Raw genomic sequence first — 57,671 nt, 5'->3', positions numbered from 1 at the left:
ATTTTTAATAGTCCACATTTCAATGATCCAATATCATGAAATCTATAATTATGTCTAACAATTAAAATTGTTTCAAATTTAAGCATAATCACAACATTGTTATTAAGAATACTTTTGTCAAGCCTTCCTCTTTCTTCTTGCTTCAAACCAAAGTAAACCCAAAAAAGCAATTATTGAGATAACAGTCACGATTATCCCTAATATCAACCCTTTAGGAATGAAAGTGAATTCTACACGATGTGTACCTTCTGTTAAATCAAAACCAATAAATCCATAGTTCACTTTTCTTATAGCAGTTGTTTTCCCATCAACTTTAACAGACCATCCATCATCATATGCAATACTTGTTGCCACAAGCTTATCTTCTCCAGTAATTGAAATGCTAGCAGATATCTTATCTTGAGAACTCTCAACATCATAGAATTTATCTTGTTTATTCAATCCACTATAGAATTGATCAACTTGCTTATTCGACAACCAATATACATTTACAGGTACATAATGATTAGGATTATTATCACTTGCACAATATACATAAATATCATTATAGTCTTTATCGAGTTTTAGTGCATAGTATCCTATTTCTCTACTATTTCTAGTATCAAAACTATCACCATTGTAATACAAATCATACTTACATACTGATTTTGGATCACTTGAACTATAATCAATAATATACACACCATCTGTTCCTAAAATAGGACTGAATGATTCATTTAATAGATCACTTTTAACTTCTCGAGGGTAATCAATAATAACTGAATCTTCTTGATCCACAACAATACCCTGCATCATTGCAAAATCTTTAATAAAAGTATCTTTATCAGCAAGTGATTTCATTGATATTACTTTGTTTGTTGCATAACCTAAATTCATATCTATAGAATTTTTATACACTGCAAATTCGTTGAACTCCTTCATTTGAGTATATCCATAAGGAATCTCTAATGATTCCGAATTAGTCACAAGATATCTATTTCCTAATAGGCTCTTTACCAAGAATTTTGAAGGATTATATTCAACAAACCAAGAATTTGAAAATCTGTTTTCATAGAATTCAATACTCTCATAATTATAAATACTTACATATGAAGTGAATCCTGCATATGTATTAGCAAGCGGCATATTGTAACCCAATGAATCTTGAACATCAAATTCCATACGATAGTATGTACTATCATCTATGGTATTAATGTAGTCCATTATTTCATTTTGAAATATTTTATCATGATATTCATCTACAGTAGTTTGATTAGCTACAAGTGAAGAATTTCCATTAAACGACCTTAATAATAGGCACATAAGAATCTCTGCGCTAATCAAAATATATATATACTTAAAATTCTTTTCACTTGAAATAATATACAAAATGATGAAGACAATTAGTGAGGGTACTACATATAGTTGGGTTAATCGGCTTATATTTGAAGCAAGACCAAAATATCTGCTGATAATAGAAATACAAATAATAAATAAAATTATCCCTATTCCTGACAATTTTAGAAGTTTCGAATCCCATTGAGATTTGTTTTCTATGAGATATGCTAATAGTACACAATTAAATACATTATAATAAAAACTCCAACGTACCGAATTATTCCCGTTAAATACAAAATATGAAAATTTAAAGAATAACAGTAGGTATAAGAGAATCATGGTAGTGATTAGTATTTTTTTACCATTGAATTTAACTTTAAAAACTTGCAATGCAAATAATGGAAATATAATAAGAGAGTAATTATATACAGTGTACACACTCATTACATCTTTTGTAAAAGGTGATCCAAATAGATTATAATCAAAATCATTTATGACTGGTGAGAATAAAGATGTCAGAACTCTAAATGCATCGAGTGGTTTTATAGGTAAAAATAAACTTGAGCTTACATCCATTATTCGATTTGTGGATGATAAAATAAGGACACAAGGAAATATAACAATTGCTCCCAATCCAATACCCAAAACAAAGTAAAAGAATACTTTGAAAAACATATGCCAAAACTTCTTCCAATCAATATTATAACTCGATATCATGAAATATCTGCAGATTAAGTAAATGAAGATAAGCCATGAGATCATATATAATTGATATAAACTTAATATACCTATAAAAGCAATTAGTAAAGAAAATAACCAAAATTTCTTATCTTCAAACATTTCTTCGCAAACATACAATATAGCAGACAAGTAAATAAAAGTATCCATGAAATTCGGATAATGCATCCAATACATCATCCAACCACAAAATGTAAATGACAAACTTGTAATCACTCGAGCTTGGCTTGATTTAACTAACCTTGATATCCACAAATAACTTAATACTGCAACGATTAAAAATCTTAGCATGTCTATTAATGGAAATATATAAACAATATACTCTTTACTTGGACATAACAATGTTAGATAAAAGGATGGAGCTCCCAATATAGATAGGAACATAGTAAATTGACTCGCTCCCGTTCCAATCGAAGGATTCCAGAGAGTAAAATTCCCAGACTTAATCAATTCATATGAATTAGCGTATAGTTGAACTACTTGTTCAGATTCATCTCCCCAAAATAGTGATGTCCCTCCATTCGCAAATAAAACATAAAAATAGTATATTGCTAGAACAACACTTACACTTAGTAAAAGTATTTTTAATTCTTTGTTTTTACTCATAAACTCACATCCCTTTACATATATAAATTTAATACTGTGATCGATTTATTCCCTAAAATGCTATAAAGAAACAAAGTAATATTCATTTTATCTAAATCATCTAGTTTCTACTGTTTATACTTTTGAATTCAAGCATTTTATTTATCTTTTATTCCTTTATTTATTAAAAGTTTTCTCTTCTTGTATTCTCGTATAAACTCTAACGAAATAACTACCCCTGCAAGAATAATCCCAATTCCACTCATTATCACACCTAGTTTAAAGCCTTGTGGTGTAAAATACATTTCTACATTATTAGTTCCTTTTTCAATCGGAATTCCTATAAATCCTCCATTTACTTCAAATTTCTTTACTTCTTGCCCATTAATTAATATTTTCCATCCTTCATCATACGGAACTGTTATCACCATGAAGGTAGAATCATCAGATACAACAGACCCCGTTAACTGGTTACCTCCATATTGAACATTTTCTAAATTCACACTATTCTTAGAGCCAAGAAAACCTTCAATTTCCTTCACATCACTTTCATCACAAACGATTATGTTATTCAATTCGGAAACACTAGTTTCACTCTCAATAAAGTCTGTCGAAGATAAAACTTTTGAATAAGTTGTACCTATCGCTCTATAATTTTTATTTTCATAAACTTTTATACTTCCCCTATAATTATCATCAACTAATTCCCAATTAATCTTGGAAGGTAGTTCATTCTCATTTAACACCAGAGCATACTTAACATTTAAGAAATTCATTAAATCAGGATCAGTGATGTTGAAGATCATTGCTGAGGAATAATCAATTATTTGCGGAGCAAGTTCTTTCAACTTATTTACACTTGGAGAATATGTTGAAAAATAAACCATTAATCCATTTAATTGATAGGCAACTGACATATTATGACTATAGTACCAATAAATAGAATCATGGGGAACATAAACTCTATAATATTGTTCGTAATTGTCTGTATTCAAATAATCTAAATAGTTATTCAATTCATTGTCATCATCTTGAAGAACATGAGTAACTTGCTCAAAAAATTCATAAGATCCATTCTCACTAAAATCTAAATTTGTTGTATATAATACTGCTCCAAATATCGAAAATTCTAGAACGGTTAAAATAAGCAAATAATTCATAAAATTTTTTTTCTTTTTAAGTAAAATAAATGCAACAAATCCAATCAATATAGAACATATAACAAATAATATCCACTGTATAAAATATTCACTTAATAAACTTGAGATACTTCCACTAACTATTGTAGAAAAAGGCACAAGTAATATCACTAGAATGCAAATAATTGTTGCCACATATTTAAATATTTTTTTATCAATATTCTCGAAATCATTCAAGAGATGACATGCTATTATTATATTTAAAAGTACAACTAAAAATAACCATCTAAATGAAGGTTCACTGAATCCATGCATCATCGCATTACCCATTGGAATAATCGCAATTAGCACTATCACTCCATAAAAAACTAATGTTGCTATTTTAATTACTTTGTCTTTATAAGCAAAAATTTGACAAATAATCAATGAAATGATTGAGCCAGCATAAAGACATATTTCTCTAGTCACATGCCAATTTGTTTCGAAAACATTACCTCTATAAATATATAAGTAATTAGGTACAAACATCGACGCTAGCAAATGAATATAAACCTGCTTATCTCCAAAAAATAAATCATGATTGATTCCAATTCTATCATTTCCAGTCATGTAAAAAATAGTTGGTAAGAAAATCGCTCCACATATAAGTATTCCAATGAAGTAAATACCAATTAGTCGCAAAGTATTAACAGTATAATTTTTAAAATTTTTATTTAAAACATAATATCTATATGTATAGTAAAGAGTTGTAAATATTGATACGGTGTAAAAATAATACCAGTTAGATATTAATAATAATACCACCATGAATAAGAATAGTATTTTTTTATTATTCTTAATATATCTTTCTACCCCTAAGAAATATAAAGGAACAAAACAATAAAAGGAATGAAACATTAGTTGACCACTAAAGAAAATTGCCCATCCGCTAAAAGCAAAAGATAGAGCCCCAATATAACGTATTTTGGTCTCTATTTTCATTTCTCTTAATAAAAAATACATTGAATATGATGATACAAAGAATTTAATGATTTCAAACAATAATGTTTTATCAAAGAAATTCATCTGTTGAACTAGCAAACTTAGCCATGTGAAAATATCACCAAAATTATAAAATGTCTGTGACGCCCAATAATTTGTTCCCAAAAACATAGACCATGAATAAAATGGAAGTGTACCCGTTTTGAAAAAATTATTCATCAAATTTGTGAATTCCATGTTAAAGAAAACTTGTTCCGGCTTTAAATCAGTACCATAAATCACTGGCAAATGATTAAGAATGTTTGGTAAAAACATTGCTAGACAAACTATACCCGTTAGCACACCCAAAATTAGTAAATGTTTAAACTCTTTCTTCATCTTAATCACCCGTTTCATTATACAGTACCTTTGTATTTTTACAAAATCAACCTTAGTTTCTAAAGTAATCTTCCCTTATTATATTTTGTCCAACCATTATTAAGTTGAATACCTTGTCATTTATCTCTTCAATATCATCTTCATTTAGATTCGAAGTTGAAAACACTTGTTTTGTCGCATCGTAATATCCATCATTTGTTTTCCATGAATAATCTTGAAATATTACTAATCCTTCTGAACCAGACAAAGCATCTCTACCTATAATCATTTGACCATTAATATCTAGTCCAAATAAATTAGCTAAAGTAGGATAGATATCAAATGTTGATGTAATATCTGTAACTTCTTTATGTTCTATACCTGGAGTCCATATGATGAAAGGTGTTTTATAAATATCATTCCCAATATTTTCTCCAAACAATTCTTTACTTGCCTCTTTTGTTAATCCATAAGGATAATGATCTCCATATAGAGCAATAACCGTATCTTCCAATAAACCTTCTTTTTCTAAATCATTTATAAGTTCTTCAATACCAGATTCTAATGTCCGTTGAGCACCAAGATAACATAATGCCTCTTCTGAATATGTTTCTCCCACTTCTCCATAAATTTTTATCGTTTCCCAAAGATCATTTTCAAGTTCATATCTACCCCTTATATAAGGGATATGTCCAGAAACACTAATTACAAAATCAAAAAATGGTTCTTGTTCTAAATCTATAGAGATTTTTACAACTGAACTCATTAAGTCTTTATCTGCAACCCAGTTCATTGCTTCTACAAATTCTGGTTTTTTATAAAAGTTTAAATCTTCCCAGTCATATAAATATGTAAATCCATAAGTATAGTGTAATTGTTCTCTATTATAGAAACTTTTCTTAAATGAATGAAATGAGTTCGCTGAATAGCCTAAATCTCTAAATTTCCACGGTAAAGCCATTGGGAAAGAATTGTCTGCAAAATCATATGAAATTGGACCATCTAATATTGAAGGTAATAATCCAGTAAGACTAATATATTCACTATCCGATGTTGCAGTTTGAAATACTGGAGCATAGTGATTCGAGAAATTTATTCCTTCTCTTTGCAATTTATACAAAGTAGGCGTTAAATCCTCATTAATCGCTATTGGTGATAAGGATTCACACAAAATTAAAATTAAATTTTTTCCTTCAAACATATTAGTATATTCATTTGTTGATGCCTTATATCCATTGTCTTGCATATACATATCTACGATTAATTTATTATTTTCATCCGAAGAATTATCTTTATCCAAGTAAAGTTGCACATCTTTAATTGTATATGCATAAAATCCTAGCTTATCCACCGCTTTTTCACTGTTATATAGAGTTTCATATAAAAGTTTATTACTCTTACTCATAATTTTGTTATCTTTGTAGCCTTGTGGTATAAATAATAAACCCATAACACCAATTACTAGTAATATAGAACATAAAATAGATCTAACTTTAAAAGATATTTTTTCATTTAATGGTTTTATAAGTCCAATAATCAAGCATACAAGAGCTGGTATAAAATAAATAAGCAATGATAAACTCATTTTATGTGTTGTTTCCCCACTTACTTGAAAAAACTCTTGTATAATACTTATTTTCGAAATTGAGAAAAAGGTTTCAAAAAAGTCATAGTGGAGTGATTGAGCAGCAAATAATCCCCCAATAAAGACAAGAATGAGAACACTATATATGGTTCTGCCTACTCTTCCAAAAAGAAGCATTATAGAAGATAAGATAAATGCAAAACAACTTGTGTATAATAAATAAGAACCAAATAAATTAGTTATTCCAATGTCATTTCTAAATATTATTTCTAACAATAATATAGAAACAAATAAAACAACAACATTGGTGATTGATAATGTTTTCTTCATTTGATTTTTCTTCCCTTTCTTAATATAAAATAAACTATTATCATTATAAACGATAACACAGAAAGAATACTACTTAACTTTTGTATTTTTGTCCCTTTATAGGATATCTTAATAGATATTTCTTGACGATTATTTGGTATCCTGAAAGTGACTAAACCCTCCTCATTTGGATAGGTTTGCGTAATGACATTTTCCGAATTGGACTGTATTTCAACAATGTACCCTTTGTAGTATATTAATGGTAATGTATAAAAATCATTTTCCTTTGCTTCAGATATAGTAAATGACATGTTATTATAGCTCTTATTGTAATTTTCAATATTACTCAATTGATTATTAGTCTCAATATACTGTCCATATTCTTGATAATTAATGTTTGAATTTAGTGGTAAGTAATCGCCTAATGATAATTCTCCAATATGATTGTACTCGCTAGTTGAGAATACTATTTTATCTTTCAATATTTTTTCTTCATTATAGATTGGAGCCAATTGATATATACCAATAGACAGGCTAAAAAACATAACTATCCAATATATAAATTTAAATTTATTCTCATCTTCAAAGTAATTTAGAATATAACTGACAACAATTACAGCAGCTGGAAGTGCAACTATTAGTACTCTCCAACTAAATTGCATAAATCCTAATATACCAAATAAATCCCATGGAAAATAGCTAGTGGTCATCCAAATCGCAAGACAGCACACCACAAAATTAAGAGTAAAAAATAAGGTCTTTTTTTTGCAGAAGAGATATAATGGAGTCATTATCGATAAGATTAATCCAATATTCATCGTAGCTGCTTGCGATAAATCATACGTATGCCCTAAATACCCGAAGGTTGTATTAATCTTGAATATTTGTTCTATATTTAATGTTGAATGCAGTAAAGAATCTTTATTAAAATATCCATTAACAGCATATAAACCACCCCTCATTTGCTCTAGCATTGGAAGTAAATAAAATGCAGATAGTAAAAAACTCAGTATTATTGCATACATAACTGTTTTAAAGGTTTTCTTATCAACTTGTTTAAACATTGCAATAAGAAAAATCGCAAACACACCACAGCATATTAAAAAGGAAATATTATGTGACAATAGTAAACCTGTAAAAGAAAGTCCCATCAATAACCAACAATCTTTTTTCTGAACCAACATTTGATAGATGGATAAAAAAACTAATGGAACAAATATAAAAGCCAAAATCTCTCCTATTGCTGAGCGTACATAAACATCTGTTATATGAAAAGCTGAAAACATATACAATACAACCGAAGCATAGGATATTTTTTTATTTTCAAATATCAAGTAGATACAATAATACATCGATAACGCTGTTAACATCGCACAAACAAAAAGAAATATTTTATAACTCAATGTCAAAGTAAGTCCCATATTCACAAGTAATGCGGGTATATAGACAAAAAGATTAGAATAGAATAAAGGTGTTCCATAACCGAATCCATAGCTTTGATTATGAAATATAGAAGGAAAAAAATCACCATGACTTATCGCCTCACTTAGCGATTGAATCCGATTTAAATGAAAAAGCAGATCATGTCCTTTAACTATCCCACTATCGAACAAAGGTAGCGAAAAAATAAGTGTTATTAAAAAACACAAGACGAAAACATGCCAATTTTTTTTAAAGTATCTTATCATTTAAGCACCCCTAATTAATTCAAGCTCCCAACAAATTTTCTGTTATGAAATCAGAATAAACTCCAAAGAAATGATAATCATTAATAATTTCTCTAGCTCTATTCATATCATTAACTGTATGAATATAAATATTAAATTGATCCAAATTATTGTCCATTTCTGCATACGCATATACATCTGTAATTACTTTAGTTCCCCACTCATTATCCATATGCATAACCACTACAGGAACATCTTTTTCCTTAACAATTTGATATATTTTTTGACCATCTGAATCTACATAATAATGATACAAGGTGAATATGATTTCATCAAATCCATAAGTTTCAATTGTATCATAAATTTCTGGTGTATAAGCCTGTGGTATAAATCGATGAAGCAAAGATGGATCTACTTTGTTTATTTCTTCCACTAGTTCACTATACATACTATTTGTTGAATCGATATCAAATGTCTTAGAATCAAGAATAATGTAAAAATCTTTAACTTCAGTCATGATTTCTAATAAATCAGAGAACATCATCGTGGTATACTTACCCATAATTTTTGCATTTTTAAATTCTTCTGTCGATAATGGGGCATATTCATCATCTCCACCAATATCGGTTAGCTTCGTTCTAAAATCGACCCAAGTATGTGTTAAACAAATATCACCATCACTTGTACGCTCCAAATCAATTTCAAACAATCGAGTTCCTTGATTATAGTTATACACCATTGCTTCTAAACTATTTGTGTAATCAATGTTATCTATTCCACCCATAGCATGAGCCATCACTCGATAGGTATTACTCCAGTCATCAATGAGATCCCCTTGATTTTCAAAAATAAGCTGTGTTGGTTCATTTGATTCTGTTGGAGTTATTGTAGGTTTTTGATTATTACTTTTTTCCGTGCACCCTACGAGCAAAAGTACACAGAGTAAACAAATTATTTTCTTCATTGCTATTTACTCCTCTTCACTTTAACAATACCGCTATCAAATAATGTATCCATACATTTATCTGTTTCTTTGTCAAATTCAGGATTTTCCCAATATCTTATTAGTGAGTAATCCACATCATAATCTTTAATAAATTCACATGCTCGTTCATAAGGAATATCATCATATTTTTCTTCCCAATCATAATGTCGTCGAGTAATATCATAGAATACCCAATCAACTCGAATAAATGGATAGAAATAATCTCTGGAAGTGAATATTTGATATGCTTCTGGAATAAAAGTACGTACTCCATTCACTTGAGATATGATTGTCAATTGATCATCTTGTGGATGATTCTTAAGTTCTTCTTGCAAGAATTTGATTGACTTAAACTCGTGTGGTTCTATTTTGTATAGTGACTCTGTATTTTTTCCACCTATAAAATAAAAAGTATACAATCCTTCTTCATAGCCTAACCATGAGAATGCATGACCAAGAATAACAACTCCTATTAATATGAACTCAAATATCCATTGCCATAATTTTTGCCACTGAATTGCTTGATAAATATAGATTAGCAATATTAATTCAGTAAATGGGTTAAATAGCACTTCAACTGTTCTATAGAAGACATTAGAAGCAATTAAGTATGATATTGCTGTTGTAGTAAGTGGATTTAAAAATACAAATAGTATTAACAATATCATCATTTTAATAAATTTATCTTCTTTTGTTTTTGCATAGATAATTACTAAAATAACACCGATCCAACGTAAAGCATTCATAATATTATCTATCCAAAATGAATACACAAATGTATAGTCCTTAACCATGTCATATTTTTGATGATCTTGAAAATAATATGAATAGTTGTATAAATATTCTGGTTTAAAGAAATTAATATACGCTGAGAATAGAATCGCAGCAACGGGTACAACGATAAAGAATATGAGTTTTGCATTATTAAATAAAAATTCTTCAATGTTGATAATTAGCTTTCTTATTGGTCTTGTGAATCTTCCAAGATAATATGTTGAAAAAACAATTAGGAATGCTGCACCTATATAGATATTTGTTCTACAAAACATTACAGTCGCATAAATAGCAATTGGTAGAACAAAAATAGACATATCAACAAAAGTACGTTCTTTTTTGATCACAAACAAATAAACTGCAAGGCAATAAAGAATCGCAAAAGAAATAAACAAGTAACTGCTTGAACAAGCCAATCCTGCTCCTACAATAAAGGGAATTACGTATTTAATATTTTCATTCTCTTCTTTAAGCCATCGATATGCATAGAAGATTAGCATTGTCGCAAGGAGAGTTCTAAATGTATTTCCATAAAAACTAAATGCAACTCGCCAATAATAGAAATTAGAATAAAATAAAGTAAAGAATAACAAACAAAATTCAAACCATTTATTCTTTAGTTTAAAATATTTTATAATATTAACGATAAACATAGAACTAATTAAACTATACAGCATTCCCAGACCCCAAGTTGAAATCATAATATTTTCAACATATCCTGGTTTTCCTAGTAAATAGAAAGGAATATTGATTAACCAACATAAAAATGATGCAAAATGAAAATATCCTTGATATAGATATAAACCATCCCATTCTGCACCAGGAAGTCCTGAGTATAAATTAAACATATTTAACTGTTCAATATTGATATTTTGAGAAATGTAGTTTAGATACATAGGTGAATCAGAAAATTCAATATCTATAAATAGCTTCGAAAATACAATGATAAAAACAATAAACACACCTAACACAATTAGAGTATCTTTTCTCAATAGATTCTCTACTACTTTTTTTATATTTTTTAAAGTTAATAAAGTTCCAATAATCAATACAATAAAACTACTGCCAATAATCCAATTAAAAGATAAATTAAATATTTGAGCAGGATAATACAACAATTGCAATAGCGTCAAGAATACAACAAAACCAATAGGAGCCGCAAATCCTTTTCTTTCAATATTTAGTTTATCTAGGATTGCAATTCCTACACCTGTAAATATTCCAATAAGCGAAATCAATACAAGTAATATTTTAATCATATTCATTCATTTATCACCGTTTATAGTCTACCATAATCAACCACTAAAATGAAGTCTAATCGAGGCTTAAAATTAGATGAAGTAATCCGCTATTCCAATAAATTGATACTTCATTTGTTGAATAACTATTGTATCGGTCTAAATACATTTTGGCAGCAGGAGTATTCTCACCAAGTTCATTTAACAATGCATCATCACGATCACTATTTGCTCCACCAACTAATGCACCCTTTAATATCGTGTTTTTAGCTTTAGCTAGTCTAGAATGCATATTAGTTGGTGAGTTTTGTCCATAGCCTACAACATATGACCTATTTAGCACATTTTTCCCTAATAAATAATTTACTTGCTCTATCGCTAGTTGTCGATATGACATCTCATTTGTAATATTATAAGCCATCGATAATAGAATTCCATTATCCGCTATACTTCCATTACTTCCCCAAGAATAATGCTCTAATGCAGTAGAATATCCATCACTGTATGCAATTCCTTGGAGAACATTTGCATCATTAACAAGTGAAGTTTTCATTAATTCGTAAAATTCTTTATCATTCTTGGCATTTTCATTAACTAAATACAAATAACGTCCAAATCCACCAATATCCTTCCACGATAGCCCTTGAGCACTCGTATTGTCTTGGTTGTAAACCTCTTTAGCAATATCCAAATACAATTTATCCTGAGTAACAGACCACATAGCAATAGCAGCATAAAATCTCTCATCTGAATCTTTACTATCTCTATATTCTCCCGCTTGAATATCTTCAGGATTTTTAATCTCGCCATTATTTACTGAACTTAGCAAATAATCCCAAGATAGTTTTGCTGCTTCTAAGCATTTATTGCTAAAATCTGGATCAACATCAGCATAAATTTGACTAGCAAGTGCCATAATCGCTACAAAATCTGCTGTAGTTGTTGTAGATGATCCAACAACATAAAGTTGTTGATTATCTTGTTCTGGAATAATATCACCTGCAAACGAAGGTGTTACAACCTTACTATAGATTTCTCCCCATGATGTTTGCATTTTTAATAACCAATCTAGCTCATATTTTGCTTCATCTAAAATATCAGAAATGCCATTCCCACTTTCAGGAATTGCAAGATTATCTTCAAAATAAGCTGAGTTTGCCATATAGCCAAATAATAAATCACTTAATGTTTTAACACCTGTTTCAACATATCTTCCGTAATCACCAGCATCATGCCAACCACCACGAACACTGATTATTTGATCAGTTCCATAAATAAGTGCATCCGTGTGATGACAAGAAGCATGGGCTAAGTCACCAATATAATCAGTAGACAAATCATATCCACATCTTTGAATTGTAAGCATTTTCAATAAATCAGTAGCTACCGTCTTAAAAACATGATCTCCAATCTCAAATTCAAATGATGTACCACAAATTTGTGATTCGATTCGATATTTCCCAGGTGTCATAACATTTGTAAAATCACCAATGAAGTTCATCTCTCCTGTTTTAGAATTGCTTACTTTATTTTTTATCGCACCTGTATATACAACAGCACCTGTATTTACATCAATCACATTAAATGAATCGCCTTGACTATATGGGAAAACTGCTTGTTTTTGATCATTTATGCGATATCCTATATGATTTACTTTAATACTATTATCCGAATCTGTTGCATTTACAATATTTAAATTACGAATTGTAATTGTATGATATGAAGATGTAACCTCTTGCCCATCATTGCCTATATTAAGCAAAAACTCTCCATTCCAACAAGTTTCTTTATCCATATTAAATTCAACTCTTATTTGCTTATTCTCACCAATTGCGATTGGTTGTTTATATAGAATTTCTTGACTATCAGCATTCTTGAGTATCAATTCAACATTTCTTTGAACACTGCTTTCAATGTCAAAAACAATGATATAATCATCACCTTTTTTAAACGGAATTCCTTCTCTAAAAAATGTTGCACTCTCTAATGTTGTCCCTGGATATTCAATATTAATTACTTTCTCATTATAAGAAGCTTGTAGATTAACATTCGCATCACTTGCACCTGTATACCAAGAAGTTTCAAAACCTGTTGTGTTATCTACTTCTATTGGCGCGTAATTCACTTTTGTTAGTGGTGGTTCTTGTGTTTCTGCGGTCGGTGTGCTACTTGGTATATTAGGATTTTCTTCTTTGCTCATATTAAAAATGCTACTAACTAACATTCCAACGATTAGAAAACTTAATAAAAGAACTAATAATTTCTTCATTGCATTTCCTCCAATACTTATCAATTATACATGAATAAAAGAGAACCTTCACCTATGAACGTTCTCTTTCGCTAAATTTTCATTTTTTCTTTACTACAATAAAAACCAAAATCCCTAAAGAAACGATAGTAATAAATCCACCCACATATAATCCTTGTGGTATAAATGTCATTTGTACATCATGCATTCCCTCATTCAACTCAAAACCAATTAATCCAAAATTCACGACTTTGATTGGAGTATATTTGCCATCAATTTTTACTTTCCAACCTGGATCATATGGAATATTTGTCATCACCATTTTATTTGAGCTCGTTATTTTAATTTTTGCAGTTATTTCATCATCTTTATAAACAACATCTTCAAACTTATCTTGATTGTTCCAATTGTTATAGAGTTCATCCACATCTTGATTATCAATAGAGTATATGTTTATATTTGAATAATGATTTGGATTATTATTACTCGTACAATAAGCAAACACATCATTATAGGGTTTGTCTAATACAATTGCTTGATATCCAACCTCGTAGTTTGTCAACTCATCAAATTGATTACCCTCGTAGTACATTTCATATCGACATGTAGTTTGCGGATCATCTAAGGAATAATCTATATAATATTGACCTTCGAAATCAACGAGAGGTTTAAATACTTTATTTACTGAATCGAAATCAACAGCATCTGGCATTATATAACTTGACGTTGCATTTGCATCATCAACTATTATTCCTTGTAACATTGCCATATCTTGTTCAAATATACTTTTATCCTTAACATCTTCATACGAAATCAATTTATTAGTCGCATAACCTAATCCCATGTCAATGCTATTTTCAAATTTAATATAATTCGATTCATTACTACTATTTATTTCATGATACCCATAAGGAATTTCTGTATCTTTACTTTGAATTAAATATTTATTTCCTAGTAATGATTTTAGTAAATATTTTGATGGTTGGTATCCATTATACCATTGATTACCAAATCTATTTTCATATAATGGTGCTGTATAATAATTATATACACTTACATAAAATGAAAATCCTTTATAGTTATTAGCTAGAGGAAGATTATAACCTAAGTTATCTCTGCTATCAATTTCTAAACGATAAAACGAATTCGCAGTTTCTTTACTTTTAATCTCATCAATCACGTCATGATAAAATATTTTTGAATGATAGTAGTCTATAGACTTTCCTTCATCGATTATCCAATGATCACCATTAAACATTCGTACAAATAAACAGAATATAATCTCAACTATCAAAACAAAATAAAATAATCGCTTGAATTTGATTAAAGAGACAACATATAAACAACTGATTAGAATTAAAAAAGGAATCACATATTTTTGAATCAATCTATTTTGAATGCTTATAAGATCGATAGTTCTACTTAAAATTGTTAATCCTAAAATCATACTTATTACAATAAATGCATTGATAATTAGTGTTTTTTTGTTCCATTGATTTTGATTTTCAAGAACAAACGCAAGTAGCATACAGTTTATAACTACAAAGAAAAATGTCCAACGAATTGACAAATTTCCATTAATAATAAAATAAGAGAATCTAAATAATAGTAAACTATACATTATTACTGTAGATATCAACAAAACTTTCTTTCCTTTAAATTTGATATGTATTAATTGCCCTAATAATAAGGGAAATAAAATGGTCGTGTAATTGTATATTGTATTACCATCACCTATTCCATTAGATATTGCTCCAAAGTATAAATTATAATCATAATCATTACTTACTGGAGAAATCATACTTGTTATTGTTCTTAAAATATCATTTAAACTAATGACAGAAAAAAGATTAAATCCACTTGAATCTATTCTATTTGTAGATAAAAGAATAAAGATAGATGGAAGTATTACAATCATACCCATTCCAATTCCCAATAAATAAAAAAGTAATGTTTTTCTTAGCAAGGGCAAGAATGTTTTCTTATCAAACTTTCCATACTTCATAAAGTATCTACAAAGCATGTAAAAGAGAATAAACCAGCTCATCATATATAATTGATAGATACTTAATACACCCAATCCTGCGATTGACAGTGAAAATAGTATTTTTTTCTTATCTTCGAATATATATTCTAAGCAATATAAAATAAGTGCTAAATAGATGTACATATCCATAAAGTGAGGCATATGCATCCAAAATAGAATCCAGCCAGAAAAAGTAAATACTATCGAAACAGTAATTCGAGCTTTTTCATTTATTATTAGTTTTGATATCCACAAATATGCAAGTATTGAAATAATAAGAAATCTAATTACGTCAATAATTGCAATAAAATAGACTAAATACTCTTTATTTGGAGCTAGTAACATTAAATAAAACGAAGGAGATCCTAACACTGTAAAAAACATTGTAAACATATTCGCACCTAGTCCCATGGTACTGTTCCACATACTGAATTCTCCTAGGCGTATCATATCATAACTATTTGAAACAAATTGAATATACTGGTCTGCTCCATCTCCAAAAAAAAGAAGAATACCATTATGATTAATCAATAAGAAACAATAAAAAAAGAAGAGAATAATTGATATAATGATTAGTAATTTTTTGAATTCCTTTGTCATGATATCTCTCCCTCTTTAACTATTTTTTATTTCTCATAAATTCATTCACATGCATTTGAAATAAAATTTGCGTTTGATTTTTAATTGAATCTAATATGACTCCCACTAAGAATAGTATAAATGAAATTATACAAAGTGATGCAGCCAATACTGCAGAAGGTATTTTAGTAATAAATGCTGTTTGAATAAATTCTGTAATTACTGGGAGTCCCACAATCAATCCAACTAAACCAAATATAAATGAAATTATCCCAAAAAATAAAAATGGGCGATAATTTTTAAACAAATCAAACAGTGTAACAAGTACTTTCAATCCATCTGAAAAGGTATTCAGTTTTGACTCCGAACCCTCTGGCCGATCTCGATATGTAATTGGAACTTCTTTTATGTTCATTCCATAAACTAACGAGAATATTGTCATTTCAGTTTCAATTTGAAACCCATCACTCATAATAGGCATGCATTTTACAAATCTTTTACTATAAGCTCGATATCCCGTCATAATATCTTTTACATCACTTCTAAATAATTTATTAATTAGCCCTTTGACAAGATTATTACCAAATCCATGAAATCCTCTTTTATTCTCACTAAAGTATGTTCCATTACTTAATCGATCTCCTATAACCATATCAACATTATCATTTATTACAGGGTCGATTAACTTTTGAACTTCTTCTGCAGGATAGGTATCATCCCCATCTACTAAAACATAGACATCAGCATCTATATCTCTAAACATGGATTTAACAACGTTTCCTTTTCCTTGCTTAGACTCTCTCTTTACTATTGCGCCCGATTTAACTGCCAATTCATATGTTTTGTCTTTAGAATTATTGTCATAAACATAAATATCTGCATCTGCTCTATATTTTCTAAAATCGGTTACTACTTTTTCCACTGTTAGTTCTTCATTGTAACAGGGTATTAAAATTGCTATCTTCATATAATATCCCCCACGAGTAAAATAGTATCATAATTTTTATTTATTATTCTATTATACAAAAAAATAATCCATTAATATACTTATAACTAAAATTTACCTTAATTCTTTTAACGAATATTAATTTTAATGTATAATAGTAAGTAAATAAAATGAGGAGAATTAGATGAAGAATAAAACATCGCAAATAAGACTACTATCCTTTTCTTCGCCGATATTTTTATTTTTAATAGTGTTGGCTTTATTGAAAATTCTACCATTCGGTGACAAAACCCTTCTTTCATTAGATCTAAATAGTCAGTATTTGGCTTTCTTTTCATATTTAAAAGAAATAGTACATGATCCATCAGCAATATTTTATTCATTCAGCAAAACATTAGGAGGAGAAAATTTTGGTTTAATTTCTTATTATTGTTTGAGTCCTCTCAATTTCATTTCATTAGTTTCCCCCACAAAATATCTTCCTATAGCTATTACTTTCACAATACTAATTAAAATTGGGTTAGCTGGTCTCTCATTTAACTATTTCGTTGATAATAAAAAATATACATCTTTATTATTTTCTACATCTTTTGCACTCATGTCTTTTTTCATTACCTACTATAGTAATTTACCTTGGTTAGATTCTATAATTTTACTTCCTATTATAGCCAAAGGAATCGATAAACTTATATCACAATCAAAACCTTTATTATATATAATCTCCCTAACATTTAGTATAATTTTTAACTACTATATTGGATTTATGTTATGTATATTTTCGCTTATTTATTTTCTATATAAATTGGTTTTGGATGATGAATTAACTAAAAAGCAAATATATAAAATCCTGGCTAATTATATTCTATCATCTTTACTAGCTGTGGGTTTATCTTCAATCATATTACTACCAACATACTATTCATTACAAAGTAATAAGCAGATTCTTGATTTAAATCGTTTTGAACTTAAATTCAATATGTCATTTTTTGATTTAATTTCAAAATTAGTTATAGGTAGTTTTGATTTTAACGAAATAATAAGAGGTTTACCTAATATTTTCTGTGGTTCCTTAATTATCCTGTGTGATTTCATGTACTTCTCATCAACCGCTAGAACAAAAAAAGAAAAATTAGCATCACTACTGGTCATAATGATTTTCATCACTTCATTTATCATCCAACCAATAAACATGGTATGGCATGGTTTCTCTACACCAAATTGGTTTCCTTTCCGATATAGTTTTATCTTTTCATTTTTCTTAATATATTTTGGATACCTTGGGTTTCGTGATTACCAAAATAGAAAGTGCAATAAAAGGCTTTATTTAATACTTACGTTTATTTTCATCTTAACTATTGCTTTGCTATTGACCCACTCTTATTTGTATCTAAATAATCTTAAGATAGCAATTACAATCATTATAGTATTAGTTTTATTAACTTGTTTTTTATTAAATAAAACAAAATATTTATTTATTATTGTTGCAATAGAATTGACTTTAAATGGTTATTTGATTTTAAAGGAATTAAAATTTGAATCATTCACTGAATATAAATATTTTGTTGATCAATACCAACCTTTGATTGATAAGGCAAATGAATTAGATAATGGCTTTTATCGACTTGAAAAAACCAATTATCGGTCACACAATGACTCATTATTACTTAGCTACAACGGAATTTCGCATAACAGTTCCGCAGAAACAAATAAAACGAGATACTATTTGAGTTCAATTTTAGGATATAGTAGCGAAGATAATTGGGCTCACTATAATTCTGGGACTACTTATTCAAACGACTCATTACTGAGTGTTAAATATTTATTAACAGGTGAAGATTTATCTATTGGATATGAAAATATAGTTGATGTAAATGGAATAAAACTTTATAAGAATATGTACGCTTTACCATTAGGAGTTGTAGTAAGTGAAAAAGTGTACCAATCTGATTTGCAAGAATTTTCTTGGTTTAGTAATCAAAATTCAATTTGGAAATCGCTTTCCTCTAATTACAGTTTAGATATTATGCAGCATCTGGAAATTGGAGAAATCATTCTTCATGATTTAACTCAAATCAATAACGATACATTAACGTTTAATTCTAATGGAGAAAATCCATTTATCGAAATCAAAATAAATCCATTAAAACATTCTCCAATTTATTTGTATATGAATTCATCTAACGAAAAACAAGTTGAGATATTTGCGAACAATCAATTTATTGGTAACTATTTCACTTATGGGCAACATCAAGTTTTAAGAATCGGTGAGTTTGATACTAATGAAGATCTTACTATCAGAATCCAACTTTTAGAAGATAGTTTAAATATTGATTACCTAAACATATTCTATCAAGATATGGATATCTTTAATCAATATTACAGAGAAATAACAAATGATGTTTTCGAAATTTCATTTTTATCACAAGGTTATATCTCTGGAAATATTAATGCTTCTAAAGATGGAATAATGATGTTGAACATTCCATATGATCAAGGTTGGAAAGTAAAATTAGATGGAAAACCAATTGATACAAATTCTGCATTGAATTTATTCCTATCATTCCCAATTGAACAAGGAACACACACAATTTCACTTTATTACTTACCTAGAGGTATAATAAAAGGAGTAACAATTTCTTTGATTTCTATCTTTGCACTAATCATATTTTTGAAAAAAAATAATTAAAAAGTAGTTTAATTCTATATTACAATTAATCAAAGAAAAAAACTCATCCCCCGTTCTTATTACAAGATTCGGTGATGAGTTTTTTTACTTATTTCTAATTTATTAGAATAATATTTTAATTGTATTCATGTACTGATATATGCTCATCCATCCTTTTATGAGCAGATTTTGTTGATTCTTCAACTATAACCATTTTTTCAGATATTTTCTTTAAATCATCTTTTAATTCTTTGATCTCTGTCTTAATTCCAAGAACAACATCTAATTTTGCACTAACGGAACCTTTGAACTCACTATCATTCGCAATTTTTTTATCACGATTCGAAATCCAGCCAGCTAAGCCAATAAAACATCCAATTATCGCAAATAGTAAGCCTAATGTAATCGATCCATTTTGATCCATGTTATTCCAAAGTATTTGCTTTGTTGCGTGCAAAATAAAATGTCATAATCATGGTTACTAAGGGAATAAATTGTTCTGTACTTACTTTATTTACAAACCATCCGAAAATAAGCGCAAATATCATACTTAATGTAATAATGCTTTTTAAATCAATTAATTTGTATAATTTATCTTTCATTGTATCACTCACTTTCTTCAATACTATAAACACGAGAGTCAAATTGAATATCGCCTATTTTATTTTCATATGAAAGCCCATTATAAATCCAACTTCCTTGAACTTTACAGTGTTGAAACCCATCAGATTGTATACCCTTAACAAACATGATTAAATCAAAATCTTGAAAACTATTTTCAGGTATAAACCCTATAATTTCTCCATTAACTTTTTCACGTATATAAAGCCCTTCTTTCTCTACTCTTATTCTTTTTAGTTTTTGCTCATGGGTTTCAATTGATTCTGCTTCACAGCAAAGAGAAAGGAACTTTTTCCAAGTTCCTTCCTTTCTAATTCGATGCGGACAATTTTTCTTACTCCAATCATAGTGCTGTCTTACATTTTCAATGGGAATGTTGAATTCTATCATTAATTGTTTCGTTACTTCAATTGCATTGTAAAATGCTTTACTATGTCTATCACTAGAATAATCTGTTGAGTAACATATTTCGATTCCAATTGATTCTCTATTTCCTATACCTTTACTTCCATCACCTGCATGCCATGCATTTCTATTCAAAGGTATTCCTAAGATAGCGACCTTATCATCTACTGCTATATGAAAACTTGTATTGCTTAAATTCTTTTTCATATAATTAATTTCGTTTTGTGCAGAGGCATTGTTCCCAGTATTATGAATAGTAATGTATTTTGGATTTAATACATATGGACATTTTAATCCATATTTATCTTGCGAGATTAGTTGTTGAATTATTTCCATTAAATCACTCCTTTCTAGATCTATTTCTTTTCTAACCACATTGTACAGATACATGAAAAGTTTGTCACAATATTTGTTCTTTTTTGCAAGTTATCAAATCCTCCTGAATGCCTTATTAAATCAATTGTTAGTCCTGTGTAATTTGTTATTGAAACATAACCCAACGAGTAACTTGTTCGTGGTTGGCAATATAAATACTGAATATTTTTCCCATTCAATGTTTTATATAAATGTGTTTGCGCATTTCCGCTCCAATCATTCGCTAATCCATTTTCTAGAGTGATAACTAAAGGAATTAACTTACTGTTGTCATAATTAATAGTGCCAGATCCTTTCAAGGTTGGATGCTCTCCAAATTCAAATTTAAATCCTGCTGGAAATGGTGAATCATTTCCATTCACTAATACTTTTCCAAGTACCATACTAACCACCAACCTTTTCCAGCCACTTAACCATAGTGATTTTATAAGTTCCAGTTGCGTTTGTAGCATTTCCACCAAAATATTTGCATTTTTTTAAGTATTCAAGGCCATACAAAGATTCAACATCCATATATGTCATACATGTCTCTTTGCCACCACCTGACCAAATAAATCCATTAACCCAACCAATTGGTGTACTTTGCATTGCGAAATGTATATACCATTTAGCTGTCCCAGACCACTCTAACTTAAATGTCAAAGGAATAATTTCTTGTGGTATTAATCTGCTTATGATTCCATCATTAGAAGTACTTACTATATCTTTAATTCCCCTCATGATTTTGTATCCTGCGTACTCACTCTTCTGATTTATAAGAATTCTACCCAACATGGTTGATACCACCTTTCGCAAGAAAGTTGAGGATTTTTTTAAAAGAGGATTTATACCCCCCCCCCCCCCCCGCTTTTTTCAAACCAAGAAGTTATTTCAACTATAAACACACTCTTATTAGTTGGATTATACTTGTGTATTACATCAATTGGTTTCGATTTACTGATTAAATCATTCCAGTTAAAGTTAAATGCAGATAAAAAATCCAAATACAAAATTGTTGAAGTATTATTCACCCAACCAGATTGTGTAAAACCTACATCAGCTAAAATGAGGTTACCAGCTTTAACCGTAAATCCTCTATATTCATCTAACTTCAATTGATACACCCTTCCTGTTAAAGGTACAATATTTGCATTTGAATTACATACTTCTATATTCATTTTACCCGTTACATATTTATAACCAGGTGGAAAAAAACCTTTTGCTTTTGTTAATATTTTTCCTAACATATTACACTACCTCATTCTTTCTAGTTTTACGACAAACCATAAACTTAAGTTCTTTCCCGATTAAATTATCACTTGCATAAATTCTTAGTTTACTCGTTTTTGAATAGTTAAATGGTGCTACCCCTAATTCACTTGTTGGTATATTAGGTTGCAACTCAACATAATCATTTTCAGTACAGTTAAACAATACATCCGAAAACCATGGATAAGTTAAGTTTGGATCATTTTCTAATTCTTCCTCATTTGCAGTTGAGGAAGTAAGTTGTGTCCATATAGCTGTAGTAGGAATAACTAGCTTATTCAAGTCTTTAGTAAGTTTTGAAATAATATCTCCCGCTAGTGTTTCATCCAAAGCACTTTGAATTAATTCCATGTTTTCACTAATTTGTCCTTGTAACTGTTGAAATAAAGTTGTAGTATCTATTCCTTTTACTGTCTGTACTACAAGTCCACAAAATTCATTATTTAAACGCAAATCTGTTATACGCTGTTGTGTAATTGATGTCGTGTTTTTTGCTACAAAGATATCTGCGATACCTAACTCAAATATATCACCGCCCTGATTTGGTAATGGACGAGTAATTTCTGGTGCTACAGGATTTGTTGCTCCAACCCCTTTCTTTACATATAAATCAATCGTTCTGTCTGCTAAATTTAGACGCAGTACAATACGGTCAATTCGGTCTAAACTCTCGCTTGCTTGAATTGCTAACACACGTTCTGTATCTTCCCAACCAAAATACCCTTCAATCAAGCATAACCCAGGTAATACCTTAACATTCATTCCTTCTTGTATTGAAACTTGTAAATTTGAGCTGGGATTTGGATATACACCATTTGTGAAGAATGATTTGAAAAAATGAGCAAAGAATTCCGCATCTTCCGCTCTATCAAAAATAGGCATACCACTATCGTTATAACCTGTTATATCCGAATTAAAAAAACCACTTCTCATGATTTTACCTCTCTTTCTATAAATTTTGTAATAGTAATATAATCATCACCAAATTTAGGTTCAATTCTTATCTCACCATTTTCATATACTTCTTTTACTTCTGTAATTCTCAAGGAAGACATTTTATCTATACTTCTGATTTTTACTGTACAAAGATCTCCTAAATCATAGTCTCTTCTATACAATAAATTCTCACTACTTAGAATATTACAATCGATAACTTCTACTAGTTTATTTTTATCTAATTCTTGCTTCCCCTTATCAGTTAAAACATTCCTATCACTATCAGAAGAGGACACAACTTTTTCTCTCCGTCTTTCACCCTCTTTGATTTGATTTACTTCAACTCTTAAATTATCTTTTCCAACTACATAAGCAAAATTGATATAATCACTCATATCATGTGAATAATCAATATTTACTATATTGTCGTAATCATCTGAAAAAACAGCCCACGAGTTGATTGTTTGTTCCTCAGTACGATCTAATCCTTTCCACACCGAATATACCAGTTGATTATTGAGATAGTCGTATTCGATTTTATGTGCTAATTCCTTCTCTTCTAAGAACTCATTTAACTTTTTACCAATCACGGCATTCTTTAATTCCAGTGTTGTAGATTCACCTAGTTTACTTTTAATCGCAACGCTTAAGTAATTCACTTTTCTCAATGCATCTGTAGGTTGAATAAAATTTTCATTCAATAATTGGTATGCAATGTCCTCATGATTTCCAGTTAGTTTCTTTTCACCTACTACAACCCTATCATCTAAAATTGCAGTGATAAATCTTCCACTAACTTTCAAAGAGTATTCATTACTATCAGATCTTTCATAAGTAATTTCTTCAATTAACGCTAATTCATAATCTTTGCGAAATAGATATACACCTTCTTGAAATAATTTTATATGACTAATATCTGTCTCTAATTCAAAATCACCATAATCATAATATTTTCGATTCCACTGAAGAGAACTAAAAAGTTCAATCGTTGCGATTTCTTCAAAATTCCTGTCTAGAATTAATAATTCCATCTTCTATACCCCCAAGTATTTCGGAGTATAGTAAACACGTACATCCAGATTTGTATAGTTTTCTAACGCATCATACGCTATTTTATTATCACCAAGTTCAAGTTGGAAGAATGTAGATAACTTGTTCTTTTCTTTGAAAATATTAACGCCATTCTTTGTGATTCCTTTTTTACCAACATTTGTGTTAACTACAATGACATCATTCTTTGCCATATCTTGAACGACTTCAATGAATTCTCCTGAGCTTAATAAAGTAATCTTAGGATTTTTAACAACACCTCGTTTAGCAATGAAGTGAATTTCTACACCAGTTGGTACATCACCCTTATTATTCAAAAGAACTTCTTTGGATAAGGTATTATAACCCATGACTTGATATCCCAAATTCTTACTACCACTTTCATTGAAGTTAATCATTCCTAAAGGAAATGTAAACATCGGCGTAATAGCAGCAATGTTTTTACCAAAGTTATCCAAATCACTCCAAAATGGAAATGGACATTTTAATGCAACAGATCCCTCTAAATATGACCACATTGATTCAATACTCGACCAACTAAATTCTTCTAATTCGCATTCAATCTGTGCTTGACTATAACACCAATTCATTTTAAGTTTTATTGTTTTATTAGGATTAAAAAACTTTTGAATTTGTTTTCTATAAACTTCTGTATTGTTGATATCATCAATTCCAAAAGTAATGTTAAGAGAGCGTTCATCAACTTTCTTACCGGTAATTCGAACTCCATCAGCAGTAGCGATAGATGTAGTATGTAATATGTAATCTGGTGCTTCAAATCCTTCTACTCGAACTACTTTTATTGTTTCACCAACTCCCATTTTAAGAGTTGAAATACCATTATCAAATGTTAGTAATAAATATTTTTTATCCATATCATCACTTCACTTTCCTTAAATCACGTGCTGCTTTTTGTAGTGCACGACTGACATCACTTGGCTTTTGTATTGGTTGATTAAAACTTAAATTCTGCGTTATTTCTGTAGATCCTGTACTATCTAAAACCAAATTAGGACGAGGAATACCAATTTCAAGTGTAGTAGATAGTCTGCGTTGAACACCACTTAAAATCATTTGAGAAAGACTTCTACCACCAGTTGACCATGATGGCTTTATAGAATGATATTCACCTGCTGAATCATCAAACGAAGCTCCTGGCCCATTGGGATCCTCTTTGTAAGGCCCATCGAATCCTCTGTAGACTGCTTCAATAACCATTTGCTTTGTTGGCAAAACCATTGCATTCAGAATCGCTAATACCTCCGTACTAAATGATTCACCACTTATTTGTCCATTTTCAATCATACCTCGAACTGCTTCTTCACCAAATGTTCTATTGTGTTCAGCGCCTTCAGCAAGACCTGCTTCTGATTCTTTTACTAAATTTTGTTCATTAATTGCATCTTTCGCTTTTTGTAGTTCTGCTTCAGCAATGGCTTGATTTTCAAGTGCAAGTGCAAGTTGTTCTTCATAAGCACCATTGGCTTCAGGATTGTTTTCTTCCATTGTCTTTAAAGCAGCAACTGTCTCTTTTGCCTGATCAACTTGACTGGCTAATGCAGAAATCTGTTCTTGACCTTTTTCAGGATCATATAAAGTAATTTCACCTAAACCATTAATTAAGCTTAAGGCTCCATCATAATCGCCACTCGCAACAGCTTCAAGTACTGAACCATACTCACTAGTTGCAGCATTTGCTTGATTAATTAGTTCGTTATTGGTTGCCATAACACCATTAAGATCACTTTGTCTTGTAACCAACTCAGAAATTTGAGAAGGATCTAAATTAAATTGCTTCGCATATTCTGCTGCGGCATCAGTGCTGACGGTTAAACCTAATCTGCCATACTCTTCTAAATCAATATCTTGAAGCTTTGATTTGATATCACTTAATTCTTTTTGATATTCAATATTTTCTTTAATCGCATCATTCTTCTTTTTCATATTTTCAGCATAATCATCTTGATATGCATCTAAATATGCTTGTGCTTTTTTTGCTTTAATCAACTCACCCACAGAATCCTTAAGATCAATTACTTCTCCATTTTGATCAACTATTTTTTGGCTTTCTTCATCCAAATGAGCATTTAGTTGTGGAAACGCATCATTCAACTGGCCTAATGTTACTGCAAGTTGCTCTTTAGTTCCTATGTATACACCATTTTCATCAATATTTCGACGAAGTGAATTATAGTAACTTTCTAAGACAGAAATTTCACCTAATTCAATATCCATTTGTCTTTTTGATGCACTCGCCATTTGATCCATACTTGCTATAGAATCCTTAATAGTATTATTCTTATCAATCATTGCATAATGTTCTGCATTTATAACCTTGTCATATTCCATTAAACCAGCAGTTAAAGCCGCAATAGCACCAATACCAATAGAAACTACTAGACCAACCCAACCTGTGGATGCGGTAGTTAATGCTTTTATTCCTTCAGCTGCACCATTTGCTAAATCTGCAATTGTTTTAAATGTACTAAATACATCAACTGCTCCTTTTACTCCATTCCATACATCACCTAAAGTATCAGCATAAGAATCAAATTCTGATTTTGATTTGCTTACACCTGTATTTGACAAAGCAATTGTTAACCTTTTAACTGCATCTTCATTGTTCTTAAATTTTATTTCCAATGTTTTTGATTCTTCTGAAAGTTTTTGTATTGAATCTAAAATCATCGAAAAACTTGTAATAGATTGTTTTGATTTTTCTGACAAACCCAATATTGACTCCCCAAACATGGATACAGCATTATCATTGTTTAAATTACTTGCATTACTTGCAAGTTTTTCAATATTGCTTGAAATACTTGGTATTAATTCTTTTAATGTCATGAATGCTACAGTAAGATTATTTAGTTCTTGAGAAGAATTTTTAATTGAATTCTCAATGTTAGCAAAGCCTTCATCAATAGAGCTACTTATCTTATTCACATTTTCCATTGAATCTTCTATTGTTGATACCAATTTTTTTAATACTGAATTACATTTCTTTATAATCTTATCAACATCTTTTGAATTTACTTTGATATCATAGTAAATTGTTTGTTTTTGAATTGTCATTTATTTTGACCTCCTTTCACACCCAAAAAAAAGGAGTTCGCAAAATCATTGCTAATATCCTCTTGTTTCTCCAGTGAATACTCTTTTTTCAGTTTTCTAATTCTCTGCTTTTGCTTAGCTGAGTAGTTTTCATCAATTTCCATACTTCTAATATTCATGATTTGTATTAATCTAATTTGCTCATCACTAATATTCTCCAATAAGCAACTAAACGCAAACCAATGCAAATTAGTTTCAATTAAATTAATTTTATAAACTTGCATAAAAGCTGATAAAATCAACCCACTATCAATAGTGTAATCTATCACTTTGTTATGCTTCTTACTGTTTGTTTTTTCTTCTTGATATAATTGAATAAAGCCAATTAACTCATTAAATGCTAATGATGTATTTCTAGGTATGTTATTACCATAAAATATACGTATAGAATTGATTATTTTTTCTTGCTCACAAAATAAATCATTGTCAAGAAGTTGTATAATAGATAAAATACATTTAAAATCAGTATTTACCTTGTAAACAACTTCTTCAACAATAACTTCATTAGGATATTCATCTAGGAGGAAGTTAAAAGACATCTTAATTCAATTTTTCAGGTGTGTTTGAATCAACTATTTTATTCAATTTTTGTATCTTGAATTTCTCTATCTCAGCAAGTAAATATTGTACTAGCTCAGCTATGTTGTTAAAATCTATAACTCTATCTTTAAATATTTTCTCAAAGCTTTGCTTACCTAATAATTCTTCAATGAAATTTTGCATTGATTCTACATAGTTTTGTATATCGTTTAATTCTGGTTCTTTGATTTGTGCAATTACAATTGATTTATTTCGAATTTCATTAATTGCTTCAATTACTTTATTAGTCGATAAATCAATTGTGTATTGCTTATCTTCTATTTCAACACTTAACTTATTACTAAAATAAAATGCCATGTTCAATTCCTCCTATAATTTTATCTTATGCTTCTGCTCCACCATCAACAGTGAATGTTTTGGTAGACATATTGAATGATCCAATTACAGCATCACCATCATATGTTAATGTAGCTGTTACAGCTAATGCTTCACCTGAAGGACCTGAACCTGGATTATCAATTGAGATAACTACTGGTTGCTTAACAGCCTTGCGTGCTGTTTCAGTACCTTCCCAAGTGTCCACAACAACAATATTTGTATGTGCTTTTGCACCAATATCCCAAGTACGTGCAATATCAAGAATATATTCCATTACAGGATCATCCGAGAATGCTTCTGCAGTAATTGCCATAGTAGGTGCATAACCGTTAATACCTCCTGCAGCATTTTGTTGGTGAACATATTGTTTTTCTGCAGTTTTTGCATTTCCTGCAACAGTCCAGTCTGTTACACCATTTCCAAATAATTCATATTTTCCATCGATGTCTAAGAACGCTAAGCGTTGATGTCTTAAAATTGTAGCCATAATTTTTTCTCCTATTTTTCTATATTTACATCATTGATTGGAAAGGTTATTTGAATTTTTAATAAGTCCTTATCTTTTTCAAAATTTACACAAACTTTTTGTTCTTCTATATCATTTAAAATGCTTTTATTTTTTATTTGTTGTGTATCTAGCACATTTGCATCAACACCGTTTGTAGTAGCAATTTTAGATTGACTATTGAACAATTCCTTAAGTTCAGTTATCTCTTTCACAACTTTTTGTGTTTTTAGTTTTTCTGCATTGATGTCTTTACCATTTTCCGCAAAAACATAATTAATTTGCTCGGTAGTAAATCCTCTCGCGATTAATTCTGACTTCTTCATATAACCATTTCCTCTCATAAAAATAGTTTTAGGTGCATCCACCAATAGACTATTTAAGGTCTAATCTACTGACCAAGTTATCTAGATATCTTTTATTGCTAGTTATTTATAAATAGCAAGCGTGTCCGTAAAGTGGACCTGAGACCATTATATATGTCTTCTGTGCGAAACGCGTTGCAGCTTTTGAAGAATCGCTTCTTTCTTACGACATATCGTTGATTTGTCATAACTATACACTTCTGCAATGCGATCATAGTTTTGCTCAAACCAATATACTCTTTCAAGTAAATCAATTTCAACATCATCTAACTCTTGTAAATAGAACATGATTTCTCTTACTGCAAATAAACTAGCATTTCTTTTTTCAATATAATATTTTTCATCTTCTAAACACTCCAATATATTATTTTTAAATATTCTTGTACCTCGTTGTACTTTTGCCTCTTCATAACCTAATATTTTGGGTGCATGTATGTTACCTGATAATTCCTCATTGATTAATACGAGTTTTTCCTCAAATTCAATAAGAGATAAAACTTGATACTTAAATAATTTCAACTTTAAATCCAGCTCAATTTTTCTCATATGAGCCACTTTCATTACTTTCTAATAACTCGGTAATTTTATAGATTTTAAATTTTACTAGTTGTTTAAAATTAGATGTTTGACAAAACTGTTCTCTAGTTTTTATTCTAAAACTTCCATCTTTTTCAATTACTGGATTATCATGTTCATCTTTCTCAACATCTTCACAAAATATTCGAACAAAATTACTATTTCCTTCTTTCGATATTAAATTAAACCCATTCCTTACTGCATAATTCAAAAATTCAAATTCATCTTTTGTAAGCATACCCAAACTCCCCTCTTCCTATTTAATTCTTGAACATCCCACTTAACTGCCATCAAGTTTTCTACTTCATATAATTTAAAAGAGTTCATACTTTTAGTGTTTATCAAGAAACTTGAATATATTTCAAGTATATATCATGATATATGATTTTTCAATTGATTTATCACAAGTTTCTTGAATTATTTTGGTTGACAAGATGTTTTTGCTTTGATATGTTTAGATTAATATTAGGAGTAATAATTATGGGAATAGGTAAAAGAATAAAAGAAGCACGTGAAATAAAAGGACTAACACAAGTTCAGCTAGCAAAACTTATCGGTGTTACTCCTTCTGCGATAACAAATTATGAGAGTGATACAAGTCACCCAAAAGAGCAAATACTGTATGATTTAATGAAACACTTGAATGTAGATGCTAATTTCTTGTTTCAAGATGCCATTGATTTCAAAAGAGAGTCTTTCACTGCAGCTGAAATCGAACAAATACACAAATTTAGAAGTCTTGATGATTATGGCAAAACAGCAGTTAACTCTATGCTTGAACATGAGTATAGACGAGTAACATCAACCTCTGGACAGTTTTTTACACGAGAGGATGCCTATCAGTATTTAACATCAACACAAATTTTTGCAATGGGTGGTTTTGATCCTGAACAAATGAATAGTGATGAATTGATTGAACTAGCTAATGAACTTTACACAGTTAAAAATAAATAAAAGGTGAACTTATGAAAATCGAAGAAATTATACAAGTTGCTCAAACCATTAAATCTTCAAATATTTATGATGTATTAATGGAATATAATTTGAATATAATTTATAGTGAAATATTGAACAGCAAAAAATTTGATGCAACACTTTCAGAGAATTTTATCCTTATCAAATCCGATTTAACACCTGAATACGAACGTTTTGTGTTATTTCATGAACTAGGTCATTATCTATTACATCATGAATCTGGAGTTCGATTCTCTTTCTATCTTTCAAAATATAAAAATCGCATAGAAAATGAAGCAAATGTATTTTCATTTCTTTGCTTAACTAAAGATATTGATTTAACAAACATGAATATTATCGAACTCTCTACTAGCCTGGGAATACCAGAGAAAATTGCAACGAAAATATATGAATTTTTGATTTCGAAGCAGCTTAATGTATTATCAAATAAAAAATAGCTATTTTTTATGCTTTTTATACAATTACGATGTAGAACATACTTAATTTATCAAAGTTCAACTACCTACTTAATTCTAAAAATTTATATGATTATTTGATTGGTTTTGATACATTTTCTAAATATTATCAAACTATAAAAACAAAAATATTTTCAAATAGAAATATATGTATTAGTTAAAATATTATTAGTTAAAAATATATATTTTCCTATTTTATAAAAGAATTTTTATTGCTTATCTATTTAATATACTTTTCCTTATGATTACACCATTTTTTGTTCTATAAATCAATATTAAGAAAATCGTAGCAAATTCAGCAGTACACATTATTATCATGATTAGAAAACGTATAAAAATCTCAATGTCCAATGTAGATATAACCAAATAATTTACATATGAAACAAGTAGTAGAATAACTATTCCTAAAATTTTCTTTACCAGATACACCTTTATATTAACAACTTGATCTATTTGATTAATCAGTATTATTCTAATAATCCAAATAAATATATTTGAAATAATTGTACCAATAATAACTCCATTAAGTCCAAATATCCTTGAAAAATAGATAGATAGCACAATATTCATACTGGCCATAATCACATCATAATATCTTTCGTTAATTAATTGTCCTGTTGTTCTCAAATATGAATATAATGAGAATTGGGAGAATACTATCACAAAGTTGAGTACTAACAAAACTGTTGTAAATTGTGATAAATATTCAGCTCCATATAGAATATTTACAAACATATCTGTTAATCCTAACAGGTATAAAGAACAAAATGCAATGATGACAAAACAAACACAATCATACAATTGAATTAATTGTGATTTGGACTCTGTATTTGTTTCAGCTGAATTGATAATTTCTGAAAAACTTGCTTGGATTGATTCAACACCCCTTTTCGCTAGAAGTGTAATTGTCATGAAAATCATATAATAATTACTATAAACGCCTACTTGAATAATACCGCAATTCATTGATAGAACAATGGAGTCAGTTGAATAATATATATAATCACTTAAATCAATTACTGCTTGTTTTATCGCTACTTTCTTAAGTCTTACAAAGTGAGTTAATGATATCTTACTTGAGATTGGGAAAATATGATATTCTTTATTTGTTATGCGACTACATATAAATGAATATAAAATCATTTTAAATGAAACTGCGAATACATATAGAATATAGTTTTCAGTTTTAAATATGATTACTATTTGAAGTGCAGCAAAGAAAACAGTCAAAATCAAGTCAACTATAAATAATTTATATTCTTTTTGCATAACTATCATTATTGAACGTTTATAGTCCACAAATACATTACTTATTGATGCTAGAAATTGTGAATAAAAAGCAATTTGAAGAGTTTCTATACTTAAAGTATTTGATGAGATAAATAAATTTATATTAAAACATACTACTGTTCCTACAATAAGTAAAGCAAAAGACAATAAATATGTTATCTTCTTACTTATTAATACATATTCAGCAAAATCATCCATTTTATTATTTGCAAATGCTTTATTCAAATGAATATATGTGGCAGTTCCATAACCACAACACAATAATTGTATTGTTGCAAATAAACTAATCAAAACATCTTGTGCTCCAATAACATCAATACCTATGACCATTAGAAATATTTTTCTATTAATCATACCAAAAAGCATTGAAACAACAGAGAGTGTTATCCCAAATACTAAATTTTTGAATGAATTTGAAGTTCTCTTTGTCATTTTACTTTTCATCTTTATACACTTTTTCTATAAATTAATAAATTTCAAATATCCTTAGAATGTTCACGATATCCTTTTATCATCTGTTTTACTGAATTGGAAATATTTATATCCCCTTTATATTCGTTATACTTTACTAATGCGTAAGTACCAATTAATACAAAGCCAAATATTGGAAATAATCGGTGAAATATTGCACCTTTTGAAACAAAATAATTCTCATCAAACCCTTTAAACCAACTTGAATCACTATCATCCATTGTTCCTATTACCAAAGGTATATATAAAATTTTCATACCTTTTTTAAGGCAGTCTATTAAGAATATATTTTCTTCTCCACACATATAATGGTTACTACCAGATCCAAACTGTATATCAAATCTTATGTTTGCATCAACAATACTCTTTCTTCTAAACGCTATTTGACTGGAAATAATTCCAAGTGAGCTTATCATATTAATGCGTTTTTTTCGACCAATCCTTTTTTGGACAAATCTAGGTGATCTGTTAATATAGAAAATAATAATATCATATGCAGGATACTTTTCAAATTCATTTGTGATTAGTTGAGCAAAATTATCAATATATGAAATATCATCATCTGCAAATAGGCAAATATCAGCTTCACTATTTTCAATTGCTATGTTTCTACTTAAACTCAAACCAAATTCATTTAAACTAATTACATTCTTTTTTTTCTCACAGATATTATTCGAATCTAATATATTATGATTACATTGATTAATTATCAAGCTATTACAGCTTATATTATTAGAATGTAGCATTCTTTCTAGTTCATAGTTGCTTTTATTCATTGTTGATACTAATAGTTGAAAACTGCATTGTGACTTTATATTTGTCTTGTTCATTTTATAAGTATCACTTTTCTTATTGCATCTCTTACTAAAATCATAAACCTTGATAAATAAAAGCTATTAATCAATAGGTAACGAACAACGAAGTAATAGGCTATACCATATTTATCTTTATAGAATTTCTTAAAATATTTATTGTTTAAATCAAATTTTAACAATTCTTTTTTTGTATTGCTATATTCTTCTTTATCATTATTCATTATATCAATTACCAATAATTGCAAAAATGTATCAATGACCATATAATCTCCAAATAACATCATATTGCTATCATCGTTATATTTTGATTCACAGATTATTGTTCTCATTTTCTTTGAATTTTCAACTACAGATTTATATAATTCTATACTCCGTGTATTGCTCATAGATTCCTTAACATATCTATAAATATACAACGGCTCTAAACTACTTATGATGTTATTAGTATTCAACATAAGTTTTATGATTGCACCATCTCCACTTTTCTCAAAAAATCTAAATTCCATTTCGTCCAAATATGATTTTCTAAATAACTTATTAACTACCATTAGACTATCATCTAAAAATTCTGGATCAACTTTTCCTTTATATTCTTTAAACCAAGCCCTAAAATTTTTATTCATCGGATATGATTCAACATTACAAATTGAAATATCTGCATTTTCTAGCTCACAAAGTGTATATAATGTTTTGAGATAATTTGGTTTAACATAATCATCACCATCTACGAAACAAACATATCTGCAATTGCTAGCTAATTCTAACCCTTTATTTCGAGCACCACCTAATCCTGTATTAGCTTGCTTGTGTAACAAAATTTTAGATTCATTCAACATTAAATTAGTTACTAATGAGCATGATTCATCTGTTGAACCATCGTCGATGACTAAAATATTAAAGTTTTCAAATTCTTGTTGAAGAAGTGATTTAATACAATCCTCAATATATTTTTCTTTGTTATATAATGTGACAATCACAGTGATATCTATCATGTTGCTTCTCCTTCGCATGGTTTATTTTGCTTTTTGCTCTTTATTTCTGCGTTTTTCATTTTCTGATTTTCAAATATATTGTACTGAAGAAATTATAGTTTTTTATTATAAATATAAACTGTTCATACTTTAGTTTCTTAATCAAAAATAAGAAAGTACAATCTATTAATTGCCTCTTATCATCAAAATTTATATTTCTATATTCAATTATTTTTTTCGCTTTAATAAAGTTATTTTTACATGTATTAGTGTCTAAATTTTCATTAATATAATCACTTTTTACTAACCCAATAAAAATATTTACCAAGTATTTAAAATAATTTCTTTCTAGTTCAAAATTAGTAGTATCTATCATTTCATTAAGCTCCGTTAAAATCTTAATTTCAATATCAGTTTTAAATGAGTGTCTAGTATTTGTAATAGAATTAGGAATCATTCGATTATAATAATATAGAACTTCTTTAGAAGTCTTAATTTGATTTGCTTTTTTTAAGAATTTCACATTAAACCCAAAGTCTTCAGCAATACCTATACTCTCATCAAACATAATTTCAAATTCATCAATAATTTTTCTTTTATATATTTTGTTCCATGGAAAGTTCAAAACTGCTGGATCAAAGAAAATAGGATTCATTAGGAATAAATTTTTTTCATAAGTTAAATTAATTGGTGAGTATATTTCATTTTTATTAGGACCATGTATTACACAACCAAACAAGAATAAATCAATATTTTTGTCTTCAATTAATTCGTTAATCACATCAAAATAATTACTTGCTACCTCATCATCGCTATCTACAAAAGTAACATACTCTCCTTTTGCCATTTTTAATCCTTCATTTCGTGCCGTTGACACGCCTGATTTTTCTATTCGCTTGTGAAGTATATTAGTGTTATTTTTAAGATGAATTTTAAGTATTTCACTTGTATTATCTGTTGAACCATCATCTATTAAAATTAATTGAGCATTGCTTGGTAATTGCATTAAAAGTATATTTAGTAATTTACCTAGAGTACGCTCTGAATTGTATATTGGAATTATTATACTAATTTTTATTGTTTTCTCCATAATATATTTCCTTCTTATTTTTTTAATTTATCATTACCGTCATTATACTTAATAAACATATAAATAATACTTTAAGTAAAATATAACTTAGAATTTTCAATATTGATTATATTCACTTGGTATTAATGCTTATTCCTTAATTTCAATTACTCTATTAATAAGCTATTTAAGATTATAAAAGAAGAATTTAATGTATATTTTACAGTACAATTTCATTTTCTTTAAATATTTATTATTTGTAGAATATCCACTGTTTTTAAACCAGTTTTGACATGTTTTTCGCGCTTTTATAATACTAAACGGCTTATGCTTCCATTCACGATACATACTACCTATTAACAAATGATAAATTGCTAAAAATTCGATTTCATTTTTATATATTTCACTTACTCTTCTTTCAACTGCATATTCTTTGATTTGATTTAGTGTTGCAATCATATCAACAATCTTTGTTTCATAGCTATTCATAGTATTTTCTTTTCTTACATGATAAGAATATGTTTTTTTATCAACAAACACAGTTGAAGGATTTGCCATTAACAAAGAAATAGTGAAATATAAATCTTCGTATATCCTGCTACTTGGAAATTCTATTCCATTTTTCATTAAGAAATCTTTGCGAATAACCTTAGCAAAAGGTGCAATTAACACTTGTGTAATTAAGCTTGGATTTTCTTGAACTGTTATTTTTTGGTTTATATTTACATTTTGTATATATTCAAAATTAGATTCGATGAAACTTACTTGATAATCAAATTTCCTTTTAATCTGTGTTATACCTAGATCCATATTATTATGATTAATCATATTGTAAAATTCACTAATATAATTTATTTCTACTTCATCATCACTATCAATAAAAACTAAATAATCACCCCTCGCTCTTTTGATTCCAATATTTCTTCCGACTCCTTGCCCTTCATTTTCTTTTGTTATTATCTTGAAGTCTTTGAACTTTATTCGGTATGACTCAAGAATTGATATTGTCTTGTCAGTAGATCCATCATTAATTACTATTAATTCAAAATTTGTATTAATCTGATTTAGAAGGCTGTCAAGACACCGGTTTATATGTTTTTCGCCATTATAAATGGGTATAATTACTGTAATCATATTTTCTCTATTTTATTCTTGTAAACGAGATACTAGAATATGTTTTCCCCTCTATTTTTTGTAAACGATCAAGTAGAATCTCAAATTTTTTTAGACTTATTACTTTACAAGATTTACCTTCACTACTTTTTTAAGCTCTTTATTAATTTGCTCGTTCTTATTAAATCACTCTTGAGAATTTAGATAGTTCCATTTTTAGATATGTCTGAGAGAGTGATAAGTGAAACTTAGTTTTAGTTATTTCAATTCTATTCATTTCACATACTGCTAAATGCTGCAAAAATGAAGTAATTGAGTTAGATTTTCAAATAAATAATTCAATATCAAGCTTAGTTTTTTGATTTCAAATCCAATCACAATTCATTAAATGAAGCTTTTCTTGAAGTAGTTAGAAGAAATTTAGTAAAAAAATATCTTCCAGTACATTTAAATGAAACTTTGTAAACCAATCCTTTAGATTTTAAGCTTCAATGAGAACATTTGTTTCTTTATTAGCATTCGCTACATTTTATTAAATGTTGCCTTGAACTTTTGATTAGAATTCTTGTGCTTATCAATTTTTATAGCCTAGTATTTAACTGACCTATTATAATAAATCAAGTGTCGGTAAAGCGTCGTTTTTAAATTGTATCTTTCCATATTTCGTTCATTCCAAGCTATATTTATTACAATCTGGATTGAATTAAGAACAACATAAAAAAAATGTACTTCTAATCAAATTAGAAATACATCCCACTACTATATGTAAATTTTTCTTCCTATCAAGTGGGTACTACATTTTTCGTATGAATTATTGTTATCTACAATGAGGTTTTGTCATTTCAATTCCTCCAAGTGTAAATTCACCCCAACTATACTGTGACATATACTCACCTTTGTATGAATTAATTGCGTGGAGTTCACCATTCATCCAGTTGTAATAATCACAAGCAATTTTGCTTGGAATAATTGAAATTGTACCCCGTTTTTTACAAATCACATCGGTTATTCCAAATTCTGAAAATGTGCGCCATAAATCTGATTTTAAGTCTCTTAAATAGGAATTTCTTTTTCTTGCGCAATCAATGTCTTCCCATAAAGTTGCAATGATTTCTCCATTTGTACAAGCAGCTCCTTTTCGATCAATTAAGTAAGCTAATAACTCTTTGGTTTTACTGTAAGTAAATTTCATTGGTATTCCATTAATAAACACTTCAAAATTTCCAAAGCACTGAAACCATAATTCATGATTGCAAAACAAATCTATGGGATGGCGTAAATTTTCTAGTTCCCATTCTATTTTTTCAGTGGTAATTGGCTTTAAGATATACCCACTACTATGTAAAGTAAGTGCGTCTACTGCATATTGCCTATATGCTGTAACAAATATAATATTCACTTTTGGGTTCAATTTTTTTAGTTGCTTGGCAAGTTCTATACCATCAACATCTCCCATATCAATATCCAAAAATGCTAATTCACATGTGCTACAAATTGCAAAAGAAAGAGCTTCTTCTCCTGTACTAAATCCATTCACTTTGACATTAGGTAATACTTCTTGAATTGAAGTTATTAAAAGTTGTAAAGCAATTCTCTCATCATCTACCGCTATTACTGACATTTTTTTATATCTCCTTTGGGTATTGTTAATCTTGCAACTGTTCCATATCCTACTTTACTTTCAATTGAAAGTGTACCCTTACACATCATCCATAATCTTGTACGCACATTATTTATTCCAATATGCTCTTTATTATCATGCTGTATTTCGCTAATATCAAAACCAATCCCATCATCACTAACAATAACTTCAAAATAATTCAGTTCTTCTACTGTTTTCACCTTAATCGTTCCACCTTTTTTTACTTTTGTTATGCCATGCTTTACTGCATTCTCAACAAGCACTTGGATAGTCAAAGCAGGAATATTAAAATCAATTACTTCTAAATCAAATTCAACATTTAGTTTATTCTCAAATCGTTTCTTTTCAATACTAAGGTATGTCTTAATATACTCTAATTCATCAACAAACGGTATAGGTGATTTTTGAGTTAGTGAATTTAGGTTATGTCTTATGTAATCTGCGAAATTAGCAGTTACTTCCTTTGCTTCTTTTGGATTTTCATCGCATAATCCACAAATTGTTGTAAGTGTGTTATACATAAAATGTGGTTGTAATTGGCTCAATAAAATCATCATACGACCTTGTATAAGTTCGTTCTCTCTATCCTGCAATCGTTGTCGCTGCCCTCTTTGCATTACTGCATATATCCAAATCAAAGAAAGCGAAATCGAAAGAAATATTTGTGGACCATTCCAAAAAAAACGCGTACCAAAAGCAATTAATGGAAGAAAACAATAACTAAGCAGTGCCCATCGTTCTTTCTTATTTAAATTTTGATGACATTGTAAAATCATCCATATTCCAATGACACAAACAGAAGCCCACGCAAAATGTCCAAACCAATAACCCCATCCATAATTCATGACATCAAATTGTGTTTGCACATTTACAACACTTGATACACCATTTAGCATGATAAAAATTGTCCATATAAGAATTGAAAATGCAAAGAGAAGTATACTTGGTATTGCTATTTTTTCAGATATTGGACCACGTTGCGAAAGAAATTTTATTACAAAAAATACAAATATTGAATTTACAACCAAAGATAACACTGTAGGAAGCACTGAGAGCAAAATCATTAAAATAGGATAATTGATTTGTTGATAAAAGAACCAGTGCAGTGCATCCAAAATTAAAACCATTAAATGAAAAATGACCATTATTGTAAGACTTCTATCAAATACGTCTGAATTTTTTTCATTATACATACTGACTAACAAAATAATGATAACTAAAGCAGCAAATATCTCTAAGCTACCGTTAGCAATTTCCATATTTATTTTCCATGATATTCTTGCACATAAGGTACATAAATATCTTTTCCTTTCTTGCATCTTATTAATACTATTTCAATTAACATATAAAATGCTTCTTACTTTACCCATAAAATTTTATCGAATTAAATTTTTATAAAATGTTTTAACTAAATTTTTTCACTCCAAATCAACTATATAGAACCTTCTCTCAGTTTTTAATTTGTATTGATTACAATATTTTTCATTAAATACTTAATCCGCAGCTATACATAGATCTCATATTAAACATTATTAAAGCATAATTTTCAATATTTGGCATTCTATTTATTGATGATTTATTTCTTCCATATTGCTAATATTGCTTAACTTTGAGTTCTATTAATATTCTCTCTAATTCCTATTCTTGTAATCAATTAAGCAAAAGTATAAACTTGGACAAATGATAAATACACACCATCCTGCACTTACAAAGAAACCTGCTTTACTCCAAATTTTAAAATCTCTAATAAGATTAAAAAATTTCTTTCGATAAACTAGATAATTGTTAGAATTGTTATTCTTACACCGTTTGTAGTTATTCATAGTCAACCATATTTGATCAACTCTTGCTCGTAAATAATCCTGGTGATTTATCTCTTTAATAAATTGACATCTATTGTCAAAAGCATTCCAAGCATCTTGTAATTTTTTTTCGCTAAATTCATTACCAATACTATTCTCACGATTTTGTAAATAGAAATACAATTTTGCATCTGTATATACAACCGATTTTGCTTCATATAATAAATGATGAATAACAAACTCATCTTCATGGTATTTATCGATTGGAAATTTGATATTATCAAATAATTCTTTTTTATATAGTTTGTTGCACATAATTACCATATTGAGGGGATCTCTTGATAATTCATAAAACATATCTTTTTCATGAATTACTTTTATTTTATTAGTTATACTTCCTTTAATTTCTTCTTTTTCATATGTTTTGTATACTTCGCAAGTAGATATATTTGCATTTGAGCCCATCATGTTTTTTAGAAGAGTCTCATACATCAGGGGATGAATATAATCGTCTGAGTCAACAAACCCAACATAGTCACCTCTTGCCAATTCTAATCCTACATTTCTAGCGCTAGACAACCCACCATTTAACTTATGTATGACTTTGACTCTAGCATCCCTTTTAGCGAAATCATCACATAAATTCGCTTCATATATAGTAGTTCCATCATCTACAAGAATAACTTCTAAGTCACTATATGTTTGACACAAAATTGAATTAACACATTTTTGCAAGTATTTCTCTGTATGAAAAATTGGTACTATAACACTAATCATATCTATTCTCCAATGCTTTGTATTTAGTAATATTATATATTATACTTCCTTTTACCACTACACCTCAAAATAATTTCATTATCTATATATTTCAATTCCTTATTCTCTTGTTTATTTATTCATAATAAAAATGCACCCTGTAAATTCCTATCCAATTAACAAGGTGCACTAAATTTTATTTCTGAAAAGCAAATTTCTCTTATTGCTTATTTCTTAAAGATATGATTCTTAAATAATTTAACTATTTCTACAATCACAATTGGACATAATGCAAATCCAAGAGAAATTAATGCATATTGTGAATCTAATGGAACTAAATTAAAGATACCATTGATTCCTGGGACATACATAACAATAATTTGTAATGCCATACCTACAGCTAATGCTCCCCATAAATACTTGTTATTGAATATTGTTCTATGGAAAATACTGTGTGTACTCTTAATATTAAATGCATGGAATAATTGTGATAGAGATAATGTCATAAATGCCATTGTCATACCAATTTCATGATTTACATTATTACCAATGATGTATGCAGTTAGTGTTAATATACCAACCATCAAACCTTGCCATGCTATTGTAAATCCAAGTCCATGAGCGAAGAAACTTTCATTCTTTGGTCTTGGCTTCTCTTTCATAATATCTTTATCCACTGGCTCAAGTCCTAATGCAAATGCAGGTAATGTATCTGTGATTAAGTTAACCCACAACAAGTGAACTGGTAATAAAGGAACACCTAAATTAAATCCAAATAAACTGATTACTGATGCTCCAAAGATTGTGATAACTTCTCCAATATTACTAGATAGTAAGAATTGAACATCTTTCTTGATGTTATTGTAAATACCACGACCCTCTCTTACTGCATGAATAATTGTTGCAAAATTATCATCTGTTAAGATCATATCAGCAGCACCTTTTGTTACATCGGTACCTGTGATACCCATAGCACATCCAATATCAGCCTTTTTAAGAGCTGGTGAATCATTTACACCATCTCCAGTCATTGCTACTACATGTCCTTTACTTTGCCACATACTAACAATTCTCACCTTGTGTTCTGGTGCAACACGTGCGTAAACACTTATTTTTTCTAACTCTGTATATAATTCTTCATCTGTCATATTTGATAACTCAGTACCTGTTATCGCTTTTTGACCTTCATTTAAAATACCTAAATCTTGTGCAATTGCTTTTGCTGTTGTTACATGGTCACCTGTAATCATGATAGTACGGATTCCACCTTGTTTTGCTTCTTCAATTGCTACTTTTACTTCAGGACGTGGAGGATCTATCATCCCAACAAGTCCAACAAATGTCATTTGATTTTCAACTTCACTTGCATCAAGTAGAACTGGGACCTCTTTCCAACGTCGAATTGCTACTGCCAATACACGTAATGCTTGATTTGCCATTTTTTCATTTGCATCACTTGCATCACTTGGTGTGTTAATACATTTTGCCATGATAACATCAGGTGCCCCTTTAGTAATTGAAAGCACACCATCTTCAGTATCATAGAACACTGTCATTAATTTACGTGTAGAATCAAAAGCAATTTCATCTCCACGTTTTGCAATCATGTATAAATCTTCTTTTTTATCACCCATCTTGAAACTTGCTTCTACTAATGCAGTTTCAGTTGGATCTCCTAATAATTTAGTTTCACCATTTTCAAATTTTAATTCAGCATCTGAACAAAGAGTGAAACATTTCATCATTTCTCTTACATCCACATTACCTTCACCATTAAAATCTTCAATACCATTCTTAGCAGTAAATGTTTTTACTACTGTCATTTTGTTTTGTGTTAATGTTCCTGTTTTATCACTACATACAACACTTGCTGATCCAAGAGTTTCTACAGCTGGTAGTTTACGTACAATTGCATTGTTTTTAACCATTTTTGTTACACCAATCGCAAGAACGATTGTTACAACAGTTGCTAAACCTTCAGGGATTGCAGCAACTGCTAAGGCTACCGATGTTTTAAATGATTCAAGAATTGTTAATCCTGACATCCACTCAAGTCCAAATACGATTACACAGATTCCTAAGCACATAACACCAATTACTTTACTGATTTGTGCTAATTTATTTTGAAGTGGCGTTGTTTCTTTCTCTGAGCTCATCAACATCGATGCAATCTTACCAACTTCATTTTCCATACCGACAGTTGTGATAATCATCTTACCACGTCCATAAGTAACTACAGTACTTGCGAAAGCCATATTCTTTTGATCACCTAATGGACAATTTTCAAGCTCAATGACATCACTGATTTTATTAACTGGTAGTGATTCTCCAGTTAATGCACTTTCATCTATTTGTAGATTATATGATTCTAAAATTCTACCATCACTTGGAACTAAATCTCCTGCTTCAAGAATGACCACATCTCCAACAACTAATTCTCTTGAAGGAATAGTATATCTTTCTCCATTACGAATTACTTTTGTATTCGGTGCGCTCATTTTCTTCAATGCTTCTAGTGATTTTTCAGCACTGTTTTCTTGAGCAACTCCTAAAATAGCATTAAATACGACAACAACTAATATAATTAAACTATCAATCCATTCATGTGGATCAACAACGATTGATATGATTGCAGCAGCAATCAAAACAATGATAAGTGGATCTGTGAATTGCAATAAAAATTTAATGAAGATTGATTGCTTCTTCTCTTCTTTCAATTCATTGGTACCACATTTCGCTCTTATTGTTTCAATCTCACTTTGATGTAAACCTTTTTGTTCATTACTTTGTAATTCTTCTACAACTTGGTCTTTTGTTCTGTTATAAAACATATTTTCCTCCTAGAAAAGCAAAAAGCAAGACTCCACCCACTTTTGCAATGGATAGGTCTTGCTTATCAAGAGATTTAAGTATCCGGGTTTTCACCGAGATGTCGAATACTTACACAGAATATTTTCTGCAGCTACTCCCCTACTCAATGATAAAAAGATACTACGTTTGCCATCGTTTGTCAATGAAATTCCTAGCAACCGCCGGACCTATTCCAACTACATTTATTATAAAATTCTATCAATTTTTAAGCAATCAAAGTTATCAGTTTCAATGTTCATGATATACTATAGATGAGGATGGGTTTATGAAAAGATATTTCATTATCGTCGAAGGACAAGTACAAGGTGTTGGGTTTAGAAATTATACGCAAATGAATGCAATGAAAAATAATTGCACTGGTTGGGTGCGAAATATGGATAATGGAATGGTTGAAATACAAATTCAAGGCGAAGTAGAAAAAATAGATAAAGTCTTAAGAATTCTACGTGAAGGAAATCATTTCATCAAAGTTACAAACATAACAATTAAAGAAATTCCATTAAATCCCAATGAAAGATTCTTTAAATACAGATAGAGTTGCACATAATAGAGTCACTCTATTTTTTTATTTCAAAATTTCTTAACTGTTGACAACTGTCAACAAAGACTGTAAATTAAATGTAGATTACATTTGTAGACTTTCGGAGGTTAACCTGTGAAGCGAAAACTCTTAGATATATTGATTATGATTTCATTTTGTTTCATTATTACTCTTATATTTTGTTATCCCTACTTAAATGAATCCATATTTATTGGTCCGGATACTGCTTTTCATATGAATCGAATTGAAGCATTAAGTATTGCGATTGGAAACAATGATTTTTACCCTCGTATTTTCTTTCATCAAAATTATAATTTTGGATATGGTAGTCCCATGTTTTATTCTTTCTTCTTTCTTTATTTTCCTGCATTATTACGTATCATTGGCATTAGTGTTTATGACACCTATCATATCTTCTTGTTTGTCTGTGCATTTCTTGCATCCATATCAATGTATAAATGTGCATCTCTTATATTAAATAAAAATAAAAAAATATACATTTGGTTTACTGTTTTATTCTATATATGGAATTGTTTCTATATGTCAGATTTCTATAAACGAGGTGCTGTTGGAGAAACATTAGCTTTCATCTTCATTCCTATCGTTATTATGGGAATGTATCATTCAATTCACAGTAGCTTTAAGAAACAGTATATCCTTGTCTTTGGTTTTTGTGGCTTACTCTTATCTCATAACATCTCATTTGTTATTATGGTCATCCTTTACGGTATTTATTTATTGATTCATATCAAATATCTTTTAAAAAATAGAAAGCGTATTATTTGGATTTCCTTTATCACAATCTTCTCAGTCTTAATGACTTGTTTCTTTACACTTCCAATGATTGAGCAATTAGCAAGTGGTAGTTATCGTATTAGTGATTACTTTGGAACAACTTCATTAGTTGATAGTGCAATGAAATTTAGAGATATCTTTGACTTTCGTACAGATGAAAGCAAGTATTTATGTGATTCAGTTGGACCATTTCTTTTATTTATTCCTCTTCTTTATCCATTTACAAAGAAAAAAAATAAACTCATAACATTTTGCATTATCGCAGGATATATTATGGTCTTAATGACCACCAATCTATTTCCATGGCAATATTTTAAATTCTTAAGTTTCTTACAATTTCCAACACGATTACTTATTCCTTCTGTTTGCTTGTTAGCACTTAGTGCTGGCTATACCGTTGCATATGCTCCAATTCATAAAAAGTACAAAGCGTTTTTCAATAAAGGATTACTGATTGTTGTTGTACTTGTTGGTGTTCTTCAATTATTTGGATACACAAGAACTCCTGGAATTATTACAAAACATACAAAAGGTGAAGAACTTTCTAATGATGAACAGTTCTTAGGATCTGCTAATTGGTATAACTTACTTGAAGTATCATCACCAGATTATTTACCAATTGTTACAAATGTTGATCATCGTATGCATGGCACTGTTGTATTAACAAATAGTGAAGAAACAATCACTGTAAATAAACCCTATCTTGGATACAACAATTTCACTTTCTCTTTACCTGTAATTAATGCTGATACTTATTATGTTGCTCCACTAACTTACTACAAAGGTTATGCCGCCGAAGTCTATAAAAATGAGCAACTAATTGAAAAATTAACAGCAACGAGCGATCCTGAAACTGGGCTAGTACGAATAGAACCTACTGTAACACAAAATGACGAACAATTTGTAACCATCAAAGTTATCTATAAAGGTACATTGATTCAACAAGTAAGTGGTTGGATTTCAGTGATTTCCTTATTTATCTATCTAGTATTTACAATCATTCAACAAATCAAGAAATAAATTATTAAAAAAATTGGCTAATCCTAGTTGTTTTTATTATGCCTATTTTGTTAGAGAGGTAATTCTATGAGACAAAAATCATTCATGAAATTTCAACCCATTATTTTCTGTCTTGCCATTACAATTTTCCTATGCTTACCCTTTCTAAATGGTCAAATATCAATAGGTCCTGATACTTCATTTCATTTAAATCGAATTGAAGCTTTAAGTATCGCTATTCGTGGTGGTGATTTTTACCCACGTGTATTCTTTGAGCAAAATTTTAATTTTGGTTATGGAAGTCCTATGTTTTATTCCTTCTTTTTCCTCTATATTCCTGCATTACTTAGAATACTTGGAGTTAATTTATTTTATACGTATCAAATTTTTCTATTTGGTTGTTGCTTCTTTGCTTCATTAAGTATGTTTTATTGTGCTTCATACTTTCTAAAAAATAAACGCATCTACTCTTATATCACTGTCATGGTTTATATTTTGAATTGTTTCTACATGTCTGATTTTTATAAACGTGGAGCTATTGGTGAGGTATTAGCATTTATTTTTATACCCATCACGATAGTGGGTATTTATCATTCTTTATATGATGATAAAAGTAAAAACAGAATACTATTATTTGGATTTTGTGGACTCTTGTTATCTCATAATATTTCTTTTGTTCTTATGGTTATCTTATATGGAATTCTTATTCTTCTTAATTTTAAGAAATTATTATCTGATAAAAAAAGATGCTTTAGCATTATCATCACTGCAATAACTGGATTCTTTTTAACCTGTTTCTTTACACTACCCTTACTTCAACAAATGACAGGTTCAAGGTATAGCATCAATGGATACTTTGGTACACTCTCATTAAGTGATTATGCAATGAACTTTGGATCTATATTTGATTTTAGAACTGATGCTAGCAATTACCTTTGTGACTCTGTTGGTCCCTTTCTTTTATTTATTCCTTTACTTTATTTTTTCATGAATAAAAGCAAGAGAACACAATTTATGAATTTCTTGATTTTATCAAGTTACCTTATGATTTTTATGACAACTAACTTATTTCCATGGAAATTCTTTACGCTTTTTAGTTTCTTACAATTTCCAACACGCTTACTCATTCCCGCATCTTCATTTCTTGCGCTTGTTGCAGGCTATGCATTATTAAATTTTGATGTTGATGAAACCTATCGAAAAATATTCAATACAATATTAATCAGTATGATTACCATTGTTTCAGTGATTCAGCTTTATGGTATTTATTCCACCTATGGAATTATTACACCCATAACAACATCAGATGAAATTAAAAACGACCTTCAATTTCTTGGTTATGAATCTTGGTATAACATTCAGGAATTATCTACACCTGATTATTTACCAATGAATGCGAATATTGATTATCGCTATTACGGAGATCAAATCAAAACTAATTCTATTAGTGCTTTTGAAATCATTGATTCCTCATCTTATAATTCTTATACAATCAAAGTTAACCAACTAAAGAAAAATGATTATTTTATATTACCTAGAACTTTCTATATCGGTTATGTTGCTGAAATAAAAGATGGGGATAAGGTTGTTTGTATACTTGATGCTATTGGTGATCCAGACTCTGGTTTAGTAACAATTCAAATTAATGAAGATTACGCATTACAAGATCCTAGATTACATATTTATTATAAAGGAACTAGCCTTCAATCGCTTAGCGGATTTATCTCTATTTTCACACTTATCTTTGTCTTGTTTTCAACAAAAATAAAGAGAGAAAATAAATAGAAAATCGATGTAAACGGTAACAAAAAAAACATTTTCAAAATGAAAGCGATTACTTGTGATTTTTTTAACTTTTGCTATTTACAGCCTATTTTCCTAGTGATATACTTCAATCGTTACAAAGTGAAAGTTTTCACAATAGGAGGATAACATGGCTGTTAAAAAAACAACTAATAAGAGTAACTCTACTAAAAAAGAAGTCAAAAAGGCTTTACCTGTTGAAACAGTAGGTAAAACAAATGTTCCTGAAGTCAATGAAAAAGTCGCAAAAGCATTAATCGCATTAGATAAATATGCTAGCTACGATCAAGAAAAAATTGACTACATCGTTGCAAAATGTTCTGTTGCAGCTTTAGATAAACATGGTGATCTTGCTAAACTTGCAATTGAAGAAACTAAACGTGGTGTCTTTGAAGACAAAGCAACTAAAAATCTATTCGCTTGCGAATATGTAGTAAATCATATGCGTCACCTTAAAACCGTTGGTGTTATTTCTGAAGATGAAGTTCAAGGTTTAACATACATCGCTGAACCAGTTGGTGTTGTTGCAGGTGTTACACCTGTTACTAACCCTACATCAACAACAATCTTTAAATCTCTTATTTCATTAAAAACAAGAAATCCAATTATCTTTGGATTCCATCCAAATGCACAAAACTGTTCAGCTGCTACAGCTAAAGTTATCTATGATGCTGCTATCGCTGCTGGTGCTCCTGCTGATTGTATTCAATGGATTGATCAACCTAGTATGGAAGCTACAAATGCATTAATGAACCATCCTGATGTTGCAACAATCTTAGCTACTGGTGGTAATGCCATGGTTAAAGCTGCTTACTCTTGTGGTAAACCTGCATTAGGTGTTGGAGCTGGTAACGTTCCTGCATACATTGAAACAACTGCTAATCTTAGACAAGCAGTAAATGATATCTGTTTATCAAAAGCGTTTGATAACGGAATGATTTGTGCTTCTGAACAAGCTGCAATTATTGATAAAGAAATTTATGATGATGCTGTAGAACTTTTCAAAAATTATAACGTTCACTTTGCTAGTAAAAAAGAAAAAGAATTATTAGAAAAATTTATGTTTGGCGTAACTGCTTACTCTAAAGATGTGGATAACGCTCGACTTAATCCAGTTGTAGTAGGTCGTCCTGCTGCATGGATTGCAGAACAAGCTGGATTTACAATTGATCCAAAAACAAGTATTATCGCTGTTGAATGTAAAGAAGTTGGTCCTAATGAACCAATGACTCGTGAAAAATTATCACCAGTTCTTGCATTCTTAAAATCAAATTCAGTTGAAGATGGTTTAGACAAGTCAGAAGCAATGGTTATGTTCAATGGTATTGGACATAGTGCTGCAATACATACAATGAATGCTGACCTTGCAAAACGCTTTGGTGAAAGAATTAAAGCTTGTCGTATTATTTGGAACTCTCCAAGTACTTTCGGTGGTATTGGTAATGTTTATAACTCATTTATCCCTTCATTAACTCTAGGATGTGGATCTTATGGACATAACTCAGTATCAGATAATGTTAGTGCTATCAACTTACTAAACATCAAGAAAATTGGTAAAAGGAGAAATAATATGCAATGGTTCAAAGTGCCATCTAAAATCTACTTCGAAAGAGATTCTATCGAATACCTACACTCAATGCGTGATGTTGAAAGAGTATTCATCGTAACTGACCGTTCAATGGTTGACTTAGGATATGTAACTCGTGTAACTGATCAATTAGAAGGTAGACGTAATAAAGTACAAGTTCAATTATTCTGTGATGTTGAACCAGATCCAAGTATTCAAACTGTTAAAAAAGGTTTAAGTTTAATGGAAGCATTCAAACCAGATACAATTATCGCTATCGGTGGTGGTTCAAGTATGGATGCTGCAAAAGGTATGTGGTTATTCTATGAACAACCAGATGTAAACTTTGATGATTTGAAACAAAAATTCATGGATATTCGTAAACGTGCATTCCGTTACCCTGAATTAGGAAAGAAATCTAAACTTGTATGTATCCCTACTACTTCAGGTACAGGATCAGAAGTTACTCCATTCGCTGTTATTACTGACCGCGAAGAAGGAAAGAAATATCCATTAGCAGATTACTCATTAACTCCAACCGTTGCGATTGTTGACCCTGCATTAACAATGAGTCTTCCAGCTGTAATTACTGCAGATACTGGAATGGACGTATTAACACATGCAACTGAAGCTTATGTAAGTACTCTTGCAAATGACTTCACTGATGGTTTAGCATTACAAGCAATCAAAATGGTATTTGAATATTTACCAAGAGCTGTAGCAAATGGTAAAAATGATCCTGAAGCACGTGAGAAAATGCATAATGCTGGTACAATTGCTGGTATGGCATTCGCAAATGCTTTCTTAGGGGTTAACCACTCAATCGCTCATAAGATTGGTGCAGAATATCATGTACCTCATGGACGTGCAAACGCAATCTTAATGCCACATGTAATTCGTTACAATGGTACAAAACCAGAAAAACCTGGTATCTGGCCAAAATACAATTACTACAAAGCAAATGAAAAATACGCTGAACTTGCTAAACTTCTTGGATTAAAATTCAAAACAATTGAAGAAGGTGTAGAAGCTTACGCAACTGCTTGTGGTAATTTAGGTAAAGACTGTGGTATCAAAATGTCATTCAAAGATCAAGGTATTGATGAAAAAGTATTCAAAGAAAATCTTGAAAAAATTGCATACCTTGCTTATGAAGACCAATGTTCACCTGCTAACCCTCGTGTACCAATGGTTGAGGATATCAAACAAATTATGTTAGAAGCATACAAAGGATTCTAATCATTTAAAAATAGCAAAAACGGATGAAAATCCGTTTTTCTTTTGTCTATTAGTTATCATAAATGATCTGCTAAAGTTGTTTGGTTGTTTAATACATCTGTTTCAATAATTCTTATCATCTTTGAAGGCTCTTCGAAACACGGACTATGTGCTGAATCAAGGAAGGTATAAAATCCCACTTGTGGTGCCTGAAGTTTTTTTGCATACTCCTTGGCTAATTGATAAGATACTTGATAATCATATTTCCCCTGAAAAATATAAACTGGAATATCCAGTGTTGGCACTTCGACCATATAATTCTTACTCATGACCTCATCAAATAAACAATCCATTGACAATTTCATACCTCTTAAATATTTTATTTTTTCATTTACTGTATATCTTTTCGAGAATAGGGTTACACTTGAAATTTCAGTGATTGAAATATTTTTGTGCATTACTCCAATTCCAAGTTTCATCATAAATTTAGTTCTCGTCATTAAGTAAGAATTAGCTATTGGTTTTCCTTCAATCATTTCATGATTTCTTAGTTTAATTAAATTTTTGGAATCATTTAATCGCATAAATTCTTTACACATAAAATCATAACCCAATCTCTCTGATAAATCTTGATTTGTTACTTGCCCTATTCCCATATAGGCTTCAAAGACTGATGGATTTTGCTGAACTGTTAAAATACCTAAAACAGAACCCCATGAATGCCCCATGATATAAATTTTTTCTTTCTTGAAGCGTTTTCTTAAATAGTCGGTTACTATCAATGTATCATCTATGAATTGTTGTACATTCATCAAACTCTTATCCATTTTAGAATCATAACTTATTCCACACCCTCTTTGTTCCCACCAACAAACTGTGAATAACTTATCTAATCCTGTTGGATATTTATCACACAACGCAATGGTTGGCTGACCTGGTCCACCATGTAAGAACAAAAGAACTGGTTTACTCAAATCATCCGTTGTTATAAACATTCCTTGATCTTGATCATTTATTCTTATTACTATTTTTTCATCAATTTTCATATTGAACTTTCTCCATTAAATTAATTTTTTCAAATTCATCTTGCACCATATTAGTATAAACTTTCTTACTCATAAAAGTAAAGTAGGCAACAATCGATAGAACTACGCATCCAATAAATATTCCCTTAACACCCATCCACACAACAATGCCACTTGCAATAAACGAAATTACTGGTGTAGCAGCTTGGCATGAAGCAATTAAAATCGCATTCACTCTTCCTAAGAAATTAGGTGCTACTATTTTAACTAAAAGTACATTTGCGTATGTATTTAGTAGTGTAATCAAAAAACCTGATGTTGATAATGATATAAAGAGTAGCACTGAAGTTAGTAATACATTTGAACTTATTCTTCCAATAACTAAGGGTGCAACGTAAATAATTATGAGTGCTAATCCTCCAATTTTTACCAATTGAAATTCATTAATTCGCTCATTTATTTTAGGAAAAGCAATTGATCCAAGAATACTTCCAAATGCAAAACTTATCCCTATAACTGATATCATCTGATCTGGTGATTTAAGTATTTCTTTTATCAACGGTATTTGAAATGCATTAAAGGGTGTCATTATACCATTTAGTATAACTGCCAAGGAAATAATATAGATAATAATTTTGCTACCTTTAATTATGTTTATCCCTTCACCAAAATCTGTAATGAAACTTGACTTAGTATCTCCTTGTTTAGCTTCAATTGGTTTGTAGTGAACAAAAATCATCATAAGACTGCATCCGATGAAGGCAAACATATCGATAATAAGTGCTGTATGAATACCAAACATACCAATAATGAAACCAACACTTCCTAAACCAATAAGTTCAACTGTACCTTGTAACCCCTGATTCAAAGATACACCATATTCATAATCTTCTGACTTCAGTAAATGAGGCAACATTGCTGTTGAAGTAGGTAATCGAAATGCTTCTGCTGATGAGATAATGAGTGTTGTAATAATTAAATGGGCTACATTTAACCAACCTTGACTATAACCAATCAAAACAAAAGCAACACATGATGCACGAATAAGATCTGTAAAGATTAAAACAAATTTCTTATTTAGTTTATCAACAAAAACACCGAGAAAGGGTTGGAGTAAAATTGTTGGTAACCTATTAATTCCAAAAATAGCTGCAGACCAAACAGGATTATTTGTAATGGCATATACAATCCAGACGAATGCGATACTATCTAAACTATCCCCTAACCTATTTAATACATTAGCAAATGCATAAGCAATGAAACTCTTTTGCTTTAGTAATTGCTTGTAAGTTCTTTTTTCCATAATTCATCCTCGTTTCATAGATGAATCTTAACTAAAAGTGCTCAGTTGCGACCACCAACTTTGCTTTGAAACAACGCAACTATCAGTTTCATATGAATATTTTCAAATAAAAAGCCTAACTTTTTGATTTGTTAGGCAATAATTTCGCAAATGTTGATATGAAAATAGTTCCCAGTGCTAGTGCACCTGCACTTGCAAATGTTTCAATACCAGTTAAAATTGCTTGATTTGTATTTCCTTGAATAATTTCTAACATTGTATAATACATCCCTTTTCCAGGAACTAAGATAATTAATGCAATAATAAGAAAAACAGTCACTGGCGTTTTTAGTTTACGTGCACTTATTTCACTACAACCACTAAATATCATGGCTGATATGAATAATGCAACAATATTCGAAGACCCCATCATCATTTGAAGTTCATAACATGTATAACCTATTGTTCCAATAACCGCTGCTGCAATCAATGCTTTGCCATGTACATTAAATACTACACCAAATCCCAGTGCTGCAAGAAATGCTCCAAAAATAGAAAGTATCATTAAATTATACCTCCTAAACTTATCCATACCGTCATTGCAATACCACTTCCTAATGCAACTGCAATAGCAATAAGGAGTGCTTCAACACCTCTAGCAGTACCACTTACTAAATCACCAGCAATTGAATCACGGATAGCATTTGTAATCGCAAGACCTGGAACAAGTAACATGATTGTACTAATAATCACTGTATTTCTATTTGATACAATTCCTACTTGCTCAAATATTAATGCAGATAATGTTATAAAAATAGCACACATTGAAATGTTAAAAAATGAATTAAGTTTTTTTGATTCAAAGAATAAGGTAAAGTATCTCACCAATGCACCTAAAGCAAATGAGCACATGGCATCCATTAAAGTACCTTTAAATAACAACGCAAATCCACAAGTACAAACTCCTGCAAATAAAATATTGGTAAGTAAACTATACGTCTTTGTTTGCATGATTTCATTTAACTGTTTCTCAAAGTCCAAAACATCTAATGTTTTTGCATCTCTTGATAATTGATTTATTCTAGCTATACGATCTAGATTGGTACTTCTTGTATTAATACGAGCTACTTGAGAATAAGTTGTACCTTCATAAATTGAACTTAGCATAATCCCAGTTTGTGTACAAAAACAATTTGTATCTTCCATATTATAATTATTACAAATTCTTACAATCGTGTCTTCAACTCTATATGTTTCAGCACCACTTTCAAGTAAAAGTGAGCCAGCCTTGATTGATAATTGAATTACTTTATTTGGATTCATTCTTATTTTCCTCTACTCTTAATTCATTATACTCATTTTCTATCATTTCTAGAAACTCTTTTGTTCTTCCTTCAGTAAACAATCGATGCGGGCATATTTTCCCAGAAAAATCTCGATGAAACTTGACATCATCCATTGTCAAATCATAACTATTCATTAGCACAGCAACAAGCTTAGCTGTATTGTGTAATGTTTGATTGTAATCTCCGGTTTGATTGACACACATTTCAATACCGATTCCATTCATATTACCACCATCTTCAGTTTTTTTATCTCCTGCATGCCATCCTACTTCATTGTCTGGCAAATGATGATAGATGATTGTATCATCCACCGTGTAGTGCCAACTATTTACTTGTGATTGATCATTATGCAAAAATGAATTGTGATTCGAAGCAGTTGCACTTGTACCACGGTTGTCAGTTTCATGAATAACAATCCACTTAATCTCTCTTTCAATTTTTGGTCTTCTATCAGATTCAACAGCTAAATAATCTGTAATAATTTCTATATCTTTCGCACTAATTAATCCTGCATCAACCGTTGCATATGTTCTCACTTCTTTTTTATTCCAAATTAAAAAAACACATAATAAAACAATAGCTATTACAAGAAGTATTGCAACCATACTGATTAAAATTTTGCTTTGCTTATTCATCTTTTTCATCATGCATTCATTATACACTAGAACTACCTTTCAATAAATAATATAAAAGGTAAATCCAAAGAAAAAGCTTATGGATTCCATAAGCTAGGTAACTACTATAGTTTACATTAAAGGTGCAAAGAAGTTTAGTACTGATCGCAATATTCGTTTGATTAATATTTCATTCTTACAATCTTCAATCGTAATTTCAGTACATTCTTCAAGAGTTTGTAGGAAATCTCTTTTCATATCCAACAATGCTTTTGTATTATACATCAGCACACCACATTCATAATGCAGATAATAACTTCTATAATCCATATTGATTGTTCCACATATACCCATCATGTCATCTGAAACCATTGTCTTTGAATGAACGAATCCCGGTGTATATTCATAAATTTTTACACCCTCACGAATAAGTGGCAAGTAGTTTGCTTGACTGACTAAATGAACATACCATTTATCTGGAACATGAGGCGTCATGATTCGTACATCAACCCCACTTTTTGCGGCTAATGATAGAGCTTTCTGCATCTCATAACCAATAACTAAATAAGGTGTTTCGATATAAATATATTTACGTGCATTATTGATTAAGTTCATATGAACATTAAGTCCTGCTTCTTCGTGATCTGTTGGAGAATCGCTGAATGGTTGAACATATCCGTCATGATTAACTACATCTGTATTTAATTTAAACTCTAAATAATCTGTATTTTTAATCTTCTTTACATAACTCCAAAACTGAAGAAACATAATTGTTAAGCTCCATACAGCTTCACCTTTTAACATAACCGCTGTATCTTTCCAATGTCCAAAACGTACAACCTTATTAATATACTCATCCGCTAAATTTATACCACCAACAAATCCTACTTGGTTATCAATAACACAAATCTTGCGATGATCTCGATTATTCATTTGCACAACAAGTTGTGCTTTAAGTGGATTAAATACTGCACATTCAATCCCTTTTTCTTCTAGTGTCTTTTTATAATGAGCTGGTAGTGTACTAACACAGCCTGCATCATCATACATCATTCGCACCAGAACACCTTCTTTGACTTTTGTTTCTAAAATATCCAAAATTGTATTCCAAAATAAACCTTCTTCAACAATGAAATACTCAAGGAAAATAAAATGTTTGGCTCTTTTTAATTCAGACACCATTGCAGCAAACTTTTCCTCTCCTATTTTAAAGTAATCAACAGCTGTATTACGATAAACTGGAAAGTATGTATTCTTCCATACATACGAAAATTGTTTATACGCTGAATAATTCAGTTTCTCTACATCATCTAATATCTCATCCTCTTGATTAATAAGCGGTAATGATTCTTGAATTGAAGCCAACATATTTTTTTGCAACGCTTTTGGAACTTTTTTATCCCCAAACAACAAATAAAAAATACCACCAAAAATTGGTACAATTAGAATCAGTATACACCAAGCTAATTTGAATGATGGATTTCCTTGTTTATTTATAACATAAATAACCATGATATAACTTAATACCAACAACACAAAGTTTACATTTCGATCAATTTCACCTAGTCGATATAGGACAGTCATCATAAAAATAAGTTGGAATAGTATCAATATCGCAACCATAAATAATCGATTAGAAAGTAAACTTAAGATTCTTTTCATATAACACCTTCGTGAATATTATAGCAAAATCACTACTAACTCTCTAGAAATACTATCAAAACTTTGTAAATCTTAAGAATTTCGAAGTATAAAAACTCGATTTCTACACTATTCAATACCTCTTATCCTCAATGATTTATATTAAACCGCAAAAAAAGTGATAAATTTTGCAATCTACCACTTTATTTAATCATGATTTTATAGATAGTACAAATAAACACATTTTTCTAAATCACCTTGATTTCTTAACCAATGGCCTAAGGGTACATCTACAATTTCAACTAAATTCCCATCCAATTTTTCACATGTCTTTTTGGATGCAATATTATCTGGGTTACAT

Annotated in this window: 48 protein-coding genes (1 of these 48 only partly in view); 7 read left to right on the top strand and 41 right to left on the bottom strand. The window is 29.7% G+C overall.

All coding sequences use genetic code 11. The annotated features are described in order from the left end of the window. Positions 1-117: 117 nt before the first annotated feature. The 9 genes from B5D14_RS04750 to B5D14_RS04710 all read right to left on the bottom strand — a co-directional run bounded on the left by B5D14_RS04750 (position 118) and on the right by B5D14_RS04710 (position 17,495). The gene (locus B5D14_RS04750) at positions 118-2,661 is read right to left on the bottom strand and encodes a YfhO family protein (RefSeq protein ID WP_078711450.1); all 2,544 of its coding nucleotides are present in this window, start codon (positions 2,659-2,661) and stop codon (positions 118-120) included. A gap of 137 nt (positions 2,662-2,798) precedes the next feature. Beyond that, positions 2,799-5,138, bottom strand: coding sequence for a YfhO family protein (locus B5D14_RS04745; protein ID WP_159443728.1), 2,340 nt, complete (start codon positions 5,136-5,138; stop codon positions 2,799-2,801). Positions 5,139-5,190: 52 nt separating this feature from the next. Beyond that, on the bottom strand, positions 5,191-7,032 hold the full coding sequence (locus B5D14_RS04740; RefSeq protein WP_078711448.1) for an LTA synthase family protein: 1,842 nt from the start codon (positions 7,030-7,032) through the stop codon (positions 5,191-5,193). Continuing rightward, a complete protein-coding gene (locus B5D14_RS04735; protein ID WP_078711447.1) occupies positions 7,029-8,699 on the bottom strand; it encodes a glycosyltransferase family protein in 1,671 nt (556 codons plus the stop codon). Before B5D14_RS04735 ends, B5D14_RS04740 begins: the two co-directional genes overlap by 4 nt. Before the next feature lie 19 nt (positions 8,700-8,718). After that, the gene (locus tag B5D14_RS04730) at positions 8,719-9,642 is read right to left on the bottom strand and encodes a PI-PLC domain-containing protein (protein WP_078711446.1); all 924 of its coding nucleotides are present in this window, start codon (positions 9,640-9,642) and stop codon (positions 8,719-8,721) included. A 2-nt stretch (positions 9,643-9,644) separates the two neighbouring features. Then, positions 9,645-11,702, bottom strand: coding sequence for a glycosyltransferase family protein (locus tag B5D14_RS04725; RefSeq protein WP_078711445.1), 2,058 nt, complete (start codon positions 11,700-11,702; stop codon positions 9,645-9,647). A 49-nt stretch (positions 11,703-11,751) separates the two neighbouring features. Beyond that, entirely contained in the window at positions 11,752-13,944 is a 2,193-nt protein-coding gene (locus tag B5D14_RS04720) for a glycoside hydrolase family 9 protein (RefSeq protein ID WP_078711444.1), read from the bottom strand. 79 nt (positions 13,945-14,023) lie between these two features. Beyond that, a complete protein-coding gene (locus tag B5D14_RS04715; RefSeq protein WP_078711443.1) occupies positions 14,024-16,549 on the bottom strand; it encodes a YfhO family protein in 2,526 nt (841 codons plus the stop codon). Positions 16,550-16,568: 19 nt separating this feature from the next. Beyond that, positions 16,569-17,495 (bottom strand): glycosyltransferase family 2 protein, encoded by a 927-nt coding sequence (locus B5D14_RS04710; protein WP_078711442.1) that lies wholly within the window; start codon positions 17,493-17,495, stop codon positions 16,569-16,571. A gap of 163 nt (positions 17,496-17,658) precedes the next feature. On the opposite strand from B5D14_RS04710, the gene B5D14_RS04705 reads away from it, so the two are divergent. Then, the gene (locus tag B5D14_RS04705; RefSeq protein WP_078711441.1) at positions 17,659-20,160 is read left to right on the top strand and encodes a YfhO family protein; all 2,502 of its coding nucleotides are present in this window, start codon (positions 17,659-17,661) and stop codon (positions 20,158-20,160) included. A gap of 115 nt (positions 20,161-20,275) precedes the next feature. Here B5D14_RS04705 and B5D14_RS04700 read toward each other — a convergent pair whose 3' ends face one another. The 16 genes from B5D14_RS04700 to B5D14_RS04630 form a co-directional block, all read right to left on the bottom strand. After that, positions 20,276-20,563 (bottom strand): hypothetical protein, encoded by a 288-nt coding sequence (locus B5D14_RS04700; protein WP_078711440.1) that lies wholly within the window; start codon positions 20,561-20,563, stop codon positions 20,276-20,278. A 1-nt stretch (position 20,564) separates the two neighbouring features. After that, positions 20,565-20,741, bottom strand: coding sequence for a hypothetical protein (locus B5D14_RS12225; RefSeq protein ID WP_200804758.1), 177 nt, complete (start codon positions 20,739-20,741; stop codon positions 20,565-20,567). A gap of 4 nt (positions 20,742-20,745) precedes the next feature. Continuing rightward, the gene (locus tag B5D14_RS12220; protein WP_078711439.1) at positions 20,746-21,501 is read right to left on the bottom strand and encodes a peptidoglycan recognition protein family protein; all 756 of its coding nucleotides are present in this window, start codon (positions 21,499-21,501) and stop codon (positions 20,746-20,748) included. A gap of 20 nt (positions 21,502-21,521) precedes the next feature. Beyond that, a complete protein-coding gene (locus tag B5D14_RS04690) occupies positions 21,522-21,923 on the bottom strand; it encodes a hypothetical protein (RefSeq protein ID WP_078711438.1) in 402 nt (133 codons plus the stop codon). Position 21,924: 1 nt separating this feature from the next. Next, complete coding sequence (locus B5D14_RS04685) at positions 21,925-22,314, bottom strand: hypothetical protein (protein WP_078711437.1); 390 nt, start codon at positions 22,312-22,314, stop codon at positions 21,925-21,927. Between the two features lie 50 nt (positions 22,315-22,364). Then, entirely contained in the window at positions 22,365-22,766 is a 402-nt protein-coding gene (locus B5D14_RS04680; RefSeq protein WP_078711436.1) for a hypothetical protein, read from the bottom strand. Position 22,767: 1 nt separating this feature from the next. Further along, a complete protein-coding gene (locus B5D14_RS04675; protein ID WP_078711435.1) occupies positions 22,768-23,721 on the bottom strand; it encodes a hypothetical protein in 954 nt (317 codons plus the stop codon). After that, the gene (locus B5D14_RS04670) at positions 23,718-24,755 is read right to left on the bottom strand and encodes a siphovirus ReqiPepy6 Gp37-like family protein (RefSeq protein ID WP_078711434.1); all 1,038 of its coding nucleotides are present in this window, start codon (positions 24,753-24,755) and stop codon (positions 23,718-23,720) included. The genes B5D14_RS04675 and B5D14_RS04670 overlap by 4 nt, the downstream gene beginning before the upstream one ends. Positions 24,756-24,758: 3 nt before the next feature. Beyond that, positions 24,759-25,649, bottom strand: a complete 891-nt coding sequence (locus B5D14_RS04665; protein WP_078711433.1) for a phage distal tail protein — start codon at positions 25,647-25,649, stop codon at positions 24,759-24,761. 4 nt (positions 25,650-25,653) lie between these two features. Further along, the gene (locus tag B5D14_RS04660) at positions 25,654-27,846 is read right to left on the bottom strand and encodes a coiled-coil domain-containing protein (protein WP_078711432.1); all 2,193 of its coding nucleotides are present in this window, start codon (positions 27,844-27,846) and stop codon (positions 25,654-25,656) included. After that, a complete protein-coding gene (locus B5D14_RS04655; RefSeq protein WP_078711431.1) occupies positions 27,843-28,424 on the bottom strand; it encodes a Gp15 family bacteriophage protein in 582 nt (193 codons plus the stop codon). Before B5D14_RS04655 ends, B5D14_RS04660 begins: the two co-directional genes overlap by 4 nt. A 1-nt stretch (position 28,425) precedes the next feature. Beyond that, positions 28,426-28,782 (bottom strand): hypothetical protein, encoded by a 357-nt coding sequence (locus tag B5D14_RS04650; protein ID WP_078711430.1) that lies wholly within the window; start codon positions 28,780-28,782, stop codon positions 28,426-28,428. A gap of 25 nt (positions 28,783-28,807) precedes the next feature. Beyond that, positions 28,808-29,290: a hypothetical protein gene (locus tag B5D14_RS04645; RefSeq protein ID WP_078711429.1), complete on the bottom strand. Its 483-nt coding sequence runs from the start codon at positions 29,288-29,290 to the stop codon at positions 28,808-28,810. Between the two features lie 11 nt (positions 29,291-29,301). Further along, the gene (locus B5D14_RS04640) at positions 29,302-29,634 is read right to left on the bottom strand and encodes a hypothetical protein (protein ID WP_143254387.1); all 333 of its coding nucleotides are present in this window, start codon (positions 29,632-29,634) and stop codon (positions 29,302-29,304) included. A gap of 147 nt (positions 29,635-29,781) precedes the next feature. Continuing rightward, positions 29,782-30,219 (bottom strand): hypothetical protein, encoded by a 438-nt coding sequence (locus tag B5D14_RS04635; RefSeq protein ID WP_078711427.1) that lies wholly within the window; start codon positions 30,217-30,219, stop codon positions 29,782-29,784. Next, a complete protein-coding gene (locus B5D14_RS04630; RefSeq protein WP_078711426.1) occupies positions 30,206-30,487 on the bottom strand; it encodes a hypothetical protein in 282 nt (93 codons plus the stop codon). The genes B5D14_RS04635 and B5D14_RS04630 overlap by 14 nt, the downstream gene beginning before the upstream one ends. Positions 30,488-30,729: 242 nt before the next feature. Between B5D14_RS04630 and B5D14_RS04625 the strand changes: the two genes are divergently transcribed. Both B5D14_RS04625 and B5D14_RS04620 read left to right on the top strand, forming a co-directional pair. Next, complete coding sequence (locus B5D14_RS04625; protein WP_159443727.1) at positions 30,730-31,203, top strand: helix-turn-helix domain-containing protein; 474 nt, start codon at positions 30,730-30,732, stop codon at positions 31,201-31,203. Positions 31,204-31,214: 11 nt separating this feature from the next. Continuing rightward, positions 31,215-31,661, top strand: coding sequence for an ImmA/IrrE family metallo-endopeptidase (locus B5D14_RS04620; RefSeq protein WP_078711424.1), 447 nt, complete (start codon positions 31,215-31,217; stop codon positions 31,659-31,661). A 234-nt stretch (positions 31,662-31,895) separates the two neighbouring features. Here the strand turns inward: B5D14_RS04620 and B5D14_RS04615 are convergent, their stop codons facing one another. From B5D14_RS04615 to B5D14_RS04575, 9 genes are all read right to left on the bottom strand, one after another. Next, positions 31,896-33,401, bottom strand: coding sequence for a lipopolysaccharide biosynthesis protein (locus B5D14_RS04615; protein WP_143254386.1), 1,506 nt, complete (start codon positions 33,399-33,401; stop codon positions 31,896-31,898). Positions 33,402-33,445: 44 nt separating this feature from the next. Then, a complete protein-coding gene (locus tag B5D14_RS04610) occupies positions 33,446-34,270 on the bottom strand; it encodes a glycosyltransferase family A protein (protein ID WP_078711422.1) in 825 nt (274 codons plus the stop codon). Continuing rightward, entirely contained in the window at positions 34,267-35,247 is a 981-nt protein-coding gene (locus B5D14_RS04605; RefSeq protein ID WP_159443726.1) for a glycosyltransferase family 2 protein, read from the bottom strand. Before B5D14_RS04605 ends, B5D14_RS04610 begins: the two co-directional genes overlap by 4 nt. 55 nt (positions 35,248-35,302) lie before the next feature. Next, the gene (locus B5D14_RS04600) at positions 35,303-36,316 is read right to left on the bottom strand and encodes a glycosyltransferase family 2 protein (RefSeq protein ID WP_078711420.1); all 1,014 of its coding nucleotides are present in this window, start codon (positions 36,314-36,316) and stop codon (positions 35,303-35,305) included. 162 nt (positions 36,317-36,478) lie between these two features. Then, positions 36,479-37,429: a glycosyltransferase family 2 protein gene (locus tag B5D14_RS04595; RefSeq protein WP_078711419.1), complete on the bottom strand. Its 951-nt coding sequence runs from the start codon at positions 37,427-37,429 to the stop codon at positions 36,479-36,481. Between the two features lie 796 nt (positions 37,430-38,225). Continuing rightward, on the bottom strand, positions 38,226-39,029 hold the full coding sequence (locus B5D14_RS04590) for a response regulator (RefSeq protein ID WP_078711418.1): 804 nt from the start codon (positions 39,027-39,029) through the stop codon (positions 38,226-38,228). Next, entirely contained in the window at positions 39,020-40,309 is a 1,290-nt protein-coding gene (locus tag B5D14_RS04585) for a sensor histidine kinase (protein ID WP_159443725.1), read from the bottom strand. Before B5D14_RS04585 ends, B5D14_RS04590 begins: the two co-directional genes overlap by 10 nt. 372 nt (positions 40,310-40,681) lie before the next feature. Continuing rightward, positions 40,682-41,629, bottom strand: a complete 948-nt coding sequence (locus B5D14_RS04580) for a glycosyltransferase (RefSeq protein WP_078711416.1) — start codon at positions 41,627-41,629, stop codon at positions 40,682-40,684. A gap of 206 nt (positions 41,630-41,835) precedes the next feature. Further along, positions 41,836-44,439 (bottom strand): calcium-translocating P-type ATPase, PMCA-type, encoded by a 2,604-nt coding sequence (locus B5D14_RS04575; protein ID WP_078711415.1) that lies wholly within the window; start codon positions 44,437-44,439, stop codon positions 41,836-41,838. Positions 44,440-44,744: 305 nt separating this feature from the next. Here B5D14_RS04575 and B5D14_RS04570 point away from each other — a divergent pair, with 305 nt between their 5' ends. The 4 genes from B5D14_RS04570 to adhE all read left to right on the top strand — a co-directional run bounded on the left by B5D14_RS04570 (position 44,745) and on the right by adhE (position 51,423). Continuing rightward, positions 44,745-45,014: an acylphosphatase gene (locus B5D14_RS04570; protein ID WP_078711414.1), complete on the top strand. Its 270-nt coding sequence runs from the start codon at positions 44,745-44,747 to the stop codon at positions 45,012-45,014. A gap of 120 nt (positions 45,015-45,134) precedes the next feature. Next, entirely contained in the window at positions 45,135-46,835 is a 1,701-nt protein-coding gene (locus B5D14_RS04565) for a hypothetical protein (RefSeq protein WP_078711413.1), read from the top strand. 66 nt (positions 46,836-46,901) lie between these two features. Next, entirely contained in the window at positions 46,902-48,599 is a 1,698-nt protein-coding gene (locus tag B5D14_RS04560) for a hypothetical protein (protein WP_078711412.1), read from the top strand. A 148-nt stretch (positions 48,600-48,747) separates the two neighbouring features. Next, positions 48,748-51,423, top strand: a complete 2,676-nt coding sequence (gene adhE / locus B5D14_RS04555; protein WP_078711411.1) for a bifunctional acetaldehyde-CoA/alcohol dehydrogenase — start codon at positions 48,748-48,750, stop codon at positions 51,421-51,423. A gap of 56 nt (positions 51,424-51,479) precedes the next feature. On the opposite strand, the gene B5D14_RS04550 is transcribed toward adhE, so the two are convergent. The 7 genes from B5D14_RS04550 to B5D14_RS04520 all read right to left on the bottom strand — a co-directional run. Further along, on the bottom strand, positions 51,480-52,448 hold the full coding sequence (locus B5D14_RS04550; protein ID WP_078711410.1) for an alpha/beta fold hydrolase: 969 nt from the start codon (positions 52,446-52,448) through the stop codon (positions 51,480-51,482). After that, entirely contained in the window at positions 52,438-53,730 is a 1,293-nt protein-coding gene (locus tag B5D14_RS04545) for an MFS transporter (protein WP_078711409.1), read from the bottom strand. The genes B5D14_RS04550 and B5D14_RS04545 overlap by 11 nt, the downstream gene beginning before the upstream one ends. Before the next feature lie 115 nt (positions 53,731-53,845). Further along, on the bottom strand, positions 53,846-54,274 hold the full coding sequence (locus tag B5D14_RS04540; RefSeq protein ID WP_078711408.1) for a threonine/serine exporter family protein: 429 nt from the start codon (positions 54,272-54,274) through the stop codon (positions 53,846-53,848). Next, positions 54,274-55,032 carry a threonine/serine exporter family protein gene (locus B5D14_RS04535; protein ID WP_078711407.1) on the bottom strand — a complete coding sequence of 253 codons (759 nt, stop codon included), beginning with the start codon at positions 55,030-55,032 and terminating at the stop codon, positions 54,274-54,276. The genes B5D14_RS04540 and B5D14_RS04535 overlap by 1 nt, the downstream gene beginning before the upstream one ends. Further along, the gene (locus B5D14_RS04530; RefSeq protein WP_159443724.1) at positions 55,019-55,690 is read right to left on the bottom strand and encodes a peptidoglycan recognition protein family protein; all 672 of its coding nucleotides are present in this window, start codon (positions 55,688-55,690) and stop codon (positions 55,019-55,021) included. The genes B5D14_RS04535 and B5D14_RS04530 overlap by 14 nt, the downstream gene beginning before the upstream one ends. 111 nt (positions 55,691-55,801) lie before the next feature. After that, positions 55,802-57,331, bottom strand: coding sequence for a cardiolipin synthase (gene cls / locus B5D14_RS04525; RefSeq protein ID WP_078711405.1), 1,530 nt, complete (start codon positions 57,329-57,331; stop codon positions 55,802-55,804). A gap of 198 nt (positions 57,332-57,529) precedes the next feature. Next, positions 57,530-57,671: the 3' end of a GNAT family N-acetyltransferase gene (locus B5D14_RS04520; protein WP_078711404.1), read on the bottom strand. Its footprint extends 311 nt past the window's final position; only the last 142 of its 453 coding nucleotides appear in the window; its start codon lies off the right edge, out of view — the gene reads right to left on this strand; its stop codon occupies positions 57,530-57,532.

The sequence above is a fragment of the Anaerorhabdus furcosa genome, assembly GCF_900167375.1.
Classification (GTDB): domain Bacteria; phylum Bacillota_I; class Bacilli_A; order Erysipelotrichales; family Erysipelotrichaceae; genus Anaerorhabdus; species Anaerorhabdus furcosa.
This window is presented reverse-complemented; position numbering and strand designations above follow the sequence as displayed.

Excerpts from the sequence above, each read along its gene's own strand:
- B5D14_RS04750 (WP_078711450.1), bottom strand. The coding sequence starts at position 2,661 with ATGAGTAAAAACAAAGAATTAAAAATACTTTTACTAAGTGTAAGTGTT.
- B5D14_RS04745 (WP_159443728.1), bottom strand. The coding sequence starts at position 5,138 with ATGAAGAAAGAGTTTAAACATTTACTAATTTTGGGTGTGCTAACGGGT.
- B5D14_RS04740 (WP_078711448.1), bottom strand. The coding sequence starts at position 7,032 with ATGAAGAAAACATTATCAATCACCAATGTTGTTGTTTTATTTGTTTCT.
- B5D14_RS04735 (WP_078711447.1), bottom strand. The coding sequence starts at position 8,699 with ATGATAAGATACTTTAAAAAAAATTGGCATGTTTTCGTCTTGTGTTTT.
- B5D14_RS04730 (WP_078711446.1), bottom strand. The coding sequence starts at position 9,642 with ATGAAGAAAATAATTTGTTTACTCTGTGTACTTTTGCTCGTAGGGTGC.
- B5D14_RS04725 (WP_078711445.1), bottom strand. The coding sequence starts at position 11,702 with ATGAATATGATTAAAATATTACTTGTATTGATTTCGCTTATTGGAATA.
- B5D14_RS04720 (WP_078711444.1), bottom strand. The coding sequence starts at position 13,944 with ATGAAGAAATTATTAGTTCTTTTATTAAGTTTTCTAATCGTTGGAATG.
- B5D14_RS04715 (WP_078711443.1), bottom strand. The coding sequence starts at position 16,549 with ATGACAAAGGAATTCAAAAAATTACTAATCATTATATCAATTATTCTC.
- B5D14_RS04710 (WP_078711442.1), bottom strand. The coding sequence starts at position 17,495 with ATGAAGATAGCAATTTTAATACCCTGTTACAATGAAGAACTAACAGTG.
- B5D14_RS04705 (WP_078711441.1), top strand. The coding sequence starts at position 17,659 with ATGAAGAATAAAACATCGCAAATAAGACTACTATCCTTTTCTTCGCCG.
- B5D14_RS04700 (WP_078711440.1), bottom strand. The coding sequence starts at position 20,563 with ATGGATCAAAATGGATCGATTACATTAGGCTTACTATTTGCGATAATT.
- B5D14_RS12225 (WP_200804758.1), bottom strand. The coding sequence starts at position 20,741 with ATGAAAGATAAATTATACAAATTAATTGATTTAAAAAGCATTATTACA.
- B5D14_RS12220 (WP_078711439.1), bottom strand. The coding sequence starts at position 21,501 with ATGGAAATAATTCAACAACTAATCTCGCAAGATAAATATGGATTAAAA.
- B5D14_RS04690 (WP_078711438.1), bottom strand. The coding sequence starts at position 21,923 with ATGGTACTTGGAAAAGTATTAGTGAATGGAAATGATTCACCATTTCCA.
- B5D14_RS04685 (WP_078711437.1), bottom strand. The coding sequence starts at position 22,314 with ATGTTGGGTAGAATTCTTATAAATCAGAAGAGTGAGTACGCAGGATAC.
- B5D14_RS04680 (WP_078711436.1), bottom strand. The coding sequence starts at position 22,766 with ATGTTAGGAAAAATATTAACAAAAGCAAAAGGTTTTTTTCCACCTGGT.
- B5D14_RS04675 (WP_078711435.1), bottom strand. The coding sequence starts at position 23,721 with ATGAGAAGTGGTTTTTTTAATTCGGATATAACAGGTTATAACGATAGT.
- B5D14_RS04670 (WP_078711434.1), bottom strand. The coding sequence starts at position 24,755 with ATGGAATTATTAATTCTAGACAGGAATTTTGAAGAAATCGCAACGATT.
- B5D14_RS04665 (WP_078711433.1), bottom strand. The coding sequence starts at position 25,649 with ATGGATAAAAAATATTTATTACTAACATTTGATAATGGTATTTCAACT.
- B5D14_RS04660 (WP_078711432.1), bottom strand. The coding sequence starts at position 27,846 with ATGACAATTCAAAAACAAACAATTTACTATGATATCAAAGTAAATTCA.
- B5D14_RS04655 (WP_078711431.1), bottom strand. The coding sequence starts at position 28,424 with ATGTCTTTTAACTTCCTCCTAGATGAATATCCTAATGAAGTTATTGTT.
- B5D14_RS04650 (WP_078711430.1), bottom strand. The coding sequence starts at position 28,782 with ATGGCATTTTATTTTAGTAATAAGTTAAGTGTTGAAATAGAAGATAAG.
- B5D14_RS04645 (WP_078711429.1), bottom strand. The coding sequence starts at position 29,290 with ATGGCTACAATTTTAAGACATCAACGCTTAGCGTTCTTAGACATCGAT.
- B5D14_RS04640 (WP_143254387.1), bottom strand. The coding sequence starts at position 29,634 with ATGAAGAAGTCAGAATTAATCGCGAGAGGATTTACTACCGAGCAAATT.
- B5D14_RS04635 (WP_078711427.1), bottom strand. The coding sequence starts at position 30,219 with ATGAGAAAAATTGAGCTGGATTTAAAGTTGAAATTATTTAAGTATCAA.
- B5D14_RS04630 (WP_078711426.1), bottom strand. The coding sequence starts at position 30,487 with ATGCTTACAAAAGATGAATTTGAATTTTTGAATTATGCAGTAAGGAAT.
- B5D14_RS04625 (WP_159443727.1), top strand. The coding sequence starts at position 30,730 with ATGGGAATAGGTAAAAGAATAAAAGAAGCACGTGAAATAAAAGGACTA.
- B5D14_RS04620 (WP_078711424.1), top strand. The coding sequence starts at position 31,215 with ATGAAAATCGAAGAAATTATACAAGTTGCTCAAACCATTAAATCTTCA.
- B5D14_RS04615 (WP_143254386.1), bottom strand. The coding sequence starts at position 33,401 with ATGACAAAGAGAACTTCAAATTCATTCAAAAATTTAGTATTTGGGATA.
- B5D14_RS04610 (WP_078711422.1), bottom strand. The coding sequence starts at position 34,270 with ATGAACAAGACAAATATAAAGTCACAATGCAGTTTTCAACTATTAGTA.
- B5D14_RS04605 (WP_159443726.1), bottom strand. The coding sequence starts at position 35,247 with ATGATAGATATCACTGTGATTGTCACATTATATAACAAAGAAAAATAT.
- B5D14_RS04600 (WP_078711420.1), bottom strand. The coding sequence starts at position 36,316 with ATGGAGAAAACAATAAAAATTAGTATAATAATTCCAATATACAATTCA.
- B5D14_RS04595 (WP_078711419.1), bottom strand. The coding sequence starts at position 37,429 with ATGATTACAGTAATTATACCCATTTATAATGGCGAAAAACATATAAAC.
- B5D14_RS04590 (WP_078711418.1), bottom strand. The coding sequence starts at position 39,029 with ATGTCAGTAATAGCGGTAGATGATGAGAGAATTGCTTTACAACTTTTA.
- B5D14_RS04585 (WP_159443725.1), bottom strand. The coding sequence starts at position 40,309 with ATGGAAATTGCTAACGGTAGCTTAGAGATATTTGCTGCTTTAGTTATC.
- B5D14_RS04580 (WP_078711416.1), bottom strand. The coding sequence starts at position 41,629 with ATGATTAGTGTTATAGTACCAATTTTTCATACAGAGAAATACTTGCAA.
- B5D14_RS04575 (WP_078711415.1), bottom strand. The coding sequence starts at position 44,439 with ATGTTTTATAACAGAACAAAAGACCAAGTTGTAGAAGAATTACAAAGT.
- B5D14_RS04570 (WP_078711414.1), top strand. The coding sequence starts at position 44,745 with ATGAAAAGATATTTCATTATCGTCGAAGGACAAGTACAAGGTGTTGGG.
- B5D14_RS04560 (WP_078711412.1), top strand. The coding sequence starts at position 46,902 with ATGAGACAAAAATCATTCATGAAATTTCAACCCATTATTTTCTGTCTT.
- adhE (WP_078711411.1), top strand. The coding sequence starts at position 48,748 with ATGGCTGTTAAAAAAACAACTAATAAGAGTAACTCTACTAAAAAAGAA.
- B5D14_RS04550 (WP_078711410.1), bottom strand. The coding sequence starts at position 52,448 with ATGAAAATTGATGAAAAAATAGTAATAAGAATAAATGATCAAGATCAA.
- B5D14_RS04545 (WP_078711409.1), bottom strand. The coding sequence starts at position 53,730 with ATGGAAAAAAGAACTTACAAGCAATTACTAAAGCAAAAGAGTTTCATT.
- B5D14_RS04540 (WP_078711408.1), bottom strand. The coding sequence starts at position 54,274 with ATGATACTTTCTATTTTTGGAGCATTTCTTGCAGCACTGGGATTTGGT.
- B5D14_RS04535 (WP_078711407.1), bottom strand. The coding sequence starts at position 55,032 with ATGAATCCAAATAAAGTAATTCAATTATCAATCAAGGCTGGCTCACTT.
- B5D14_RS04530 (WP_159443724.1), bottom strand. The coding sequence starts at position 55,690 with ATGAATAAGCAAAGCAAAATTTTAATCAGTATGGTTGCAATACTTCTT.
- cls (WP_078711405.1), bottom strand. The coding sequence starts at position 57,331 with ATGAAAAGAATCTTAAGTTTACTTTCTAATCGATTATTTATGGTTGCG.